Here is a 49,832-nt window from a genome sequence, read left to right as displayed (position 1 = left end):
TGCTGTTTCATACTCTATGTGAGCTGTGTTGATAGTTATTCCTCTTTCTCTCTCTTCTGGTGCTACGTCGATGTTTTCAAAGTCAACTCTTTGAGCTAGTCCTAAGTCTGCTAGTACTTTAGAGATAGCTGCTGTTGTAGTTGTCTTTCCGTGGTCAACGTGTCCTATTGTTCCAATATTAACGTGTGGTTTACTTCTTTCGAATTTTTCTTTAGCCATTCTGAATATACCTCCAAATGTTTTTTATAATACTATAATTCATTTTACTACTATTTTACTAAAATTTCCACTTATTTCTTTATTAAACTTATATTTTTATAAAAAAAAATCCACACATCATGCTTTAAACATTTTAGTGTAGTTAATAAATGGTGGTGAGGGAAGGATTCGAACCTTCGAAGGCAGAGCCGGCAGATTTACAGTCTGATCCCTTTGGCCACTCGGGAACCTCACCGATTATTAAATTTTTAGTGGTACCCCGTAGGGGAATCGAACCCCTGTTTCCAGAGTGAAAATCTGATGTCCTTACCACTGAACGAACGGGGCATCTGGTGCCGCTTATCGGAGTCGAACCAATCACCTACTGATTACAAGTCAGTTGCTCTACCAGATGAGCTAAAGCGGCATCTCTTTTTTTCGTCTTGCGTTTCTCACGTCCCGCTGACATATATAATATTACCACATATAATAAAAACTGTCAACACTTTTTTAAAAAAATTTTAAAGTTTTTTTATTTTTTTATTTTAACACCATTTCAACCCAATATTTTCAAGGGTTTTCTAAAAAAATATTTTTTAATTTTTTTTGATTATTTTTCTAATTTATATATTTTTTCCAATTCTTTTTCAGAATATTTTCTTTTTTCTTCCATATTTTTTACCAATTCAGCATTCAATTCTATCTTTTTTTCTAACTCTTTCATCTCACCAACAATCTCTACATTCATTATTCCATTTCTATTATATCTCTCTTTTATTCTCTTCAATGTCTCTTGACTTGCTGGTTTAACCCACATCTCTGTCCCTGGTCTATCCAAAGTATTCAACTGTAACTTGCTGAATTTTATATTTTTTAAAAATTCTATCATCTTTTGAGTATGTTCCTCTGAATCATTTAAACCTTCTATTATAAATGTCTCAACATATATTTTACCACTATACTTTTCGCTCAAATTTTTTAATCCTTCCATCAATTGAGAAACATCACTTTCTACAGAAGGTCTATTTATCTTTTTAAATATTAAATTATCTACACTATTTAATGTTGGAATTATTAAATCCGCATTTTTTATATCTTCTACAACCTTATCATCCTTCAATAACAAACCATTTGTTATTACACAGACTTTCACATCTGTATTTTCCTTTATCCACTCTATAACCTCTCCTATATCCTTACTCAAAGTTGGCTCTCCACTTCCAGAAAAAGTTATATAATCAGGTTTTACACTTTTTAAAACCTCTTGCATCTCATTTTTTATCTCCTCAACATCTTTAAAACTCTCTCTTTTTAGAGTTAATTTTTTTGTAGCCCCGCACTCACAAAAAACACAATTCATATTACAACTCTTAGGAACTACCATATCAACTCCCAAAGAAATACCCAATCTTCTTGAAGGTACAGGTCCAAATACATGTTTAAACATAAAATTCCTCCCAATTATTTATCAAAGAGTACAACGTTGCTGCAAGCTTATAAGGATGATGTCTTACCATACCTTTAGAATCAATCTCTAAAATATCTCTATCCCTAACCTTCAACCCTCTTTTCTTCAACTCATGTTTATCTACTACTACCTTATCACTATTTTGTTTACGATATCTTTTTAATATCTCCTCTGGAATCTCTCTTGTATCAACTACAATCTCCTTTACAATCTTATCTCCTATCACTTCACAGATAGCTTCTATATGATCTACCGCACTATATCCCTCTGTCTCTCCAGGTTGTTGCATTGCATTACATACATATACAACTTTTCCCTTAGTTTTCTCCAAGCTCTCCTTCACACCCTTCAATAACAGATTTGGAATTAGACTTGTGTACAAGCTTCCTATTCCAAAAACTACTAGGTCAGCTTCCTCTAAAACCTTTAAATTTTCCTCTGGGGCAACTCTTTCATTTCTATAGAATACTCTTTTTATTCTCTTTTGAGCAAGTGGTATATTTGACTCCCCTTCAATGATCTCTCCGCTCTCAGTTTCACCATAAAGAACAACTCTTTCCAATGTTGCTGGAAGTATCTTAGCCTTTATATTAAAAAGTTTTCTCAATCTATCTACAGCTACTCCCATATTCCCTGTTATCTCATTCATTGCCATTATAAGCAGATTTCCTAGAGGGTGTGCCCCTATAGAACTCTCCTCTTTAAATCTATATTGAAATACATCCTCTATTATTGGCTCTACATCACTTAACGCTATTAAAACGTTTCTCAAATCTCCAGGTGGTGGTGAATCAAACTCTTTTCTCAAAGCCCCGCTACTTCCACCGTCATCAGCTACAGACACAATAGCTGTCAACTCTACTGGAAGGTATTTCAATCCTCTCAAAACAACAGATATCCCACTTCCGCCACCAATAACTACAACTTTTGGTTTTTTATTCATAACTCCTCCCAGTCAATCTTATCCCTCTATATTATCTCTCGAAATCAATAAAAAATCAAGCAACAAAAAGAGCTGTTACAGCCCTTATTATAACAGCTCTTTTCTATTACCTTACTTCTCTTCAAACTTCAATTCTATGCTACTCTCTTTTATCTCATACTCCATAACTTCCAATGGACGTTGTGTAATCTCAACATCTGTTCCATATACTATAAGCCCTATTCTATTTCCTTTAGGTACAATATGGTTTGTAGGTATCATATCTATCTCACAACTATAAGTTTCTCCTGGAACAATCGCTATCTTCTTCTCTCTTCCTCTTATATTTTGAAGATTCATATGTCCTCTACTGATTATCTTATACTCACTATACTCATCATCTTTTGCAAAGAAAAATCTAGAAACCTCTCCTGTTTTTCTTCCTAGAGTTATACACTCTTCCTCTACAAATTTTTGCTCAGGATTCAATCTTTTCTGTTTTCCATAATCAACTAACATAACACTCAAAAGACCTTTATTTTGCTTACTTACAAAATCTAGTCCAACTTTTATTCCACCAGAGATTATCATATTTTCATCTAAAACCTCTCCTAAGTAGATAGCTCTCTCTTTTCTCTCTTTATCTACATCTAACACTAAGTGCTTCTGCCACTCTTCACTTTTTTTACTCTCTCTATCAAATCCTAGAGCTGTTATATCATCTCTCAATTGAAAACTCTTTTCACTGATCTCTTTTGAATTTAATGAAAGTTTTCCATTTTTATCAATTCTATAGATTTTTTCAATTCCTTTTGAGTTTTTATCAAACTTCAACCATTCATCTTGATCTAAATTACTTTGTACTAAAACATCTGGAACTTTTGTCATCACACCATTGTCCACTTCATATAGCCAGTGACTTATCCACATATTCATAATCTCATTGAAGTCTATACCTTTTAATCTATCTATATATATGTGTTCTCCTTGATGAAGTATCATCTTACTTGGAACACCATATTTTTTCAACTCATTCCATAAGTTATAACATTGATTTGTTTTTACGTTCCAGTCATTTAATCCATGTACAATAAATACTGAAGCTTTTATCTTATCAACATCCAATAGGTAATCTCTCTCTCTCCAATAATCATTGTAATTTCCACTCTCTCTATCAGAGCATCTTCTCATACTTCCAGAGATCTTATCAGCTATCTTTATCTGTTCATCATCAGTTAGCTTTCTACATCTACAATAATCAGTTAGCAAGTCTGCATCATCACCTTGCCAACCTAACGGAGAAGCTGTAACTCCATTCATTCTATAATAATTATACCAACTTGAAATAGCTGCCTCTGGAATAACTGTTTTCAATCCCTCTACTCCTGTAGTTGCTGCAGCAATACACATTGTTCCTAGATAAGATTTTCCAGACATAGCCACTCTTCCAGTACACCATTCAGCTTTTATCTCAATATTATTCTCTTTATCTGTAAAAGCCTTTCTCTTTCCATTCAACCATTCAATTACTGATATTACCCATTTTTTTTCATCTTTAGATCCTGTACAGTTTATTCCTTCTGATCCTTCTGTTCCTACCCCAGCTGAGAAAACAGAAGCTACTCCTCTAGAGTTAAAATACTTATACCATTCAGATATACAATCTAACTCTATCTCTTCAGTAGGTGATACAGTTGCCTCTCCCACACTGATTCTTTTTGGTGGTAACTCTTTTTGTACTGTTTCCTCTCTTTTCTCTTCTTCTTTTATAGTTGGATCTAAATCTCTATCCACATTGTACATTCTCTTTTCATAAACCTCTTCAACACACTTCATCATATATGGATTCGCCACATAGATAGCTGGAACTTTCATCCCTTCAAGAGTCTCTTTAGGTCTTCTAATATATACAGCTACAAGATCTCTCTTCCCATCTCCATCTGTATCTAAATCTGTCTCTACAAATACCTTTTCAAAAATGCACTCTTCATAATCGAATACAGGCTGTATCTTTCCATCAAAAACTAATGGAGTTTTCTCATTTTTACTTATCTTATCAAAAAATCCCTCTCTAGCTAGATACTCACAATTTGTTTCTCCATTTTCTCTCTTCTCTCTTAGAAAATCTATGATCTCAGTTTGAGTAGTTAAATCTCTACACTCCCCAATCTTCTCTTTTAACGTCTCCATATTATTTAAAATAACTTCTATAATTTTCTCCATTACAACACACCCTACCTATTTTGTTTTAACAAGATTATTTTTCTTTAAGTATCTTTTCCAAATCTCAACAAACACAGCTCCTAATAATAACATTACAATTAGATAACCAAAGAAATAACGATAACCTAATGCTCCTGGGAATTTATCCAATATCTTCCCTGCCATTAGAGAGATAAATATCTCTGGTAAATACCCTATTGTAGATATCAATCCTGCTGCTGTTCCTGAGTACTTATCTGGAATAGCCCCCTCTTCCATCATAGCCCAAACAAGACTGTAATTCACATTGTAGAATAGATAGTTTACTATATATAGTATTACAAATAGCCAAATTACTAAAGTAGTTCCACTAAATGGTAAAAATAAGATTCCAGCTGTTCCTAAAGCCATAACTATAAAAGAGATTGATAAAAGATTACTTGTTCCCATCTTATCTCCCAAGAATCCTCCACCTATATTAGATAGCGGTGATACATATCTCTTTACTGCTGCTAATATTGCCGCTGAAGTTACTGTCATTCCCAAAAGTGATGTTCCATATGGTACAAAATAGTATAGTGATAGCGTAAATACATAGTTACAGAAAGTTACTATAGATATTATCCAAACTGCTGGTAATTTGACTACCTTTCCAATATCAGCAAAAGAGATCTTCTCATCACTTTTCATTATCTCATCTTTCATATTAAATTGCACTAGCAGACCACAAAGTACATTTATAACTGAATAAAATATGATAACATATTTCATTCCTAAAATCTCATCAGTTACTAGCCCTTTAACTCCTAGTCTATATACAATAACAGCTACCGATGCTCCCAAAGCAGCTGCTACACCTCTACCACCTTCAAATATTCCAAAAGCTTTTCCCTGTCCCTCTGCATCAGATAACATACGAACAGCCTTTACACAAGCTGGCCAGAAAGCAAATAAAGATGAAAATCCCCAAAATGCATATAGTAAAACTAAAGCAGTAAAACTAATGTTTGGTATCAAGTGAACAAATCCTCCAACACCTGTTCCTACCAAAGATAGTACAAGTATTTTCTTTACAGAAACTCTATCTGCCACATAACCACCAAAAAGATAAGACACCATTCCAAAAACTCCATATATACTTCCAAAAACTCCCATTTGTACATTTGTTAAGTTATAAGCTTTCAAATAAGCGTCATAATAGTCATAACGGAAATATGGTAAACCATAGATTATAGCCCCTCCCACTGCAACTATTAAAATAGCTAACAAATTCTTTTTTAATTTTTCTCCTAATCCAAATTTCTCTAAAAAACGTTCCATTTTTCCTCCTAGATTGCTTTACATTTTATATTATACAAACTTTTATATTTACTAGTCATATACTCGATATAGTATTTAGGATTTATCTCTTCACCAGTTACTCTTAGTAAAATCTCCTCCAAACTATACAAACTTCCATATTTAAATACCCTCTCAGTCAACCAAGTTTTCAGTCTAGAGAACTCTCTTTTCTCAATTATCTCCTCCAGTTTACTCTCCTCTTTTTCAAATTGATTTATAAGCTGTCCCGCTATTATGTCAGCCACTATGTAAATAGGAAAAAATCCAATATAGCCACTCACCCAATGGACATCTTGTAAAACTCCATCACCCTCTTTTGTCAGTTCTATTCCAAGATATTTTCTATACTTCTCTTGAGATCTCTCAAACAACTCTTCAAATTTTAGACTTCCTTGAAATATCTCTTTCTCCAACTCATATCTCAATATTATATGGAAATTGTAGCTCAGCTCATTACTCTCTATTCTAACAGGATTTTTATCCACTCTATTTATCGCTCTATAAAACTCTTCCTCTTCTATATTTTGGAACTCTGGAAAAACTTTTTGTATCTCTTCCAACAAAACGGCACTAAATTTTTTATTTCTTCCTATTCTATTTTCATAAATTTTAGCTATCGCTTCATTCAATACCTGAGAAGGTATCTCCCCTAAGTAGTTTCCAAGTAATTCTCTATCTATCCCCTGCTCATACAACCCCTTTCCACACTCATGCAAAGTATTGTAGACCCCTGTCAATAGATTATCCTTAAAGCTTGTTATCACTCTTACATCATTAGGAGTATTGCTCAAAGTTGTAGGATACTCCCCAATATCTACTCTTCCAAAGTTAAAATCAAAGCCTAGCAAACTCATCAATTCTTTTGAAAGTATCAACTGCCTATTTTCATCTTGAACCTTTAGCTTTAAACTCTCTTCAGCTCTCAACTTAACACTTTGTAAAATTGGTAGTAGCTCCTTTTTCATCTCTGAAATTGCATCCTCAACTCTTTCCAAAGTTATATTCTCTGTATAATATTCCACTAAAGTTTCATATGTTCTACTCTCTTCCCCACGATATTTAGCAAAGCTCTTCAAACAAGAGAATACCTCTTCCAAGCCCTTCTTCACTTTAGAGTAATCATCTAACTCCCTAGCCTTTTTCCACTCCTCTTCAACTTCAGTCAAGAGTTCAACATATCTTCCATACTCCTCTACTGGAATCTTCTGCATATGTTCATACTCTTTTCTTATATTCCTCAAAATAGCTCTCTCTATCTCTGACTTTTCACTTTTGTTTTCCAACTTCTGAAAACCACGTCTAAACTCTATAGAACAGATTTTTTTATAGTAATCTTGAACAAAGTAATTCATAACTTTTTTTCTATACTCTATGGCTCCATTGGGTAAGTTTATCAAGTTATCCCAAGTCATCAATCCATTTAGAGTATATTTGATATATTCTAACTCTTTTAATATCTTTTGAAATTTACTCTCCCGCTTCTCTGCTTCCATTCCCATATACTAACTACTCTCCTTTAATCTTATTAAATCTTGAAAAATTAGTAGCAATTATCAAAGCCCCTACAAAATATAAACCTGCTCCTAAATAGTAACCTAACTTATATCCATTGGGTAGATCAAATAGTATCTTACCTGTAAATTGACCACTTAAAACACCAGCTATTCCAGTTATAAAACTTATTATTCCAGTGTATAGTGGAACCATCTTCTCATTTATAACCTCCACAGCCAAAGAACTATCTATAGGACTTCCCAAGTTCATAATCCCTGTTCTTATAAATAAGGCCACTCCTATTATCCAGATACGACTATCTCCAAACCTATTCCCTTCAGCTACCAAGATCATAAATGGTATAGCCAAAAGTATCGAAAGATATAGTGTCTTTACCTTTCCTATTAGCTTGGCTATGGTATCTGTAAAAAACATAAAGAGTACCACTGCAATATAAGATAGTGAAAGTAGTAGAGATGTTGTTACCTTATCTATATTCAAATATCTATTGAAATAAATTGTATAGTATGGAACAAACAATCCGATTGCAAAGTTATTCAACCCCCAATAGATAAGATACAGTACTGAATATCTATTAAATATCTCTCTTCTTTTATTAAATATATCTTTTACAAAATTTTTATTCCCCTCTCTAATCTCACTGTAATCCTCTCTATTCTCCTTTATAAAAAATAGTGGTATTATTCCTAAAAGAGAGATTATCCCCAAGAGCAGGATCACCCTTCCCATTGAGGTTACATAGAGACTTTTTAATAAACTATCCATCGTATCCAAAGAGTTGGATAAGCCCTTCGCCTCTAGATATGTACGATTTGTTACTCTAGAAAAAAACTCTATCGTTGCATATCCTCCTAAGTATGTGGTCATAAAAAAACCAACATAACCTATATAATAAACTCTTGAAAACCACTTTACCTGTTCAGTTAATTTTGTATACTTATTTATAAAAGGTAACAAGATTAGGTAGTGTAGCTGTATTCCACTCAAAAGCAGAAGTATAAATATCCTTATAAAAAAACCACTCTGTAATAAAAAAGTTCCAAATAGTCCTATACTACAGCTTCCTACTGAAAGAAAAAGAATTTTCTTATAACCTATTTTATTTATAAATGTGATTATAAATGCTGATATAAACATAGAGTATCCATAATATCCCCAAAATGATTTTGCAATATCTATATCTATCTCCTGTAGGTAGTTTATATACACATCATAAACCACTCCACTCACACAATTATTTATAAAATAACTTATGATTATCATATAAATATTCCATCTTCTATCTATATACCTCTCCACCATTTAACAATATCACCTATTTCAATCCCTTTGTTTTTAAGAAGAGTTGCATTGAGTTTGTTTCAAAAACATTTTTCAACTCTCCATCTTCTTGATTTAGATAACTCTCATCTTCCTGTAAAACCTCTTCTAACTCCTCCATTATTGCAAGGAATATCTTAGCTTGATTTTTTAATTTCTGAAGATAAAATTTATTACTTCTCACTGTAGCTTCAGAGATACTCATCTCTTTGGCAATCTCTTTTGTAGTCTTTCTATCCAGCATATTCAGAATCATTTTTTTCTGTGTCTCTGTAACTCCAGTTACCTCTTTATCAAAGCTCAAAAAAGCCTTTATAATACCTTGATGTTCCTTCTCTATATGTAATTCCATAGCTTTCTTAGCTGTAACATAATCATAACCTTCTGTATATATATACCCATCTTCAAACTCCTCTTCACAAAATACACAAGAGTAGATTTTTGTCTTAGCATTGTATGTATATCCATTTTTTAAATCTTCAACCTTCAATTTTTCCATATTCCCACCATTTTCAAACGTTATGTTATATTGTTTAATTACGTTTAAATATTATCATCTTTTATTCTAAAAGTCAATTGTTTGTTTTATTTAACTACTTACTTTGTAAATTATAAACATTTCAAACATCACAATATAGCCATATACATTTTATATATGTATAATATTTTTTTTAATAATATTTTATTTTTCATCCAATATATGATTTTTACAAAAATAAAAAAGCCCCATCTCTGGGGCTTTTTTATCATTTAAATTATAAGTATTTAGCTTCTGTATCTCTTATTAATTTTGCAACTGCCTCTACTTTTGGCATATCCTCTTCAACAAGATTTGCTAATGGAGAACGAACTCCTCCAATCTCTATGTTGTGGTTAATTTTTAAAGTTGCTTTAATTACTCCATACATATTTCCTTTGCAAGAGCATAGAGCTGTAATTATATCGTTTACATCATATTGGATAGCACGAGCTGTTTCGTAATCTCCTTTTTTGAAACAATCTAAAGCTTTAAGGAATAATTTAGGCATTGCACCATAAGTTCCTCCTATTCCTCCCTCTGCTCCTATCATAAATCCACCGATAAACTGCTCATCTGGACCGTTGAATACGATAGAATCTTTTCCGCTTATAGCTTTGAATGTTTGGATATCTTGAATAGGCATTGAAGAGTTTTTAACTCCAATTACTCTAGGATTTTTTAACATTTCTTTATATAATGATGGTGTTAAAGCTACTCCTGCTAATTGTGGAATATTATAAATTATGAAATCTGTATTAGGTGCAGCACTTGAGATATCGTTCCAGTATTTAGCAATTGCATGCTCTGGTAAACGGAAATAGATAGGTGGTATAGCAGCTATTGCATCTACTCCTAAACTCTCTGCATGTGCAGCTAATTCCATACTGTCAGCTGTGTTGTTACAAGCTACGTGAGCTATTACAGTTAATTTTCCTTGTGCTTCTTTCATTATTGTTTCTAAAACTACTTTTCTCTCTTCTTTAGATTGATAAATACACTCTCCAGAAGATCCTCCTACATAAACACCTTTAACTCCCATTTCAACAAAATATCTAGTTAAAGCTTTTACTCCCTCTACGCTAATATTTCCATCTTTGTCATAACAAGCATAAAATGCTGGTATTACTCCATGATACTTCTCTAAATTTCTCATTTTAAACACTCCTTTTTAAATAGCTTTCACTTTTTTACCATATAAATTGTATTATTATAATTATTGTTCACGAGAACATTGTACTAAAAATAAAACAATTTGTCAATATAAAATTCAAAAAAGTTGTTTTTTATTCTTCTATAATAACAAAGAGGAGAGAGGCACACTTCTGCACCTCTCTCCTAATCATATCCTATCTTTTTATCAATTCTAAAGCTACTGGAACATTTGCTGGAACATCTTGTTTTTTAACAATTTTATCAGCTACTTCTATTCCTACAGCTCCTATTTCAGCTGGTTTTTGTGCCACTGTCGCCCCTAATTTTCCAGCTTTAACAGCTGATACAGCGTCATCAGTTGCATCAAATCCCACAACTAATATATCTTTTCCTGTTGCTTCAATAGCTTTTAAAGCTCCTAATGCCATCTCATCATTATGAGCAAACACTGCATTAATTTCAGGTTGAGCCTGTAATATATTCTCCATTACTGTCAATCCTCTTGTTCTATCAAAGTCTGCAGCCTGTTTTGCCACTACTGTCAACTTACCATTTACAGCTTTGTTGAATCCAGCTCCTCTATCTCTAGCAGCTGTTGTTCCAGGTATTCCTTCAAGCTCTACAACTTTTCCTTGACCATTTAACTGTTCTATTATGTAGTTTCCAGCCATCTCTCCACCTAAAACATTATCTGATGCCACATGAGATACTACTTTACCTTTATTTGCCGCTCTATCCAATGTTACAACTGGAACCTTACTTCTATTTGCTGCTCTTACAGAACTAGCTACTGCATCTGAATCTGTAGGATTTATCAATAGAACATCTACTCCTCTTATCAATAGATCTTCTACATTTCCCAACTCTTTAGAAGGGTCATTTTGAGAATCTAAAACTATTAACTCATGTCCTAATTCCTTAGCTTTTGCCTCTGCTCCCTCTTTCAATGTAACAAAGAACGGATTGTTTTGAGTAGATACTACAAGTCCTATTTTTTCTGCATTAGCAACACTTGAAACCACCATAATTAAAGCTGCCATTCCAAATAATTTCATTGTTTTTTTCATTCTCATCACCTCAACATTTATTTATTAGATTTTCTATCTATTAAAACTGCCACTAAAATTACCAAAGCTTTTATCATCATTTGATAGTAAGACGATACATTCAATAGGTTTAAAGCATTTCCTAAAACACCAATTATCAATGCTCCTAATGCTGTCCCTGTGATTCTTCCAACTCCTCCAGCAAGAGATGTTCCTCCTAAAACTACTGCAGCTATAGCATCTAGTTCATAACCACTTCCAGCTGTAGGTTGAGCTGAATATAATCTAGAAGTTAAAATTACTCCTGCAAGAGCTGATAACATACCACATAATCCATATACCCATATCTTTACCTTATCTACATTTATACCTGAAAGCTTTGTAGCTTCTTCATTTCCACCTATAGCATAGGTATATCTTCCAAATTTTGTATGCATCAACAGATAGTACCCAGCTATAAAAAGAACCACCATAATGTAAATAGGAATAGGTATATTAAATATATAACCTCCACCTATATTTTCAAAAAGCATACCACCATCATCTATAGTTATTGGTTTTCCCTCTGTAAATACAAGTGTTGCTCCTCTTAAAAATGTCATTGTTACTAACGTTACTATGAAAGCTTGGAGTTTCATCTTTGCAACTAAAAATCCATTAAAAAATCCAAAAACCAATCCTAAAATCAATGTTATTATTAAAGCAAACACTGGATTTTGACCTGAATTTAAAAGTGATGCCATCACAGCCCCACAAATTGCTAATATAGAACCTACAGATAGATCGATCCCACCAGTCAATATTACCAAAGTCATTCCTATTGCTATTATCGAGTTAATTGAAGTCTGTCTCAATACATTCAACATATTTGCATGAGTTAAAAATCTGGGATTTAATACAGATACTATTATTACAAATATAATAAGTCCTATTAGTGGCTTATTACTCCATATTTTTTTTAACATTCTTTTCCTCCTACTGCACATCTCATTATATTTTCTTGAGTTGCTTCCTCAGCTAAAAACTCTCCAGTAATCTTACCATTATGAATAACTATTATTCTATCACTAAGTCCTATTATCTCTGGCATCTCTGAAGATATCATTATTATGCTCAAGCCCTTTAATTTTAGTTCATTGATAAAGTCATAAATCTCTTTTTTCGCTCCCACATCTACTCCTCTTGTAGGTTCATCTAATATCAAGATTTTAGGATTTGTCAATAAAGCCTTAGCAATAGCTACCTTTTGCTGATTTCCACCACTTAAATTTTTTATTTTTTGCTCCATAGTAGGAGTTTTTATTCTAAATTTTTTAATATACTCCTCTACACTCGATTCCTCTTTCTTATGCTCTAATTTAAAAATATTTGAGAAAAAGTTTAAAGCTGATAGTGTCATGTTATCCTTAACACTCATTCCCAAAACCAATCCGTCACCTTTTCTATCCTCAGATACATAAGCTATTCCACACTCTATTCCAGCTTTGGCTGATTTTATATTCTTTTCTTCTCCGTTTATAAGTACTTTTCCACTATCTTTTCTCAAATGTCCATAGATAGTTTTTGCCAACTCACTTCTTCCAGCTCCCATCAATCCTGATATTCCCAAGATCTCACCCTCGTGCAATGTGAAAGAAATATCATTGACATATCTATTTTTTAAATTTTGTACTTTTAAAACCTCTTTTCCCTTCTCTACTTTTACTCTCGGAAACTGCTCATCAAGGCTTCTTCCTACCATATTTCTAATTATAAACTCTTCATCAATATCCTTTACTTCAGCTTCACAGATAAATTTACCATCTCTCATCACCGTTATATCATCACAGATCTCAGGAATCTCTTTCAGTCTATGAGATATATAGACAATACTTTTTCCCTCAGCAGTAAGTTCTCTAATAACTTTGAACAAGCTCTCTGTTTCACTGTCTGTAAGTGCATCTGTAGGCTCATCCATAACTATTATCTTTGCATTTTGTGAAAGAGCTTTTGCAATCTCTACCATCTGCATCTTTCCAATAGTTAGATCCTTAACTAGAGTATCCTCACTCTCTTTGATATTCAACTTATCTAGGAGCATCTTCGCTTCCCTTTTCATCAGAGATCTATCTATTGTTCCAAATGAATTTACCATCTCTCTACCTAAAAATATATTCTCTGTAATAGATAGCTCTGGAATAAGATTTAACTCTTGATGTATAACTGCTATTCCCTTCTCTTGAGAATCATTTACATTTCTAAAATCAACTTTTGAATTCCCAACATAGAGGCTTCCACTATCCATATTATAGATTCCTGTCATAACTTTTATAAGTGTAGATTTTCCAGCCCCATTCTCTCCCATAAGTGCCATAACTCTACCTTTATATATATTGATACTAGCTCCGTCTAAAGCTTTTACTCCAGGAAATGTTTTTACTATGTCACTCATCTTTAATACAATCTCTTTATTCATAAATTTCTCCTAGAAAACTACTCCTGATTTTAAAATAACATTTGAATATGGAGAACACTCTCCAGTTCTCACTATTGCCTCACTCTCTTTTGTTATTTTCTTAAACTCCTCGTGTTTTACCCAAACTATTTCAGGACTCATATTCGCTCTTTCAAAAGCTTCCATTATATTTTTCAACATCTCAGGATTTTTATCTTTTATCTCTTCAGCTAATACAATCTCTTCCACTTGCATCTCACTCAATATAGGCTCCAAAACACCTATAAAACTAGGTAGTCCAGCTTCTACTGCCAAGTCTATTCTCTTTACATCTCTGGGTATAGGAAGTCCAGCATCACAAAGTGTAATATGAGCTGTATGCCCTATTTTTGATATCTCATATGATAGTTCGCTGTTTAAAAGTCTACTTTTCTTCATTTTTTACCCCCTTAAAATTTTCTACCTCTTCTATTGTTGGTATTGATGTTTGAGCTCCTTTTTTTGTAACTGCTATGGCTGAAACTTTTGTTGCAAACTCTATAGCTTCACTTAAGTTGTTACCTTTTAACTCTCTCACTAGCCCACCTATAAAGCTATCACCAGCTGCTGTTGTATCAACGGCCTTAACTTTATAAGCTGAGTGAAATTCACATACCTCTCTATTTAAATGTAAAGATCCCTTACTTCCCAAAGTCACTATAAGATCTTTCACTCCTAAATTTAATAACTTTTCTCCAGCCTCTTTTATCTCTTCGTGAGTGTCAGTTTTCATTCCTGTCATCAATGCTAACTCACTCTCATTAGGAATTATCAAATCACTATTTCTAATTATATCCTCACTTAATTCTCTAGCTGGTGCAGGATTTAGAATAGTCATTTTCCCAAATTCCTTAGCCTTTTCAAGAGCATAAGCAACTGTCTCAATTGGTATCTCCAGTTGAGCTACCAAAACATCACAATCTCTAATTACATCTAGATGCTCATCTATATACTCTCTATCTACCTCACTATTAGCACCTGCTACAACGAGTATTCTATTCTGTCCATTTTTCTCAACTATTATCTTTGCTATTCCAGTGGCCTTCTCTCCCTCTTTTATATATTCAGTCTTAACACCACTTTTCTTCATAGCTTCTATCAAATCTTTTCCAAAAGAATCTTTCCCAACTTTACCAAGCATAGTTACATCTGTACCCAATTTTCCAATAGCCACTGCCTGATTAGCACCTTTCCCTCCAGGAACTTGAAAAAACTCCTCTCCAAAAAGTGTTTCTCCTCCCTCAGGCACTCTATTACAAATTGTAACCAAGTCCATATTTATACTTCCAACTACAACTATTTTTTTCATATGTCCTCCTTTACTTTTCTAAAACTGGTTCTATATACACTTTTTTACTCTTCTCTTTTGAAATAAAGAGTTCACAAATCTCCTCTCCCATTTTTTTCAACGGAATGGAACAAGCTACAACCTCTCTATCTAGGAGATCAAAAAAATCTACTCTTTCAAAACATGCTAACTGTATCTCTCTTCTCTCCTCTTTCAAAGCTTTCAACACTCCATACAACATCAAACTATTAGATGAAAATACAGCAGTTACAGATGTTGGCAAGAGTCTTTTTCCCATCTCATATCCGCTTTCAAAAAGATAATCCCCTTCATAGATATTCTCCTCTTTAAACTCTATTCCCATATCCTTATGAGCTTCAATATACCCTTTCAACCTCTCTCTAGCATTTAAAAAATCTAAATTTCCTGTTATCAATGCTATCTCTCGGTGTCCTCTTTCTAATAGTTCTTTCGTAATTTTATAAGCTCCAATATAGTTATCTAAAAAAACTCCAGCCACCTTAGAATACTCAAAATCCCTATCTAAAAGATACACTGGTATTCTCTGTCTCAATAGAGAAGCTAAGGGATTTTCCTCATACTCTCCAGCTATAAGTATAGCTATTACCCCTGCTATTCTATGTCCTAAAATATTCTTTATAGCTTCTTTCTCCTGCTCTAAATTTTCAGTTGTATTATATAAAGCTATCTGATATCCATATCTATTAAAATTTTTACAAATATAGTTTATAAGAGTTGCAAAAAATGGGTTACTGATATTAGGAACAAGCAGAGCTATAGTCCTGTTTTCCATTTTTGATAGATTTTGAGCTATTACATTAGGAGTATAATTTTTCTTCTTAATAAACTCCTCCACTCTCTTTTTTGTCTGCTCATTTACATTACTATGTCCATTTACTACTCTTGAAACAGTGGCTACTGATAGCCCTAATTCTCTTGCAATATCTTTCATTTTCATATTATCACCACTCTATGTAACCGTTTACAATTAAATAATAACTTGTAAATTGTTTTTTGTCAATACTTTTTGTCTTATTTTTAAATAGTGTACACTATTTATGAAATAAAAAAAGTAGAGTGTTTTATTCTCTACTTCTATCTACATATCTATAATTCTACATCTTAGCTTTTTATTTTTCTTTGAGATAAAAAAGCAGGAGAACCTGCCAGAGTCCTCCCACAAAAAACATTAATAAACGTTTTTAGATAGAATTAACAATAAAACTATCATAACTAGAAAAAATATAAGCTTTCTCACTTGTCCACCTCCTTTCTCGAAGTGAATAGCGAAGAAAGAAGAGCAATTTATTGTATCATTGAATTTCTTAAAAATCTATGCTATAATTAAATTAACTAGAAAAATATAAGTAAAAAAGAGCAAAAAGAGAGGTATGCCAGTATCTCTCTTTTTAATTTTTTTACCAACACCATTTGATAAAGAGCCCCAAAAACAAGTGGAAATGAAAAAAACAGTTCCGAAGAACTGTTATTTACATATGGAGGCGACGACCAGATTTGAACTGGTGAGTGGAGATTTTGCAGACCTCTGCCTTACCGCTTGGCGACGTCGCCATATTTATTTAAAAGTCAGTAGTGGTGCCCAAAGGCGGAATCGAACCACCGACACGGGGATTTTCAGTCCCCTGCTCTACCGACTGAGCTATCTGGGCAAGAATAATGGCGGGAGTGACGAGGGTCGAACTCGCGACCTCATGCGTGACAGGCATGCGCTCTAACCAACTGAGCTACACCCCCATTAATGGTGGTCTCAACAGGACTTGAACCTGTGACCCCCTGCTTGTAAGGCAGGTGCTCTCCCAACTGAGCTATGAGACCATTTTCTTTACCGTGCTTGTATATAATATACTATTTTATAAAATAAAGCAATTTAGATTATATCGTTTTATTCAATTTTATTTTATATTATATGAAATTATTTTAAAATATACTATTTTTTTATATTTTATATAATTTTATAAAATTTTAATTTAGATATAAAATATTTCGTTTTTTATTTGACATACAAAATATTTTCTTTTATAATTATTCTTAACATGAAATATTTTACTGGAGGAAATTATGAAAAAAATCTTACTCTTAACACTAATAATAAGTGCTATTTCTTATGCTGAAAATCAAGCCATTAAGCTTAACAAAACCTATATTAAATCTCAAAATGGATTTGAAGAAACATTGCAAAATACACCTAAAAATATACAGGTGATTACCCAAAAAGATATTGAAGAAAAAAACTATAAAGATGTTTTTGAAATTTTAGAAAATTCTCCTTTAATTACTGTTCAAAATAATGCTATTGGACAGACTATAGAGATGAGGGGAAGTGGATTAAACTCAAAAGGAACAGTTCAAGTTATGGTTGATGGAATGAGTTTAAACCCTGTTGATTTAAATCATGGAATACTTCCATTAAATAGTATTCCTGTTTCAAATATTGAAAAAGTTGAAATTCTACCAGGAGGAAATGGAGTTCTTTTTGGTGATGGTGCAACAGGTGGAGTTATTAACATAATAACTAAGAATACTATTGATAAAAACGAATCATATATCGGTGCAAGATATGGCAGTCATAATGAAAAAGTATTTAAGGCTGGAACAGCTACAAAGGTTAATGATAATTTAGCTCTTATAGTAAACTATCAAAATGAAAACAGTAAAACAAATAGAGATGGTGAAGTCAATAAAAACTATAATATTGATGTTACAGGAATTATAAAAATAGATGATAAATCAGATTTATCTTTAAGATATGCTCATTATGAAAAAGATATGAAAAGTGCTGACCTTTTAACAAGAGATGAGTGGAAAAAAGATGCTAGTCAATCAGGTGTTGATTTTACAGGGGATAAACTTTCAAGTAAAAAACTTCCAAACACTTTTGATATATTATCTAAAAATGAGATAAAAAGAGATGATATATCAGCAAGTTATAAAAGAAAACTTACTGATAACTTAGAATTTAACCTTAATGCAAATTGGCAAAAAACAAGTAATAAGGCTACTCAAAAGGCAGAAACACAAGCCTTTTTTGATGAACATATGAGTATGATGTCATATTATGCTGACTATAATGGAACTTTTACAGAGGAAAAATTTAAACTTAACCCATCTTTAAAATATAATTATGATAAAAATAGTTACTTTATTCTAGGATATGACTATAAACTTCAAAGCTCTAAAAGAGATTTTGATAATTTTATGGATATGTATAAACTATATAATCTTGATAGTGAAAAAGAAAGTCATGGTGCATATGTATTCAATAAGACTGCAGTAGGTAATTTAGAATTTATCCAAGGATATAGAAGAGAGTGGACAAAGTTTGATACAATAAAAAATTCTCACTATCATCATAAGGTAGCGCCATCATTTGCAAATAAACCACCAATTATAAATAATGGATATGTTGGCAAATTTGAAACAAGTAATATTAAAAAATCAATGGTAAATGACAGTTATGAGTTAGCAGTAAACTATATCTATTCAGATACAGGAAATATTTATACTAGATTTGAAAAAAGTTTTAGAACTCCTGCTCCAACAGAATTCCAAGATAAAAACCCTAAAACAGGATATAAAATAAATAATCTTGATGCTGAAACTAATCAAACTTTTGAAATTGGTTTAAAAGATTATCTTTTAGGTTCAGTAGTTCAACTTAATGCTTTTGCTGGAAGAACTAAGGGAGAAATATATTACAATGAAATTAGTCATGGAAAAGAGTGGAAGTATCACAACCTTGATGAAACAGAAAGAAAAGGGATAGAGCTTAATTTAACTCAAGAATATGGAAAATTATTCTTCTTTGAGGGATTCTCATATGTTGATGCTAAGATATCAAAGGATAAGAATAAAGGAATAGAGGGTAATTATGTTCCTTATGCTTCTAAACTAAATGCTAATATTGGAAGTGGAATAAATTGGACAGATAAATTTAATACTATCTTTACTTTCAATTATAAAGATGGATATTATCTTGATAGAGAAAATAATCACAAAACTAGAAGTAATATCACTCTTGATTTAACAGCAAATTATGTTATGGATAATGGCTTAAAATTATATGGTGGAATTAATAATTTACTGAATAGACAAAACTTTGAACAAGAAGCTTTAGAAAAAGGTGTAAGAGTTTATGACCCTGCTTCTGAAAGATCATACTATGCAGGATTTGAATATAGATTCTAATATAATTTCAAATATAAATATAAAAAAACTATAGAATTTATCTATAGTTTTTTTATATTTCAACAGTCTCTATCCCATATCTTTTTATCTTATTATACAATGCATTTCTACTTATTCCTAAAGCAGCAGCTATTTTAGTCATATTTCCATTATATACTCTCAATGCTTTTTTTATCTCCTGTTTCTCTAATTCAACAATTGACATAACTCTTTCCTCTTCTACTTTTTCAATTACCTTTGTCTTATTATCAAAGTTTATTCTATTTCCTAAATTATCGTGTGTCATACAATGGCATTCATCAAAATTGATATCATAAGTACTTATACCGTCTAAAGCTACAAAATTTTCTACAAAATTCTCCAACTCTCTTATGTTTCCCGGCCAACAATACGATATAACTTTTTGAAAAAGCATAGGTGAAAGTTTCGGAATAGGTTTATTCATTTCAATACTTTTCTCTTTTAAAAGGTAGTCTAAAAATATAGGAATATCTCCTATTCTCTCTTTTAAAGGTGGGAGTTGAATATTGAAAGCTGTTAATCTATAGTATAGATCCTTCCTAAATCTTCCCTCTTGAACAGCCTTTTTTAAATCCTTATTTGTTGCAGCTATTATTCTTACATCAACTCTATTACATTTTTTTGATCCTATCTTTGTCACACACTTATCCTGAAGAACTCTCAAAAGAGAGACCTGCATAGACAGTGGCATCTCTCCTATCTCATCTAGAAATATTGTTCCTCCATTTGCCAACTCAAATTTCCCTGTATACCCCTGTTTATTTGCCCCTGTAAAGGCTCCTGCCTCATAACCAAAAAGTTCACTCTCTATCAAATCTCTAGGTATCGCTCCACAATTTAATGGAATAAATGGATAATCTCTCCTTGAACTACTATTATGAATAGATCTTGCAAAAAACTCCTTTCCTGTTCCACTCTCACCAGTAATCAATAAGTTCATATTGTTATCTGCTACTTTTTTACACTCCTCTATTATCTTTTTTATCTCTTTACTCTCTCCGATAACATTCTCAAATGAGTATTCCTCTTTTGAATCATAGTATTTTCTACCCTTACTTGAAAAAGATTTAAAAAACTCCTGCTCCTTAAAAAGAATTAGATTGTTCTCTTTTTGAGGAAAAAGCATAATAAATATACCATTGTAGTTTTTACTCAAGATTTTAAAATCCCCTTTTAGTATCTCTTTTCTATCTAATTCTGAAAATATATCAAAAATATTGGTATAATTTTTATTAAAATACCTATCTCCATACTCATTTATATACTCAATATCTCCCTCTTTAGAGTATACTGCTACCCCTATTCCGATCTTATCTAGAATCTCCCACGAAATCATTAAAACTTTCCCCTCCCTTTTATCTGTCATTATAAATGACACTGTAATTATTATTTACATTAATTATATAACAAAAAATGACATATTTCTAATTTTATTTTTATTTTCTTAATAACAGTGCAATTTTTCACTATTAAAACACTTGGCATAGATATTGCTTGTTATTATGTTAAAATTTTAAATTTAAATATTTTATAAAAAGGAGTTTTTTAATGAACAATAGGACGAAGGGTATTTTATTAGGAATCACTGTTGGTTTAGCTTGGGGACTTGACTCTATTTTGATGGGTGCTGTTGGAGTCACGCCGTTAGTTTCTGCATTTTTTCACGATAGTTTTGCTTTTTTCTGGATCGGACTTACTTTACTTTTCTCAAAGCAACTTTATGGAAGTTTTCAATTATTAAAAACAAAAAAAGGAAAAGCTACTGCTGTAGCTGCATTAGTTGGTGCTCCTGTGGGTATGAGTGCCTATCTACTAGCTATTAAATATGCTACTGCTCCATATGCTTCTAGTATATCAGTTATCTATCCTGGTGTTGGAGCTTTATTATCATATTTTTTACTTAAAGAGAAGCTTTCTAAAAGAGCTGTTCTTGGTATTTTTATCAGTCTTTTAGGATCTTTTATGTTAGGATTTAAACCTACTGGAGATATACCAGCTACATTTGGTACAGGTATATTATTTGCTCTTTTAGCTGTATTAGGTTGGGCATCTGAAGGGGTTATTATTGGTTTTGCTATGAAACATATAAAAGATGAGGATCATATTCAAGCTGCTCCTCAACAATTTCTTTGTTTAAGATATTTCATATCTATGGTTGTCTATGGTTTCTTAGTTTTACCACTTTCTGGAGAGATTTATACTGCTCTTGAAGTTGTAAAAACTGGTGTTTTCTTGAAATTTGCTGGAATTGCTATCTTTGGAGCTATCACTTATCTATGTTGGTATAAAGCAGTTGATCTGATTGGAGCTGCTATGGGTACTGCTCTTAACTCTACTGCTGCACTTTGGACAATAGTATTTAGTATAGTTTTATTTGGAGCACCTGCAAATTCACACTTAATTATCTGGGGATTGGTAATTGTTGCTGGAGTATTCATCTTTGCAATAGAACCTAAAAAATCAAAATAGGAGGATTTTAATTATGCTAAAAACCGAGATAATCGATAATATGAAAAAAATTGTATCAGAGTGTATGGGAGAGGAAACTCCTGCTTGTGTTGCAACTTGCCCTATGCATACTGATGTAAAAGAGTATATAAGATTACTTAGAGAGGGAAAGGGAGAAGAAGCTTTACTTACAGTTAGAGAGAAGCTTTTTCTACCTGGAACATTGGGGCGTATCTGTGCTCATCCATGTGAAGGGAAGTGTAAGATAGCTGAGATTCATTCACCTATGTCTATCGCTGGTCTTAAAAGATATATAGCTGATCACTATGACAATGAGAAGTTATGGAGTATGGAGAAAGCTCCTGCCACTGGTAAAAAAATTGCTGTTATTGGAGCTGGACCTTCAGGTATGCAATCTGCTCTGGATATGATTAGAAAAGGATATGAGGTAACTGTTTTTGAAAAACTTCCTGTGAAAGGTGGTATGATGGCAGTTGGTATCCCAGAGTATAGACTACCTAGAGATATTCTTTCTTGGGAGATCTCTTACCTTGAAAAATTAGGGGTAAACTTCCAAATGAATTGTGAAATTGGAAAAGATATAGAATTTGATGAAATCCTATCTAAATTTGATGGAGTAGTTGTAGCTGTAGGAAAACATAAGGGTAGAAATGGAAGTAATATATCTTCACCTGATATCACTAATGCAAGTGACTTCTTAAGAGCTGTAGCTTTAGATAAAACATCTGTATCTATTGGAAAAAAAGTTCTAGTAGTTGGTGGTGGAGATGTAGCTATGGACTGTGCTAGAGTTGCTAGAAGATTAAATGGAGTAGAGGAAGTTTACTCTCTAGCTCTTGAAAAATCTTTTGACGAGATGACTGCATCTAAGCATGAGGTAAAAGGAGCTTTTGAAGAGGGAATCACTTTTATCCATGGATATGGAGTTAAGGATATTATAGTTAATTCTGAAAACAGATTGGAAAAGATTATTGCAAAACAGTGTCTCTCTCTATTTAATGAGAATGGAATGTTCTCTCCTAGTTTTGATGAAACTAGCCTAAAAACTATTGAAATTGACACTATTATATTTGCTATCGGTCAAGAGGTTGATGGTAGATTTGCAAAAGATATATTAACACAGAGAAGAAATTCAACTTTCGAGTGTGATAAATTAACATTACAAAGTATTAACAATCCAAAAGTCTTTATAGCTGGAGATGCTAGTGGAGAATCTGTTATTGTTATACAAGCTATGGCTACTGGACGTCGTGCAGCTGAATCTCTAGATAGATTTTTAAAAGGTGAAGATTTAAGTGCAGGTAGAGAATTAAAAGATACAAGTAGCTATGATACTAAATTGAAAAGAGATGTTAATTGGGAAGAGGTTTTTAAGAGAAGAGTTGATATTCCTGAACTAGATCCTCAAGAGAGAATAAAATCTTTCAAAGAAGTTTCTTTAGGATATACTCCTGAACAAGCTCAATATGAGGCTGATAGATGTCGTCAATGTGAGTGTAGACTTTGTATGAAAGAGTGTATGATGCTTAAAAACTTTACTTCTTGTCCTAAAGAGTTATTTAGAGATTATTTAGAAAAAGGTTATGAGCATATGGATAAGATGATTGCCTTCTCTTGTAATGAGTGCTCTCAATGTACTATTAAATGTCCTAAAGACTTAGATTTAAGAAGTAATTTTACAGAATTAAAGAATCAATATATAAGAGACAACAACAACCAACAGGTTATTGAAAATCTTGTTGATAGTGATAGAATTCAAAGAATGGAGTGTAGCCCTAAATACTGTACATCTGTTCAAGAGAAAAAATCTCCTAAATACGTTTTTGTACCTGGTTGTACAATCCCAGCATATAAGCCTGAACTTGTAGAGAAAGTTTATGCACACTTAAAAGAAGTTTTAGGTGATGATGTTTCAGCTATGCTAAGATGTTGTGGTAAAGTTACAAAGATGATTGGAGAAGAGGATAAATTTGTCCTTAGAAATAAATTAGCAAATGATGAGATTGAAAGTATGGGAGCTGAAGTTATAGTTACTATCTGTCCTTCTTGCTTTAAAACTTTCAGTGATACTAGTGATAAAAAAGTTATCTCTTATTGGGATTTAATGAGAGAAAAAATTGGACTTCCTAAAGAAGCTATTGGTAAAGGAAAAAATAGCCCTGTAAAATTCAACGTACATGATTCTTGTGTTACAAGAGATGTTATCTCTCACCATGAAAATATTAGATGGATTTTAAAAGAGATGGGTTACCAATTTGAAGAGATGCACAATGTTGGTAAAAACACTAGATGTTGTGGAGTTGGAGGAATGGTTTGTTCATCTAATCCTGAGCTTTATAAAGAGATCTATACTAGAAGAGCTAACGATTGTACTCAAGACTCTGTTATCTCATACTGTGGTTCTTGTAGAGGTACTTTAGAAGCTGCAGGTAAGGATTCTCTACATATTCTAGATCTATTATTTGGAGACACTTATAACGAGAGTACTTTTGAAAAGAGAAGTTACAAATCAGAAGATGAGATGTGGGCTAATAGATTAGCTACTAAAGAACTTTTAGAAAAATAATTAAACTCTCAATATAATTTTAACTATTAAAAGATAGCAATCTATTGTATAATATAAATTGCTATCTTTTTTATTATTCAGAATATAGAGGTGATTTTTAAATGCCAGAATCTAGAGAAAATAAGGTTAGTTGTTCAAATTATAGATGTGAAATTGAATTAACTTTAGAAATAATTGGTGGAAAATGGAAGGCTTTAATTATTTGGAACCTTTATCTACACAAGGTTATTAGATACAATGAGTTTAGAAAATTAATTCCTGAAATTACTCAAAAGATGTTAACTCAACAACTTAAAGAGTTGGAAAAATATAGTATTGTAAGTAGAAAAATCTACCCAACTGTACCCCCTATGGTAGAGTATTCTCTCACTGAAAATGGACTTGAATTGATTCCTATTATGCAGAAGATGGATGAATGGGGAAAAAAATTTGTAAAAAATTATAAGTAGTTAAGGCCCATTTTTATTTAATTCCTACCTTTTGGTATCTTTCCTTCTAAAAAGTGCCTTCTTTTCAAGAGTGATCTTTTTCTATATAATGACTCTGTAATAAAAAATATATTAAATTTTACGGAGGTAGAAATGAAAAGATTTACAATCCCTAGAGATGTGTTCTTTGGTGAAGACGCATTATCTTACTTAAAAACTATTAAAGGAGAGAGAGCTTTTATCGTAATAGGTTCTGAAAGACTTGTTAAAGATGGAACTGTTGGAAAGGTTGAAGCTAACTTAAAAGAAGCTGGAATTGAAGCAAAATTATTTGTAGGAATTGAAAATGACCCTTCTGTTCAAACAGTTATGAAAGGAACTGCTGAGATGAATGAGTTCCAACCAGATGTTATAATCGGTATTGGTGGAGGTTCTCCAATAGATGCTGCAAAAGCTATGTGGATCTTCTATGAGCACCCTAATTTCACTTTTGAAGAGGCTGCAAAACCATTCAACTTACCTGAGTTAAGACAAAAAGCTAAATTCTATGCTATCCCTACAACAAGTGGTACAGCTACAGAAGTTACTTCTTTCTCAGTTATAACTGATAACAACACTGGAATAAAATATCCAATAGCTGATTATAATATCACTCCAGATGTTGCTATTGTTGATACTACTCTTGTTCAAACAATGCCTAAATCATTAGTTGCTAATACTGGAATGGACGCTTTAACTCATGCTATTGAAGCTTATCCTTCAACATTCAGAAGTCCATTTACAGATGCTTTATCAATAAAAGCAATCGAAATGATAGGTAAGAACTTAGTTAAATCTTACAATGGTGAAGATGAGGCTAGAAAAGAGATGCACATTGCTCAAAACTTAGCTGGAATGGCTTTCTCAAATGCTATTTTAGGAATAGTTCACTCAATGGCTCACAAAACTGGAAAAATATTGAATATTGCTCACGGTATGGCTAATGCAATATACCTATCATATGCAATAGAATTTAATGCTAAAACTGCTGAAAAAGATTATGCAGATATAGCTAGAGTATTAAAATTAGCTGGAGATTCTGATAAAGAATTAGTAGAGTCTTTAGTTAAATATATTGGTGAATTAAGAACTGCTATGAATATGCCTCACTCTCTAAAAGAGTATGGAATAGAAGAAGAGTTCTTTATGGCTCACCTAGATGATTTAGCAGCTACTTCAGTTGCAGATCCTTGTACTGGTACTAACCCTAGAGAGATTTCTGTTGAAGAGATGAAAAAGCTATTAACAGCAATCTACTATGGTGAAAAAGTAACATTCTAAAATATTAATAATGGAGATTGGAAAAGAATGAATGAAAATACAAATATTGAATATTTAATTGATGAAAGTAATAGGTGTCTTAACTGTAAGAATGCCCGTTGTAAAAATTCTTGTCCAATATCTACAGATATTCCAAACATAATAAATTTATTTAAAAATAAGGCATATGAGGAAGCTGGAGAACTTATCTTCAAAAACAATCCAATGTCGATTGTATGCTCACTCATATGTCCCTTTGAAAGACAGTGTATGGGAAATTGTATCAAAGGTATAAAAAGTACTCCTGTAGATTTCCCTGCAATTGAAAATTTTCTAATCAACAACTTTTTAGAAAATAAAATTTTTGAGATTTTACCTGAATCTAGCCATAAAAAAGTGGCAATTATTGGTGCTGGTCCCTCTGGACTCTCAGCTGGAATAATTTTGAAAACTAAGGGATATGATGTCACTATTTTTGATGAGAATGAATGTATGGGTGGAATGCTTAGATATGGGATACCAGATTTTAGACTTTCAAAAAAATATATAGACTTACTTGAAGATAAGATATCTGAACTTGGTATTAAGTTCATTGGTAATAGTTTTTTTGATAAAGAGAGATTACTTGAACTGAAAGCTTCTAATGAGTTTGATGCTATTCTAGTAGCTATTGGAGCTTGGCTTCCTAAAAAACTTGAGATTGAAGGACATCAGCAACCACATATTTTTTATGGTATTGATTTTCTTAAAAATAAAACAAACTTAGGTACTGACAAAAAAGTTATAGTTATCGGTGCTGGTAATGTGGCTATGGACGTGGCTAGAACAGCTAAAAGACAGGGAAATAATGTCACTGTAGCTTATAGAAAACCACTTTTACAAGCTCCAGCTACAAAACACGAGATAACTGAAACAATAAATGATGGAGTAGAATTTATCACAGAGATCTCTCCTATCAAATTTGAAAACAATGGAATTTTATTTAAAAATACAGCTGAAAATACAGAGGTATTTTTAGAGTGTGATGCTGTTATTGTAGCTATCAGCCAATACTCTCTATTTGATCCTAATGATATGGAAGGCTTCTTCTGGGCTGGAGATATAGTAACTGGACCACAAACCGTTGTTCAAGCAACCCTTTCTGGGAAAGAAACCGCTAAAGAAATTCATAGTTATTTATCCTGTTAATAAAATAAGTAAAAATAAAAAAGGAAAAAATTACTTCTTAAGTAGCTTTTTTCCTTTTTTTATCTTTAAATAAAGATTATCTTTTAATTATTTCACTTCCTCTTTTATATATCTAAAAATAAATTAATAAAAAAGGCTCTCATATTTATAGGAAATCTCAACATACCTTTCATTGTAAGTCTCTCTTCTAAACCATTTAAATCTCCCATAAAATTTACCAAATAACTTACAATCTCCCTATATATATTTCTATCTGAAGTAGCTCTCACAATCTCTTCAGCAAAATATATCTTCTCATATGTTTTTAGATAATTTCTATTATTTACAAAATCTCGAATAGCTTTATAGATATTTATCTTAAATTTTAGTTCTCCACTCTCTTCATAACCTCTGATAGCTCTAGCTATCTCTCCATAAGGATAACCCTCTTCTAACTTTATATCCATAGATTTAAAACCTAGTATATCCTCACTATTTCCTCTGAAAAATGAGTAGGTAAATTCATCTACCCCCAACTCCTCAGCACTTCTATTTTTTATCTTAACAAGTATACTCCTCGATTTTATTGTTGGTAATATATTTAAATTTCCATTTAATAGAATAAAATAGTTCCCTGGATTAGGCTCTTCTATAAGCTTTAATAAAGCATTACTTGCCTCTTTCTTCATCTTGCTTATATTCTTTAATATAAATATCTTCTTCCCACCCTCATAGGAACTAGCTGATGACTTATAAGCTAACTCTCTTATCTCATCAACTTTTATCCCATCAGGATTGTCTAAAATCTCTAGATCGCTATAAACTAATTTTTGTATTTTTTTACAGGTGCCACACTGTCCACAAAAATCTCCACTGATAGCTTCACAACAAAGTCCTTGAGAAAAATATATTGCAAATTCCATTAATAAACTCATATCACTACCATAGAAGAGGTATGTTCCAGAATTTTTACCTATTTTTAGCTCATTTTTTAAAAATTCTTTTACCTCTTCATTGGAAATTATATCTTTTATCATTATCTTTCTGCCTTCTCTATCTGTCTTAAAATATTTAATTGATCAAGAGCAAGTCCAGCACCTCTTACAACACTCTCTAAAGGATTTTCTGCTAAATTTACAGTTAAGTTTGTATGTTTTGCTACTAATTCTGGGAAGTTTCTAATTAATGATCCTCCACCAGCCATAGTCATTCCCTTATCAATTATATCAGATGCCAATTCAGGTGGAGTCTGCTCTAAAACATATTTTACACACTCTACTATCTCCATCAATGAGTCGTGAATAGCTTCTCTTACCTCTTCTGATGTGATCTCTACAGTCTTAGGAAGTCCCATTATCAAATCTCTTCCTTTTATAGTCATAACCTCTTCCTCTTCTAATGGTAGAGCTGTTCCTATCTTAATCTTTATCTCCTCAGCAGTTTTATCTCCTATCAATAGGTTATGAGTTTTCTTTACATATTTTATTATATCAGCATCAAAATTATTTCCTGCTGTTCTTATAGTTTTACTAACTACAGTTCCACCCAATGAGATTACAGCAACGTCAGTAGATCCTCCACCAATATCAATTATCATATTTCCTTCTGGAACTGATATATCCATTCCAGATCCCAATGCTGCTGCTCTTGCCTCTTCTATTAAATATGCTCTCTTTGCTCCTGCAGATATAGCAGCTTCTAATACAGCTCTCTTCTCTACTCCTGTTACATCAATAGGAACACAGATCATTATCTCAGGCATAAAGAAACTATATGTTCCAAAAACTTTTTTTATAAAGTACTTTATCATAGCCTCTGTTACATCATAGTCTGCTATAACTCCTTCACTCAATGGTTTTACAGCTACAATTGTATCTGGAGTCTTTCCTAGCATCTCTTTAGCTTCGTTTCCAACGGCTAGAATCTTTCTGCTCTCCCTTTCAACTGCCACAACTGAAGGTTCATTTAAAACTATTCTTCTGTGTTTTTTACTATATACTAAGGTATTGGCAGTTCCTAAATCTATTCCTAAACTTCTATTAAAACCAATATTTGGGAATTTAAACTTCATACTTACTTCTCCTCCACACATAATTTTATAGCTAACTCTATCAATTCATCTCTTCCTTCAACATAAAATCCTGCTATCAAAGCTTCAAATGCAGTAGCTTCCCTGTACTCCTGTACACTACATGATTTAGGGAAACTTTTGATATTTCCATTTTTTGCTCTATTTCCTAGCATTTGAAATTTCTCCTCTAGCATTGGAAAAATTTCTCTATAAAGTTCACTCTGTTTTTTAGCATTTACACAATTTTTAACCCTTTTATTTAAGTTATGCAGATTTAATCCTTTAGATATCCAATATTTTCTAATATTTAATTCCCAAATTGAATCACCTAAATAAGCTAATACCACACCACTTGTCTCTCTTAAGTCTACATTGTCCATGTAGTTTTGTCCTTTCCATCTTTTATTTTTATGCCCATCTCTGCCAATCTATCTCTTATCTTATCTGACATTGCCCAATTCTTTTCAGCTCTTGCTTCTCTTCTCATTTCAAGTATAAATTCTACCAATTCTGAAGTTAAATTTCCTACTGCATTTTCTAATTTTAATTTTACACCTAAAACTTCACTCATTACTGTATCTATATATTCAATACTCTCTTTTACAACTTCAGCACCATCACTATTTATAGGTGAATCAACTGCTTTATTTAATTCTTTTACTAGTTCAAAGATAGCTCCAAGTCCCATAGATGTGTTAAAATCTTCATCCATAGCTGATACAAACTTCTCTTTTGCCAAAGCTAATTGCTCTTTTAATTCAATACAAGAGCTTCCATTAGAAGATATTTCAACTAGAGCTTCCTTACCTCTCATTACAGCATTTTCTATTCTCTCTAGAGATGTTTTAGCTTGAGTTAACTCTGCATCTGAAAAATCTATCGGCTTTCTGTAGTGAGAACTTAAAATAAATAATCTTATAATTCTACCATCATAATGCTCCAACACATCTCTTAATAGGAAGAAGTTTCCTAAAGATTTTGACATCTTCTCTCCATTAATATTTATATACCCATTATGTATCCAGTATCTTGCATACTCTCCACCACAAGCACATTTAGATTGTGCTATCTCATTCTCGTGGTGTGGGAATATTAGATCCTGTCCTCCACCATGAATATCAAAAGTTTCTCCTAAATATTTGTGAGACATTGCTGAACACTCAATATGCCAACCTGGTCTTCCCTGTCCCCAAGGTGAGTTCCAACTTGGTTCTCCCTCTTTCGCTTTTTTCCAAAGTGCAAAATCCAAAGGAGATTTTTTTATCTCACTTACCTCTATTCTAGCTCCACTTCTTAAATCCTCTAGATTTTGATGAGATAATCCTAAATAATCATCTTTATATGATTCAACATCAAAGTATACATCTCCTTGAGATTCATATGCGTGTCCCTTTTCTATTAGAGTCTTTATAATTTTTATCATTCCACCTATATGCTCAGTTGCCTTAGGTCTTATCATTCCATCTTCTTTCAAGTTTACCTTTGCTGTATCTTCAAAGTAAGCTTGAATATATTTTGTAGCTATCTCTTGAGAACTAACTCCCTCTTCATTAGCTTTTTTTATTATTTTATCATCTACATCTGTAAAGTTTTGAACATAAGTTACTTTATAACCTCTAAATTCAAAATATCTTCTTACTGTATCAAAAAATATTGCTGGTCTAGCATTTCCAAGATGAATGTAGTTATATACAGTAGGACCACAAACATACATTGATACTTCCCCTTCTTTTACAGGCTTAAACTCTTCTAATTTTCTAGTAAGAGTATTATATATCTTTATCATTCTATCCTCCTAATACTCATTTATTAATTTTTTTAATATATCTATGGACATCTCTGACTCTATTGTTATTATTTGACTCTCTCCTCTTACAGTTCCTTCAATTCCTTGAATATCTATAAACTCTTCTGAAGTAATCTCTCCAAAACAGAATGTCTCAGCACTTATTTTATAAGGATTTGGATTCTCCTCGAACTTACTATTTCCTATCTTAAGTATATTTCCATTCAACTCTATAGCATTCTCTGTAAAAAATGTTGAGTTTTCATCTTTTAATAGAGATAACAATCTACTTATTTCAGGAGTGTTCTCCTTTAATTTTACCATTACAGCTGATTCCCTTGGTCTAAAAATTATCTCTCCATCTATCTCTTTCAAGATCTCCTCAATATCTATTCCAAAGATATTCTTCCAAATTGATAACATAGTCCTACTATCCACACCTGTTCTAGTAATTAGAGAGTTAAATATTATCTTATCCAATTTTGAGAAATCATTTACTGAAAAATATATATCATTTTTCTTTACATATTTTGTTAGCTCTCTCCTTACCATATCTGTCTTTAAGATCTCGCTCTCTTTTTCATTGATATAGATCTTATCAGTTGAAAAAGCCCTATCTCTATTCAAGTCAGCACTGGCTGATAATAACTCCACACCATAAAAATCATTGCCCTTATTATTATAAACAAGTGTTCCAAAAAGATTATTAGAACTCATATCAAGCTCTCTCTCCATCTCTTTATTATATAAAGATTTTCTATCTTTTGCTATAAAATCTTTAATATTTTTTTCTCCCAATGACACTATGAATAATCCTCTATAATTTTTCATAAAGATATCTGATTTAATCTCAGGTAAATACTTCTCTCTGTATTCATCTTTTAAGATATATATCCCATTCTCATATTGAAAATACTTATCTAGACTTTTTAAAGCTGTAAAATACCAATATCCTGGATCTACTACTACTGTAAAACTCTTTTCACTTATCTCATAAAACTCCTTATCTGAAAAAAGATAAAATTTTGATAAGTATCTTAAATTTTTAATATCTTTTTTTACTTTATCTTTAACCTCATCATCATCTAATAGATATAGAATTGGGGTAAAATCCTTATTTTTAATATTTTCATTGGCATATACTATCCTTGTATCCTCTGTTATAAAATCTCTTGGAGTAGCCTTATATATCAATGTATAACCTAAAGTTCCTCCTAAAAAAATCAGTATTATAGCTAATATTATTCCAATTACTTTTTTCATAGTTCACTCCTATTGAAATCTTTTATTTTCTATTCTCTCCAACTCTTTTTTCGTTAAGTTTATATTTTCAGTTTTAAACATTGGAGCTTTAAATCTAGCTCTTCTCAATTGAGCCTCATCTAATTCACAACAGATTCCATCTTCAGCTAAGTATTTCCCCTCAGCTATTACCTCCCCATTTGGAGCTACTACAAATGAGTTTCCAAAGAAGGTAGTTCCATCTTCCACTCCAGCTCTGTTGACACCTACTGAATACACTCCATTTAAAAGTGAATTGCTCTTCAATATAGACTTCCACTGAGCCGAAATATCCTCTTTTTTCTTTCCAATTACAGTTGGTGAATTGAATAGTACGAACACATATTTTGCTCCATCTTGAGCTAAGATATATTGAGCTGATTGGTGCCAAGTATCTTCACAAACTAACATTCCCACTCTTCCAAACTTTGTATCAAAGGCTCTAAATTTATTTCCAGCCATAAAGTATCTACCTTCATAGAAAACTCCATAATCCGGTAGATAAACTTTTCTATGTTTGTGTAGTAATCTTCCATCTTCTAAATAGTAAGCAGTATTATATGGATAATCCTCTTCTCCCAACTCCACAGCTCCAAATACTATACTGATCTCCTTACTTTTTTCTAAAAGAACACTAGGTACCTCTTTTATTGCTACATCAAAAACTATATCCTCAAGAGAGTATCCTGTTAAAGACAACTCTGGGAATACAATTATATCGCTTTTCTCCTCTATCGCTCTATCTATATGTTCTACCATCATCTCTAAGTTTTTCTCTACATTTCCTAGAGTTGGCTTCATCTGTCCCATATATACTTTCATTTTTTCACCTATCCTTCAACTACAAAAATCTTAAATCCTCTTGTGTTGTAATTTTAATATTATCATAATCTCCCAAGACTATTTTAACCCTACCTCCAATTCTCTCTACCAAAGAGGAATCATCAGTTCCTAAAAATCCATCTCTTTCAGCTCTCTCATAAGCTTCTTTCAATAGTTTTCCATCAAAGGCTTGAGGAGTATGTACAGCTATCAAATTAGCTCTCATTGGAGTACTCTTCACTTCAAAGTTTTCATCTATAACTTTTATAGTGTCCTTTACTCTAACTCCAATAACAGCTCCAGCTCTCTCCTCAACTACCACCTTGCAACACTCTTCTATATACCTCTCTTTAAAAAATGGTCTCACTCCATCTTGTACAAGAATTATATCGCTCTCATTATCACACTTTAAGGCGTTATATATAGAGTTTTGTCTCTCTGCTCCTCCTGCTACTACTTTAATTAGCTTTTTAATACCATATTTTTCACAGTGATTCCTTACTAGCTCTATATTTTCACCATTTGTTACTACTATTATTTCATCTATGATCTCACTCTTTTGTGCTACCTCTAAAGGGAGTATAAAGAGAGGTTTCTCTCTATACTCTAAAAATTGTTTTGGATAGCCCAAGCCCATTCTCTTTCCTACTCCAGCAGCAGCTAAAATAAGAGTTACTTTAAGGTTACCACTGTACATCCTAGTCCTCCTTCTCCGTGTCCTCCTATTCTGTACTCTTTTACATATCTACATTTTTTTAGATAGTTCAATATTCCCTCTCTCAATGCTCCTGTACCTTTTCCATGGATTACATAGACTTCAGTATATGAGTTCATAACTGCTCTATCCAAATATGTTTCCAATTCATATACAGCTTCATCTACCATCTTTCCTCTTAAGTCGATCTCATTTCTTACAGAAGTTTTTGTATGTGAGAATGTGTTATACTCTTTTTTAGCTTTCTCTTTGACAACTTTTACATCATCCATAGATACTTCTAATTTTAAGATTCCAGCTTGTACTTGGACAGTCTCTTTTCCACCATTTATCTTTAAGACATTTGCAAATTGATTTAAACTATTTACAAATACCTTATCTCCAACTTTATACTCCACTTTTCTTGCAACTTTTGGCTTTTGCTCTACATTTTTGTTTCTGTCATCTTGAAGTGCTGATCTAAGCATATTCAAGCTCTTTTGAACATTTTTTACATCCTCTTTTTTATTCTCTTCTTTCTGAATCTTCTCTACTAGTGCCACAGCCTTTGCTTGCATCTCTTTCATCATTCTATCAGCTTTTTCATAAGCTTCTTTTAAAATCTCATTTTTCTCTTTTTCCAATACTCTCAACTTTTCAGCATACTCATCTCTATCTCTCTGTGCTGCTGCTTTTAAAAGTTCAACCTGTTGCTTCATAGCCTCTAATTCATCTGATTTCTCTTTGATGTTAGCTATCATCTTCTCTATCTTCTTATTATCGTCACCTATGTAGCTCTTAGCTCTCTCTATTACCTCTTCTGACACTCCCAATCTCTTAGCAATTGTCAAAGCATTACTCTCACCAGGAATACCTACTAATAATCTATATGTTGGTGAAAGAGTATTTACATCAAACTCCATTGAAGCAGTTTCTATTCCCTCTTCATTATACCCATGAGCTTTTACTTCACTATAATGTGTTGTAATAAAAGATTTACACTTTCTATCTCTTAAATAATCAATAACTGCCATAGCAAAAGCTGATCCTTCAGCAGGATCTGTTCCTGATCCTAGCTCATCTAATAATACAAGTGAACTTTTATTTACACTTACTAGTATCTCCTGTACATTTTTTAAGTGAGCAGAAAAAGATGATAGTGATTGCTCTATACTCTGTTCATCACCTATATCAGCATACACTCCTGTAAAAAATCCTATACTTGTATGCTCATTAGCAGGGATTGGAATTCCAGATAGAGCCATCAATGTAAGTAATCCTGCTGTCTTTAAAGCTACTGTCTTTCCTCCAGTATTTGGTCCAGTAATTAAAAGAGTATTATACTCTCTTCCTATCTCAAATGTTAGTGGTACTATTTTATCAGCAGGAATAAATGGGTGTCTAGCCTCCACTAAACTCAACATCTCTCTATTATTTATATTTGGAATGACACAATTTTTCTCCAAACCATATACTGCCTTTGTATTCAAGATATCAAGGGATAAAATTGCCTCACCTATTGCATCAATACTCTCTCTCTCATTTCTTACATGCTCAGTTATTCTCAACAGTATCTTTCTTATCTCCTCTTTCTCCTTTAGCTCCAACTCTCTCATCTTGTTGTTTAATGCTACTATTGAAAGTGGTTCTATAAATACAGTCTGTCCACTAGAAGATCTATCGTGCTCTATTCCCTTTATAAGTCCTTTAAAATCAGATTTTACAGGTACAACACTTCTTCCATCTCTCTCAGTGATTATTCTCTCTTGAAAAGCTTTTGATAAACTTGGCTCATCAAAAAGATCCTCAAACTTTCTTTTTATATTCATAGTCAAAGTTTTCTTATGAAATCTTATATCTCTCAAATCTAAAGAGGCATCATCTTTTATCTCTTTATTGTTATCAATAGCCTTATTTATAATATCCTCTATACCTCTCATCACAGGAATATCGTGATATCTATCTCTTAAATCTCTATATTTTCCTAGATCCTCTAGTCTTGTTTTAAACAATCTAAAAATTCTTAGGTTATAGTTTATATCCCATAGATCTTCAACATCTAGGTATGTTCCTATAAGTTGAGATTTTTCTGTCATCTTACATATATCTTTCATTCCAGCAGTTTCAAATCCACCATCAAACTTTAGGAAATCCATAAAATCTCTTAAAATATCAAGTTCTCTATTTACAGAACTAAAATCTCTCATTGGAGATAAATTCATTATTTTATAATGATTCTCTTCTATAACGCTATAGTTAGCTAATTCTTCTCTTAATTTATCAAATTCTAATACTTTATAACTATGTCCGTTCATTTTTTTCTCCCTATATTTTTATTACATTCATTTTTTATTATACCATAAATCTTTTATTTTCCTAAGTTTATTCAAGAAAATTTAAAAAAAACTTGAAATTTCCTTGATTTAATGATACAATTATATGCATTGTGTATGTAAGTGATTTTAGGAAAGGAGAGAATTAGAATGCAAAGATGTGAAATTACAGGAGTAGGACTAATCAGCGGAAACCAAATTTCTCACTCACACAGATTAACTAGAAGAGTTTGGAAACCTAACCTACAAGTTACTTCTATCAACGTAAATGGAACTTCTGTTAAAGTAAAAGTTTGTTCAAGAACTTTAAAAACTTTAAAAGGACTTAACGATGTAGAAGTTATGAAATTCTTAAAAGCTAACGCAGCTACTTTAAGTACTAGACTTCAAAAAGCTATGGCTAAATAGTTTTTAAGTCAATAAAAAAGACAGCTTTATCAAGAGCATGTCTTTTTTTATTTTTTTGTAAAATTGATTTGAGATAATCTAGAGAGCAAAAAAGAAAAAAGACTGGAATCTCTTCCAGTCTAATAAATTACTTTTCAATTCTTGTATAAGGAATTAAAGCGATATTTCTAGCTCTTTTTATAGCTTTAGCTATCTTTCTTTGTAACTTAGCGTTAGCTCCAGTTACTCTTGAAGGATTGATTTTTCCTTTATCAGATACGAATCTTTTTAAAAGGTCTACATTTTTATAATCAATTTCTTCAGCTTTAACTCTTAATTTAGCTCTTCTTCTTCTGAATTCTGCCATTTTTATAACCTCCTCTTGATTTTTAACATTAACTGATTATTAGTCTTGTTTAACTATGATGTATCTTAATACTTCTTCTACGATGTTTAGTTTTAATTCAACATCTGATAATACAGTTCCGTCAATTTCAAAAGTAGTTAATACGTAGAAACCAGTCTTTTTCTTATCGATAGGATAAGCTAATTTTCTTTCTCCCCATTTCTCGCTCTTTTGAATAGTTGCTCCTGCAGCAGTTAAAACTCCAGTTACTTTTTCAATAACAGCCTCTCTACCTTCTTCAAGTATAGTTGGGTTGATAATGAACATAATTTCGTATTTTTTCATCTTTTAACCTCCTCCCTATGGTATTAGCCCAAAACACAAACGTTTTTGAGCAGGGTCGTTTTATATTCTATCACACTTTATTAAATTTTTCAAGCTATTTTTATCTTTTTCTTACCCAAGGTGGTAGATCCAAGTTTGGTTTTTCAGCTTCCTCTTTTGTTTCAGTAGCTACTTTTTCAGTTTTAGCTATATCCACATTTATAAAAGGCTCATTTTTTTCCTCTTCATTAGCAAAGTTATTTGCTATTATAGTTACTTGAACTCTATCTCCAAATTCAGGTTCAATAACTAGTCCAAACATTACATCATCAGCAGTTTTTCCAGCTGCATCTCTAATCATATCAGATATAGTTTGTGCTTCCATAAGAGTTATATCTGGAGCTCCTGTTATATTGATAAGTATTTTGCTAGCACCTAGTATAGATTTCTCTAGTAATGGAGATTGTAATGCTTTTTCAGTAGCTTTTATAGCTCTGTTCTCTCCCTCTCCCTCTCCAAATCCTAGTACAGCCACTCCTGAATCTAACATTGTAGCTTTAATATCTGCAAAGTCTAGGTTGATAAGTCCATTTCCTATCATAAGATCTGCTACCCCTCTAATACCTATCTTTAAGATATTGTTAGCTTCTTTAAAAGCATTCTGTAAAGTTATTGTTTTATCTGGTAACTCAAATAACTTATCATTTGGTATAATTACTAAAGCATCTACAGCTTTCTTTAGATTTTCAATTCCAACATCTGCATTATTCTTTCTCTTTCTTCCTTCAAATGAGAATGGTCTAGTTACAACAGCAACAGTAAGAACTCCCAACTCTTTAGCAACTTTTGCTATTACTGGAGCTGATCCAGTTCCTGTTCCTCCACCCATTCCTGCAGTTATGAATAACATATCTGTATCTTCTAATAGATTTTTTATCTTTTCAACATCTTCCTCTGCTGCTTGTCTTCCTATCTCTGGGTCAGCACCTGCTCCCAATCCTCTAGTTAACTTCTCTCCTAGTTGTATTCTTATGTCAGCTAATGATTTTCCTAAATCTTGAGCATCTGTATTTGCTGCAATATACTCCACTCCTCCTACTCCTGAAGAGATCATATCATTTATTGCATTTCCACCTGCTCCACCTGCTCCTAGCACTTTTATCTTTACCAAATCTTGATCCATTAACATACTTCTCTACCCTCCCTAATTATATGAAATTTGAAAACCAATTTTTTATAGCTTTCATCATTTTATTTTCCTGTTTTATATCCTCTGTTTTTTGTAACTCATCTTCTATTGTTTCTATTAATTTCTCATCTTCTTTTATCTCTTGCTCAATCTTTTCATTTTTTAACTCTATCTCTTGATGAGTATAACTTCCTGTTCTTATTTTTTGGTCTTCTTCTTCCATAACTTCATAAAATAGTCCTATTGCAGTTGCCATACTTGTATTTACACTATCAAGACCACTAAATGTACTTGGTAAAACTTTTCTAGCCACATATCCTGTTTTTTTATTTATCTTCTCAAGTAATTTATCAGCATTGATTATCTTATCATAAACTACTCCTCCAGTTAAGACAAGACCTTTTCCTAAATACCCAGTAAATCCAGATTTTTCGATAGTGCTATTTATATAATCTATCATCTCCTCCACTCTGGCATTTATAAAATCTTCAAGTTCTAGGGCAGCGATATATTTCCCTTCCCCATAGTAGATATACCCCTCTGGTGATATATCTTTTTCTCTATACTTATCTAGAATCTCTATAGCTGTATCCTCTTCATTCAATTTTAAGATATACATTAAATCACTCTTAAAATGCATTCCACCTAGAGGTATAGTCTCTGTGTAGATTATCTTATCATTCTTATACAGTATAATGTCTGTACTTCCCTCTCCTATATCTACAAGGGCAACTCCCATTCTTCTATCTTCCTCTTCAAGAGTTGATTTTGCAGAAGCATAGGCGTTTAAGATTATATTCTCTACATCTATACCTATTCTATTTATTGTTTCCACTAACTTAGCCACTCTTTTTTTCTCAGTAAATATCAAATGAACATCTGCTTGTAGTTTTGTCCCAACAAGCCCTAAAGGATTTTTAATAATTCCAGAGTTATTAACTTTTACATTGTATATCTCTGTTTTTAATATCTGCTCCTCTTCATTTAATACCTTTTCTTCAGCTTCTTTTACTAGTAATTTAATGTGTTCTTCTGTTATCTCGTCCTCTTCAAAAAATATCTCCACATTTATTGTTCTAGACTTTATGCTTTCTCCACCCATTCCAACAGTTACTGCTTCAATGTCTTCATCAGAGTAGTTAGCTAATTCATCTATAACAGTTTTTATTGATTTTGATAGTGCTTCTCCATCTTTAATATCATTTTTTATCATTCCTTCACTTGGAGATTCGATATATTTAAGAACTCTTAAAACTTCACCATTTTCTGATAATTCTCCAGTAATTGCCTTGATCTTATTGTTTCCTATATCAATTACTGTCTTTAATATTTTCCCTCTATTTCCCATTATTTTTCTCCTCTGAACTCTTAACTATAAAATCATCAAATCTAATGTCAATGTACTCAACTTTTTTAGTTTTTACAAGCTCATTATACAAAGTTTCTAATATTTTGTACTTCTCTTTCTCTACAAGTAAATTCGTTTTAATTATTGTTCCATCTAACAAAATAATCTCTATACAGTCTTTATCTTTAATATAAATTTGGGAAATTAAATTTTTTAGAATAGAGTCATCTAACACCTTTGAAAGTTCTAATAATTTCATTATATCGTTCTCGTCTTTAGCCACCATAAAATAAATATCCTTTTCAGGTCTCTCCTTTAACATACCAAAAATTTTCCCATTTTGATCTAAAAGATAAACCTTCCCTTTTATCTGTACATAATAAGCTAGTTCTTTCTCTTTAATCTTTATTTTTAAAAGGCCTAAATCTGGATTCTCTATTTTTACATCTTCCACTCTAACGTCTTGTTTTAAATACTCTTCCAATTTTTTAATATCTATTTCCCATATATTAGTATTATAAAGTTTTTCTATAAGTTCTGTCAATTCATTTGATAAAATTTTCGAATTTCCTTCTATTTTTATCTCTTTTATTTTGAAAAAATCTAAACTTAAAAATTTACTTGGAATTAAATAAAGTAAACAACTAAATAGATATATCATAATTAATCTTATTATAAACTTCAAAAGAAACTCTCCTATCTTCTAAAAGTATCCACCATAATTCTAACTAGATCATCAAAAGTATATCCTTTAAGTGTACCTAAATCTGGTATTAAGCTTGTTTTTGTCATTCCTGGACAAGTGTTTACCTCTAAGAAATACACCTCTCCATCTTTTAACATAAAGTCACTTCTTGAAATTCCCTTTAGTCCCACTATGTTGTGTATTTTCACTGCATTTTCCATCGCCTTGTCATAAGCTGATTTCTCAATCTTTGCTGGATATTCATGTACAGATCCACCAGCTGCATACTTTGATTCATAATCATAAAACTCATTTTTAGGTATTATTCTCAATACACCTAGTCCCTCTCCATTTAGAACTCCTACAGTTAATTCATCTCCCTGTATCATCTCTTCTATTAGAGGTCTCTTTCCTTCTAGCTCTTTTAGGGCATTGTAAACTTCCTCTTTATTGTTACAGAAATAGATTCCTACACTTGAACCATCTCTTGAAGGTTTTACAACTACTGGAAATCCATCTATCTCTTCAACACTATTATATGTTTTTGCCACTTTTATTCCAGCCATTTTTGCTACAGCTTTTGTATAGGCTTTGTCCATAGTTATAGCACTTTCCATTGCTCCTGAGCCTGTATATGGCTTATTTAACATATCCAATAATCCTTGAAATGTTCCATTCTCTCCATATCCACCATGTAGAGCGATATATGCTAAGTCATACTCATTTTCTGTGAATGCTGTTATTAAATTATCTTCAGTTACATCTACTCCATATGCATCATAACCTTGATTTTTTAAGCTTTCTAATATTGCTGCTCCACTTCTTAAAGATACCTCTCTCTCTGAAGAGATCCCTCCCATAAATACTGCTATTCTCATCTTTCACCTCTAAAATTATCCATTATTTCTTAATATTATTATCTCTTCTTCAAGTTCTACATCATATAACTCTTTTATCTTACTCTTAACAAGAGCTAATATCCCTTCAATATCCTTAAATGTTGCTTCCCCATGATTAACTATGAAGTTAGGGTGCTTTGGAGATATCTCTGCTCCACCTATTTTTGTTCCCTTAAGACCTGCTTCTGATATAAGCCTAGCTGAAAAATCCCCCTTTGGATTCTTAAAAGTACTTCCTAAATTTGGTTTATCTAGAGGTTGTTTACTCTCTCTTAGAGCTTGTATCTCTATCACTTTTTTCAAATCAAAACCTCTTTTAAACTCAAATGTAGCACTTATTATTACCCATTTTTTCTCCTGTATCTCTGTACTTCTATATGAGAAATTTATCTCCTCTTTTTTTAGAGTCTTTATCTGATGATTCTCATCAAATATCTCAATCTCTTTTATACAGTCAAATATCTCACTTCCGTAGGCTCCTCCATTCATATAGACAAGTCCACCTACACTTCCTGGAATTCCTGCTAGATTTTCAAGCCCTGAGTAATTATTTTTATTCATAAAAGCTGTCAACTTGCTAAAGTCTAGCCCTGCTTCCACACGTACCAATCCCTCTTGAAGCTCCTCTATCTTATTCAGCTCTTTTAATGAAACAAATGTAATATCTAGTTCTCCCTCATCTATAAGAGTATTTGTCCCATTTCCTATTAAGAATATATTTTTTTCATTTTCAAATATATCCTTTAATTCCTCTTTATTTTCAACAACTATAAATTTTTTAGCTGTTCCACCAATTTTCATATTAGAATGTTTCTTTACACTATAATTTTCGTAAACTCTCATTAGCTATATTTCCTTTCCAATTTTTCTGCTACTCTGTGAGCTATCTTCGATATATCTCCAGCTCCCATAAACATAAATACTCTATCTCCTTCAAATTCCATTATCATATCATCTATATTTTGTGGATTTTTCTCAAGGATAGCCTTTGGACATTCAATAATATTTTGTAAATCCTCAATAGTTACTCCAAAATTATCCTTTTCTCCTGCACTATATATAGGTAAAAGAACTACTTCATCAGCTTTTTCAAAAGCATTTTTGAAATTTTCCAATAGGAATTTCACTCTACTATAACGGTGTGGTTGGAAAATTACAGTTATTTTGCTACTCTCTATTGATCTTGCTCCCTGTAAAGTTGCCTTTATCTCTGTTGGATGATGAGCATAGTCATCTATCACTCTAATTCCATTTCCACTGTATAATACATCATATCTTCTTTTTGAACCTCTAAATTTTTCAAAAGCTCTTTCAATATCCTTTTCTTCCAAACCAAATTTTAAAGCTAGATATATAACAGGTAATGAGTTTAATATATTGTGCTCTCCTGGAATATATAGAGTGAATCTTCCAATCTTTTCACCAGCTATATTTACATCATAACTTGTTTTTCCATTTCCAATCTCTATATTTTCAGCATAGATATCTGCAGTTCTATCTTTAATACTGTATCTCTTTATACACTTGTTCTCTTTTGTTGCAGCTAATCCTCTCAAGATCTCACAATCTGAGCATATTAATACCTCTTCAGAAGTTTGATCTATAAATTTTGAGAAAGATTTAATTATATTCTCTAATGATCCATGATTTTCTAAGTGATCTGCCTCAATATTAGTTATAACTGAATATTTTGGATTCATATATAGGAATGAATTATCACTCTCATCAGCTTCAGCTATAAAGTAACTTGCTTTTCCTGGTTTTGCATTAGATCCTATCTCTGGTAAGATTCCACCTACAACTATTGTTGGATCTAACGGTAACATAACAGATGCTGCCATTGAACTTGTTGTTGTCTTTCCATGTGTTCCTGCAAAAGCTATTCCACACTCTTCATTCAAAAGCATAGCTAATAGCTCTCCTCTTTTTACTACTTTTATTCCATTTTCTAAGGCATATATATATTCTGGATTCTCTTTTTTTATAGCACTTGAAGCTATTATCATATCAAAATCCTTACCCTCTAAGTTTTTCTCTGAATGCTCTTGATGAACTGTAATTCCAATACTTTCTAACTCATCAGTAACATATGAACGGCTTAGGTCACTTCCCTCTACCTCATATCCTTTACATTTCATAATTTTTGCAAGTCCACTCATTCCTATTCCATTTATCCCAATAAAATAAATTTTTTTCAACTTAATTCCTCCAAATATCAAGAGAATCAACAATCTTCTTAACTGCATTCTCTGTTTTCAAATTTTTTATATTTATCTTCATAACATCTAATTCACTCTTATTTTCTAAAAGCTCAAAAGCTTTCTCTATTGCTATACTAGCTTCTGAATTTTTATACATCTGTGCCGCTCCCACATCTTTTAGGAGTTTTCCATTGGCATACTGTCCTACTTTTATTGAGTTATATGGAATAACTACTGACGGTTTCCCCAACTGTATTATCTCTGAAATTGTCAATGCTCCAGCCCTGCAAACTATTAAGTCTGCTGCTGCCATAATGTTTATCATATTATCAAAATATGGTCTAACAGTATCTTGGATCTTAATTCTATTTATACTTTTAACTATCTCATCATAGTTCTTTTCTCCAGTAGCCCAATAGATTCTTAAATCTTTATCTTCCAATACCCTATCCCAATTTTTTAACAGTGCATCATTTATCTCCTTAGCTCCCAAACTTCCTCCAGTTATCAAAAGAATCTTCTCATTCTTTTCAACTTTTAGACGCGCTCTCTCCTCACTTCCTTTGATCTTGTATATCTCCTCTCTCAAAGGATTTCCTGTTACCAAACACTTATTTTGAAATTTTATAGGAATATCATCATAAGTTTTTTCAAAAGCTAAGAATATCTTTTTAGCAAATCTATAAAAAAGCTTATTTGTCCCTCCTAAATTTGCATTTTGTTCCTGTAGATATATCTTTTTTCTAGCTACTACCCCACCTATTAATACTGGTATGGAGATATAGTTTCCAAATCCTATTATAGCATCTGGTTTCTCTTTTAACACCAAAGATATCCCTTGAAATATCCCCTTTACATAGCCTATCATATTTTTTATACTTCTTGGAGGAGCTATATTCAAACCTATAAACTTAAATCCAGCCTTTGGTACTATATCCTTTTCCATTCTGATGCTTGTTCCTACAAACAGCACCTCTACTCCTCTTCTTCTCAACTCATCTGCCACTGAAAGAGCTGGATAAATATGACCTCCTGTTCCTCCAGTTGTTAAGATTACTTTTCTCAAATAACTCACCTACCAAAAATCTCTCTCACTAATTCTTTGAATACCTGTCCTCTGTGTTCAAAACTTTTAAACTGATCATAACTAGATGTTGCTGGAGAGAATAGCACTATTTTCTCATCAGACTGAGTATATCTTTTCTTTATATCCTCTAAACAAGTTTTAATATCTCTCAATAGATGTATCCTATCCTTCTCATACTGTATCTTCAAAAGTTCACTCTCTAACTTATCAGCTATATCTCCTATCAAATAAACTTGGTCCACTCTATTTTTTATCAACTCAATTAAAGGTGTCCAATCCAATTTTTTATCATAACCACCACATATCAATATGCACCCTTTGAATGCTTCCACTGCAAATGTTGTAGACTCTATATTAGTTCCCTTTGAATCATTTATAAATTTCAATTTTCCATAATCGAAGAACTCTTCCATTCTATGTTCCAATGTCTTAGTTGTATATAGAAATTCTCTTATTTTTTGATTGTCTACACCACAGATTTTCCCAACTGTGACAATAAATAACATATTTTCAAGGTTGTGTTTTCCTTTTAAAGACAATTTTTCAATCTCTAAAACCTCTTCACCTCTCCAATACATTTTGCCACCCTCAATATAACAATCCCCTTTTTTATTCTGTGATACCTCTATCTTAGTAGCTGGGATTAACTTCTCTCTTTTTAATAACTCCTCACTATCTAAATTGAATATAAAATACTCATCTTTAGTTTGATTTTTACAGATGTTAAATTTTGTATCATAGTACTCTTCAACATCTTTATATCTAGCTAAGTGATCTGGAGTTAAATTTGTTACTAAAGAGATATATGGTTTAAACTTCTCTAAATTCTCCAATTGAAATGAACTTAATTCAAGAATAATATAATCTAACTCCTCACCTTTTAAAAGTAATTCTGCAAGACTCACCCCTATATTTCCAGCATAACTTGCCTTGTATCCTGAGTATTGTAGCAACTCTGTTATCTTAGTTGTAACAGTTGTCTTTCCATTTGTTCCAGTTACTCCTATAATCTTTGTAGTAGTACCATATTTTATCATATATTGATAACATAATTCAATTTCATCTATAACTTTTATCTTATTTTTTTTAGCTTCAAGCACCAAATCATTATATGGTACCCCTGGACTCTTTATAAAGATCTCAACCTCTTTTAATAATTCGATCCCCTCTATAGACTTTAATCCAACTTTATCATCAATAAGTATTACCTCATACCCCATATGTTCTAAAAGTTTCTTGGCTCCAAGTCCACTGACTCCAGCACCAAAAACCATTGCTTTTTTCATAGTTTTACCTCTCTTTACTTTTTCTATCCTAGATATACTTATAACCACGGTTGATTACCGTGGTTATATTGTTTTTAAAGTATTCCTCTCATTCTCACTATTCCTAAGGCTATTATTCCAAACATCAATGTTGCTATCCAAAATCTCATTGTTACCTTCGTTTCAGCAAGTCCACACAATTCAAAATGGTGATGAATAGGAGCCATCTTAAATACTCTCTTCCCTCTCAATTTGAAAGATCCAACTTGAATAATTACAGATAAAGCTTCCATAACAAATACTCCACCTATTATTGGTAGTATCAATTCCTGCTTCAATAATATAGCTACAACTCCTAGTATTCCTCCTAGTGTCAATGATCCTGTATCTCCCATAAATATCTGTGCTGGATAGAAGTTATACCATAAAAACCCTAACCCTGATCCACATACAGCTGATAAAAATACTGTTATCTCTCCAGATCCCTCTATATAAAATAAGTTTAAGTGATTACTTAACTCCATATGTCCTGTAAAATATGCCACTACTCCTAAAATAGCTGAACATATTACCATTGGCATTATAGCCAGACCATCTAAACCATCTGTTATATTTACAGCATTTGATGTTCCCATCAATATTATCAAAATAAATAATAACATTCCAAAACTTCCTAAATATAACATATGGTGTGAATAGATTGGATTTATTATTGCTAGATCAATCAATTTACTTCCAGCAAGTCCAAAATAATTTACAAAACACCATACTAAAATTGCTATTAATCCTTGACCTAAAAGCTTTTTCTTTCCAGATAATCCCTTTTTATTTACAGTGAACTTCTTATAGTCATCTATAAATCCAATTCCTGCAAATCCCATCATAGTTAGCAATAGTAATATAATTATTCTATTAGATATATCAGCTATTAATAAATTTGTCACTAAGATAGTTAAAACAATCAATACCCCTCCCATTGTAGGAGTACCCTTCTTTGACATATGAGAAGTGGGTCCTTCCTCTCTTATCTTCTCACCAAATTTTTTTACTTTTAAATAATTTATGAAAGGCTTCCCTGCTATTAATACTATAGCAAAGGCTAAAATAAAAGCCATAAAACTTCTTAAATAAATAGACTTTAAAAATTGAAACTTATTAACGTACTCTCCTATTAAATATAGCATATCTTCTCCCTATCCTTCTATAATCTCTTCCATTTTCATTCCTCTTGATCCCTTTAATAGGATAGCTTTAGCTTGAGGAAAACTCTTTCTAATTTCAGATTTTATCTGCTCCTTATCAGAAAAATGAGTTATTAATTTAGTATCTTCCAAGATCTCATAAGCCTTCTTCATTCTAGGCCCATACACATATATCTTGTCAACTTTTATAGAATTAGCTTTTTCTAAAACCTCTCTATGATACTTGATCTCATCTTCCCCTAATTCAAGCATATCTCCTAATACAGCTATTTTTACTCTATCATTATACAATCTATCAAAAGTCTCTAAAGAGTATCTCATAGAAATAGGACTAGCATTATATGCGTCATTTATATAGATAGTTTCACCTTTCTCAATCTTTTGAAATCTCATTGGAGTTAGATTTAAACTATCTAATCCTCTTTGAATCTCATCACAACTTAAATTAAATCTCTCTCCTATAATTATACCCATAGCAGAGTTTAAACAGTTGTGTTCTCCATTTAATCTTACATTATAATGGTTAGAATCCAATGTAAACTCTATCCCATTATCACTATCTACAAAATCTGTAATCTGATATTTGCAATTAGCTCCATAACCTACTGTTAATGAATTTAAGCTTTTTAAATAAAAATCATCTCCACAGACTAATAGTTTATTACTATCTACATATTTAACAATCTCACTTTTAGCTTTAAATACATTCTCTCTTGTTTTTAAAAATTCGAGATGTGAGTCCCCTATATTTGTTATTATTCCATAGTCTGGTTGTGAAATTTTACAAAGTGTATCAATCTCTCCAAAACTACTCATTCCCATCTCTAAAACAATTATCTCATCACTATCTTCAAGTTGTAAGATAGTAAAAGGAAGACCAATATGATTATTATAGTTTCCCTCTGTTTTCTTACATCTATATCTCTGTGAAAGTATAGAGTAGATTATATCCTTAGTAGTAGTCTTTCCATTACTACCAGTAATCCCTATAACTTTAACTCCCAATTCATTTCTATATTGTAAAGCTAACTCTTGAATAGCTAATACACTATCTTCAACAACTATAACTTTTTCATTGTCGCCTGAATAGTTGTCAGCTATTATCAATGAAGCCTCTTTTGCTAAAGCTTCCTCTATATAATTATTTCCGCTATTTATTGCTATAAACAATGAATTCTTCTCTATTTTTCTACTGTCCATAACAACTTTGGAAATCTCTTCAACACTATTCAAATTATATTTTCTCTTTAATATTTCAGTTAGAACTTTCATACTCTTTCCTTATGATTATTCAAAGAATAATTCCCTTTCTATAATTATTTAAACTAACATATTATTGTAGCATTTATATGCAAATAATACAATGAACTTTTATAATAATTTCTAAAGTTCTTTCTATCTAAATAGTTATATTTTTATACACTTTTTTAAATCTTTGGCAAATTCATAAAGATTTTCATAAATAGGTACTCCAAGCTCACTCATCTTTTCAATATGTTCCATTCCATGACCTGTTTTTACCAGTATAGGAGTCACTTTAGCCCTTATTCCAGCTTCTATGTCACTTATATTATCCCCAACCATAAAAGACCCCTCTAAATCGATATTAAACTCTCTTATAGCCTCTTCTAACATACCTGTATTAGGCTTTCTACAATTACACTCAACTCTATATTTACCTATCCCCTTTTCTGGATGATGAGGACAGTAATAGAACTTCTCTATTTTAACTCCCTCTTTTTCTAAACACTCATTTATATAGTTATTTAGTTTTATTAAATCTTCCTCTGTATAGTAGCCCCTTGCTATTCCAGATTGATTAGTTACAACTACAAAAATATATCCCAATTCTGCAAGTAACTTCAATCCTTCTACTGCTCCTTTTTCAAATTCAAAATCCTCTATCCTGTGTAAATAGTCCTTCTCTACATTTATAGTTCCATCTCTATCTAAAATAACAGCTTTTCTCATAATTCACACCCTTTTTACTTTAATTAAATATATGTTATTATATCATATATTTAACTAAAAAATTGTCCAAAAAATAAAAAAAAGCTTGGCAAGTTCCTATCCTCCCAGAAGGCTTCCCTCCAAGTACTTTCAGCGTTTACGGGCTTAACTTCCAGGTTCGGAATGTATCTGGGTGTACCCCCCGTAGCTCTTCTCACCAAGCTAATATCTATTAGAATAGACATTTGAAACTATATAGTAAAATCATTAAGGTTAAAACTTCGACTTATTAGTATTGGTCAGCTAAAGGCCTCACAGCCCTTACACCCCCAACCTATCA

44 protein-coding genes, 7 tRNA genes and 1 rRNA gene are annotated in these 49,832 nt (G+C 32.0%); 7 read left to right on the top strand and 45 right to left on the bottom strand.

Features of this window, described 5'->3' with window-relative positions:
* The 22 genes from QZ286_RS00260 to QZ286_RS00155 all read right to left on the bottom strand — a co-directional run.
* Window positions 1–219, bottom strand: a 219-nt coding sequence (locus QZ286_RS00260; RefSeq protein ID WP_291254972.1) for a GTP-binding protein, incomplete at its 3' end; no start/stop codon positions are given.
* A gap of 150 nt (window positions 220–369) precedes the next feature.
* A tRNA-Tyr gene (locus tag QZ286_RS00255) sits at window positions 370–454 on the bottom strand.
* A 17-nt stretch (window positions 455–471) separates the two neighbouring features.
* Window positions 472–546, bottom strand: a tRNA-Glu gene (locus QZ286_RS00250).
* A gap of 3 nt (window positions 547–549) precedes the next feature.
* Window positions 550–625: transfer RNA gene (locus tag QZ286_RS00245), tRNA-Thr, on the bottom strand.
* Window positions 626–808: 183 nt separating this feature from the next.
* A complete protein-coding gene (locus QZ286_RS00240) occupies window positions 809–1,645 on the bottom strand; it encodes a radical SAM protein (protein ID WP_291254971.1) in 837 nt (278 codons plus the stop codon).
* Window positions 1,638–2,609: a uridine diphosphate-N-acetylglucosamine-binding protein YvcK gene (gene yvcK / locus QZ286_RS00235; RefSeq protein WP_291254970.1), complete on the bottom strand. Its 972-nt coding sequence runs from the start codon at window positions 2,607–2,609 to the stop codon at window positions 1,638–1,640. The genes QZ286_RS00240 and yvcK overlap by 8 nt, the downstream gene beginning before the upstream one ends.
* Before the next feature lie 111 nt (window positions 2,610–2,720).
* Window positions 2,721–4,811 (bottom strand): Xaa-Pro dipeptidyl-peptidase, encoded by a 2,091-nt coding sequence (locus tag QZ286_RS00230; protein ID WP_291254969.1) that lies wholly within the window; start codon window positions 4,809–4,811, stop codon window positions 2,721–2,723.
* A gap of 15 nt (window positions 4,812–4,826) precedes the next feature.
* The gene (locus tag QZ286_RS00225; protein WP_291254968.1) at window positions 4,827–6,110 is read right to left on the bottom strand and encodes a nitrate/nitrite transporter; all 1,284 of its coding nucleotides are present in this window, start codon (window positions 6,108–6,110) and stop codon (window positions 4,827–4,829) included.
* An 8-nt stretch (window positions 6,111–6,118) separates the two neighbouring features.
* On the bottom strand, window positions 6,119–7,630 hold the full coding sequence (locus QZ286_RS00220; RefSeq protein ID WP_291254967.1) for a hypothetical protein: 1,512 nt from the start codon (window positions 7,628–7,630) through the stop codon (window positions 6,119–6,121).
* 7 nt (window positions 7,631–7,637) lie between these two features.
* A complete protein-coding gene (locus QZ286_RS00215; protein ID WP_291254966.1) occupies window positions 7,638–8,909 on the bottom strand; it encodes an MFS transporter in 1,272 nt (423 codons plus the stop codon).
* 52 nt (window positions 8,910–8,961) lie between these two features.
* The gene (locus tag QZ286_RS00210) at window positions 8,962–9,465 is read right to left on the bottom strand and encodes a hypothetical protein (RefSeq protein ID WP_291254965.1); all 504 of its coding nucleotides are present in this window, start codon (window positions 9,463–9,465) and stop codon (window positions 8,962–8,964) included.
* Window positions 9,466–9,721: 256 nt separating this feature from the next.
* Entirely contained in the window at window positions 9,722–10,639 is a 918-nt protein-coding gene (locus tag QZ286_RS00205) for a dihydrodipicolinate synthase family protein (protein ID WP_291254964.1), read from the bottom strand.
* Window positions 10,640–10,832: 193 nt separating this feature from the next.
* The gene (rbsB, locus tag QZ286_RS00200; RefSeq protein ID WP_291254963.1) at window positions 10,833–11,705 is read right to left on the bottom strand and encodes a ribose ABC transporter substrate-binding protein RbsB; all 873 of its coding nucleotides are present in this window, start codon (window positions 11,703–11,705) and stop codon (window positions 10,833–10,835) included.
* Between the two features lie 17 nt (window positions 11,706–11,722).
* Window positions 11,723–12,649 (bottom strand): ribose ABC transporter permease, encoded by a 927-nt coding sequence (rbsC, locus tag QZ286_RS00195; RefSeq protein WP_291254962.1) that lies wholly within the window; start codon window positions 12,647–12,649, stop codon window positions 11,723–11,725.
* On the bottom strand, window positions 12,643–14,139 hold the full coding sequence (rbsA, locus tag QZ286_RS00190; RefSeq protein ID WP_291254961.1) for a ribose ABC transporter ATP-binding protein RbsA: 1,497 nt from the start codon (window positions 14,137–14,139) through the stop codon (window positions 12,643–12,645). The genes rbsC and rbsA overlap by 7 nt, the downstream gene beginning before the upstream one ends.
* A 9-nt stretch (window positions 14,140–14,148) precedes the next feature.
* Window positions 14,149–14,556 (bottom strand): D-ribose pyranase, encoded by a 408-nt coding sequence (gene rbsD / locus QZ286_RS00185; protein ID WP_291254960.1) that lies wholly within the window; start codon window positions 14,554–14,556, stop codon window positions 14,149–14,151.
* Window positions 14,543–15,466, bottom strand: coding sequence for a ribokinase (gene rbsK / locus QZ286_RS00180; protein ID WP_291254959.1), 924 nt, complete (start codon window positions 15,464–15,466; stop codon window positions 14,543–14,545). Before rbsK ends, rbsD begins: the two co-directional genes overlap by 14 nt.
* Window positions 15,467–15,476: 10 nt before the next feature.
* The gene (locus QZ286_RS00175) at window positions 15,477–16,424 is read right to left on the bottom strand and encodes a LacI family DNA-binding transcriptional regulator (protein ID WP_291254958.1); all 948 of its coding nucleotides are present in this window, start codon (window positions 16,422–16,424) and stop codon (window positions 15,477–15,479) included.
* Between the two features lie 539 nt (window positions 16,425–16,963).
* A tRNA-Cys gene (locus tag QZ286_RS00170) sits at window positions 16,964–17,038 on the bottom strand.
* 22 nt (window positions 17,039–17,060) lie between these two features.
* Window positions 17,061–17,136 (bottom strand) — tRNA-Phe (locus QZ286_RS00165).
* Window positions 17,137–17,144: 8 nt separating this feature from the next.
* Window positions 17,145–17,221, bottom strand: a tRNA-Asp gene (locus tag QZ286_RS00160).
* Window positions 17,222–17,226: 5 nt separating this feature from the next.
* Window positions 17,227–17,302 (bottom strand) — tRNA-Val (locus tag QZ286_RS00155).
* 243 nt (window positions 17,303–17,545) lie between these two features.
* On the opposite strand from QZ286_RS00155, the gene QZ286_RS00150 reads away from it, so the two are divergent.
* A complete protein-coding gene (locus QZ286_RS00150) occupies window positions 17,546–19,672 on the top strand; it encodes a TonB-dependent receptor (RefSeq protein WP_291254957.1) in 2,127 nt (708 codons plus the stop codon).
* 52 nt (window positions 19,673–19,724) lie between these two features.
* Here QZ286_RS00150 and QZ286_RS00145 read toward each other — a convergent pair whose 3' ends face one another.
* On the bottom strand, window positions 19,725–21,029 hold the full coding sequence (locus QZ286_RS00145) for a sigma 54-interacting transcriptional regulator (RefSeq protein ID WP_291254956.1): 1,305 nt from the start codon (window positions 21,027–21,029) through the stop codon (window positions 19,725–19,727).
* A gap of 212 nt (window positions 21,030–21,241) precedes the next feature.
* Between QZ286_RS00145 and QZ286_RS00140 the strand changes: the two genes are divergently transcribed.
* From QZ286_RS00140 to QZ286_RS00120, 5 genes are all read left to right on the top strand, one after another.
* Window positions 21,242–22,162 carry a DMT family transporter gene (locus QZ286_RS00140; protein WP_291254955.1) on the top strand — a complete coding sequence of 307 codons (921 nt, stop codon included), beginning with the start codon at window positions 21,242–21,244 and terminating at the stop codon, window positions 22,160–22,162.
* A 13-nt stretch (window positions 22,163–22,175) separates the two neighbouring features.
* Complete coding sequence (locus QZ286_RS00135) at window positions 22,176–24,728, top strand: FAD-dependent oxidoreductase (RefSeq protein WP_291254954.1); 2,553 nt, start codon at window positions 22,176–22,178, stop codon at window positions 24,726–24,728.
* A gap of 101 nt (window positions 24,729–24,829) precedes the next feature.
* Window positions 24,830–25,177 (top strand): helix-turn-helix domain-containing protein, encoded by a 348-nt coding sequence (locus QZ286_RS00130; RefSeq protein ID WP_291254953.1) that lies wholly within the window; start codon window positions 24,830–24,832, stop codon window positions 25,175–25,177.
* A 132-nt stretch (window positions 25,178–25,309) separates the two neighbouring features.
* Window positions 25,310–26,476 carry an iron-containing alcohol dehydrogenase gene (locus QZ286_RS00125; RefSeq protein ID WP_291254952.1) on the top strand — a complete coding sequence of 389 codons (1,167 nt, stop codon included), beginning with the start codon at window positions 25,310–25,312 and terminating at the stop codon, window positions 26,474–26,476.
* 27 nt (window positions 26,477–26,503) lie between these two features.
* On the top strand, window positions 26,504–27,643 hold the full coding sequence (locus tag QZ286_RS00120) for an FAD-dependent oxidoreductase (RefSeq protein ID WP_291254951.1): 1,140 nt from the start codon (window positions 26,504–26,506) through the stop codon (window positions 27,641–27,643).
* A 104-nt stretch (window positions 27,644–27,747) separates the two neighbouring features.
* Here the strand turns inward: QZ286_RS00120 and QZ286_RS00115 are convergent, their stop codons facing one another.
* The 8 genes from QZ286_RS00115 to QZ286_RS00080 are packed head-to-tail and all read right to left on the bottom strand — an operon-like array spanning window position 27,748 to window position 36,591.
* Entirely contained in the window at window positions 27,748–28,659 is a 912-nt protein-coding gene (locus QZ286_RS00115; RefSeq protein ID WP_291254950.1) for an ATPase, read from the bottom strand.
* Window positions 28,659–29,693 carry a rod shape-determining protein gene (locus QZ286_RS00110; RefSeq protein WP_291254949.1) on the bottom strand — a complete coding sequence of 345 codons (1,035 nt, stop codon included), beginning with the start codon at window positions 29,691–29,693 and terminating at the stop codon, window positions 28,659–28,661. Before QZ286_RS00110 ends, QZ286_RS00115 begins: the two co-directional genes overlap by 1 nt.
* 2 nt (window positions 29,694–29,695) lie before the next feature.
* Window positions 29,696–30,073, bottom strand: a complete 378-nt coding sequence (locus QZ286_RS00105; RefSeq protein WP_291254948.1) for a ribonuclease III domain-containing protein — start codon at window positions 30,071–30,073, stop codon at window positions 29,696–29,698.
* On the bottom strand, window positions 30,061–31,479 hold the full coding sequence (cysS, locus tag QZ286_RS00100; protein ID WP_291254947.1) for a cysteine--tRNA ligase: 1,419 nt from the start codon (window positions 31,477–31,479) through the stop codon (window positions 30,061–30,063). The genes QZ286_RS00105 and cysS overlap by 13 nt, the downstream gene beginning before the upstream one ends.
* Window positions 31,480–31,488: 9 nt before the next feature.
* A complete protein-coding gene (locus QZ286_RS00095) occupies window positions 31,489–32,742 on the bottom strand; it encodes a hypothetical protein (RefSeq protein WP_291254946.1) in 1,254 nt (417 codons plus the stop codon).
* A gap of 9 nt (window positions 32,743–32,751) precedes the next feature.
* Complete coding sequence (locus QZ286_RS00090) at window positions 32,752–33,582, bottom strand: nitrilase-related carbon-nitrogen hydrolase (protein WP_291254945.1); 831 nt, start codon at window positions 33,580–33,582, stop codon at window positions 32,752–32,754.
* A 19-nt stretch (window positions 33,583–33,601) separates the two neighbouring features.
* The gene (ispD, locus tag QZ286_RS00085; protein WP_291254944.1) at window positions 33,602–34,279 is read right to left on the bottom strand and encodes a 2-C-methyl-D-erythritol 4-phosphate cytidylyltransferase; all 678 of its coding nucleotides are present in this window, start codon (window positions 34,277–34,279) and stop codon (window positions 33,602–33,604) included.
* Window positions 34,255–36,591, bottom strand: coding sequence for an endonuclease MutS2 (locus QZ286_RS00080; protein ID WP_291254943.1), 2,337 nt, complete (start codon window positions 36,589–36,591; stop codon window positions 34,255–34,257). The genes ispD and QZ286_RS00080 overlap by 25 nt, the downstream gene beginning before the upstream one ends.
* Window positions 36,592–36,759: 168 nt before the next feature.
* Here QZ286_RS00080 and rpmB point away from each other — a divergent pair, with 168 nt between their 5' ends.
* A complete protein-coding gene (gene rpmB / locus QZ286_RS00075; protein ID WP_291254942.1) occupies window positions 36,760–37,017 on the top strand; it encodes a 50S ribosomal protein L28 in 258 nt (85 codons plus the stop codon).
* A gap of 127 nt (window positions 37,018–37,144) precedes the next feature.
* Here the strand turns inward: rpmB and rpsR are convergent, their stop codons facing one another.
* The 14 genes from rpsR to rrf all read right to left on the bottom strand — a co-directional run bounded on the left by rpsR (window position 37,145) and on the right by rrf (window position 49,714).
* Complete coding sequence (gene rpsR / locus QZ286_RS00070; RefSeq protein WP_005885805.1) at window positions 37,145–37,363, bottom strand: 30S ribosomal protein S18; 219 nt, start codon at window positions 37,361–37,363, stop codon at window positions 37,145–37,147.
* Window positions 37,364–37,402: 39 nt separating this feature from the next.
* Window positions 37,403–37,687: a 30S ribosomal protein S6 gene (gene rpsF, locus QZ286_RS00065; protein WP_291254941.1), complete on the bottom strand. Its 285-nt coding sequence runs from the start codon at window positions 37,685–37,687 to the stop codon at window positions 37,403–37,405.
* A 100-nt stretch (window positions 37,688–37,787) separates the two neighbouring features.
* The gene (gene ftsZ / locus QZ286_RS00060; protein WP_291254940.1) at window positions 37,788–38,855 is read right to left on the bottom strand and encodes a cell division protein FtsZ; all 1,068 of its coding nucleotides are present in this window, start codon (window positions 38,853–38,855) and stop codon (window positions 37,788–37,790) included.
* 19 nt (window positions 38,856–38,874) lie between these two features.
* The gene (gene ftsA / locus QZ286_RS00055) at window positions 38,875–40,203 is read right to left on the bottom strand and encodes a cell division protein FtsA (RefSeq protein ID WP_291254939.1); all 1,329 of its coding nucleotides are present in this window, start codon (window positions 40,201–40,203) and stop codon (window positions 38,875–38,877) included.
* A complete protein-coding gene (locus tag QZ286_RS00050) occupies window positions 40,193–40,888 on the bottom strand; it encodes a cell division protein FtsQ/DivIB (protein WP_291254938.1) in 696 nt (231 codons plus the stop codon). Before QZ286_RS00050 ends, ftsA begins: the two co-directional genes overlap by 11 nt.
* Window positions 40,889–40,899: 11 nt before the next feature.
* Window positions 40,900–41,766, bottom strand: a complete 867-nt coding sequence (locus QZ286_RS00045) for a D-alanine--D-alanine ligase (RefSeq protein WP_291254937.1) — start codon at window positions 41,764–41,766, stop codon at window positions 40,900–40,902.
* Window positions 41,767–41,781: 15 nt separating this feature from the next.
* Window positions 41,782–42,630, bottom strand: a complete 849-nt coding sequence (gene murB, locus QZ286_RS00040; RefSeq protein ID WP_291254936.1) for a UDP-N-acetylmuramate dehydrogenase — start codon at window positions 42,628–42,630, stop codon at window positions 41,782–41,784.
* Window positions 42,630–43,985, bottom strand: a complete 1,356-nt coding sequence (murC, locus tag QZ286_RS00035; protein WP_291254935.1) for a UDP-N-acetylmuramate--L-alanine ligase — start codon at window positions 43,983–43,985, stop codon at window positions 42,630–42,632. Before murC ends, murB begins: the two co-directional genes overlap by 1 nt.
* Window position 43,986: 1 nt before the next feature.
* The gene (gene murG, locus QZ286_RS00030) at window positions 43,987–45,054 is read right to left on the bottom strand and encodes an undecaprenyldiphospho-muramoylpentapeptide beta-N-acetylglucosaminyltransferase (RefSeq protein WP_291254934.1); all 1,068 of its coding nucleotides are present in this window, start codon (window positions 45,052–45,054) and stop codon (window positions 43,987–43,989) included.
* A 5-nt stretch (window positions 45,055–45,059) separates the two neighbouring features.
* Window positions 45,060–46,361 carry a UDP-N-acetylmuramoyl-L-alanine--D-glutamate ligase gene (murD, locus tag QZ286_RS00025; RefSeq protein WP_291254933.1) on the bottom strand — a complete coding sequence of 434 codons (1,302 nt, stop codon included), beginning with the start codon at window positions 46,359–46,361 and terminating at the stop codon, window positions 45,060–45,062.
* A 74-nt stretch (window positions 46,362–46,435) separates the two neighbouring features.
* Window positions 46,436–47,524 (bottom strand): phospho-N-acetylmuramoyl-pentapeptide-transferase, encoded by a 1,089-nt coding sequence (gene mraY / locus QZ286_RS00020; protein ID WP_291254932.1) that lies wholly within the window; start codon window positions 47,522–47,524, stop codon window positions 46,436–46,438.
* Between the two features lie 9 nt (window positions 47,525–47,533).
* Entirely contained in the window at window positions 47,534–48,814 is a 1,281-nt protein-coding gene (gene murF / locus QZ286_RS00015; protein ID WP_291254931.1) for a UDP-N-acetylmuramoyl-tripeptide--D-alanyl-D-alanine ligase, read from the bottom strand.
* Between the two features lie 135 nt (window positions 48,815–48,949).
* Window positions 48,950–49,513: a D-glycero-beta-D-manno-heptose 1,7-bisphosphate 7-phosphatase gene (gene gmhB / locus QZ286_RS00010; RefSeq protein WP_291254930.1), complete on the bottom strand. Its 564-nt coding sequence runs from the start codon at window positions 49,511–49,513 to the stop codon at window positions 48,950–48,952.
* Window positions 49,514–49,596: 83 nt separating this feature from the next.
* A 5S ribosomal RNA gene (rrf, locus tag QZ286_RS00005) occupies window positions 49,597–49,714 on the bottom strand.
* Between the last annotated feature and the right edge of the window lie 118 nt (window positions 49,715–49,832).

The sequence above is a fragment of the Fusobacterium sp. genome (genome assembly GCF_019012925.1).
Classification (GTDB): domain Bacteria; phylum Fusobacteriota; class Fusobacteriia; order Fusobacteriales; family Fusobacteriaceae; genus Fusobacterium_A.
Note: the sequence above shows the minus strand (reverse complement) of the source record. Positions and strands in the feature narration are given on the sequence as shown.

Bases quoted from the DNA above. Each gene is read 5' to 3' on its own strand.
- murD (WP_291254933.1), bottom strand. From the start codon at position 46,361: ATGAAAAAAGCAATGGTTTTTGGTGCTGGAGTCAGTGGACTTGGAGCC.
- QZ286_RS00095 (WP_291254946.1), bottom strand. From the start codon at position 32,742: ATGAAAAAAGTAATTGGAATAATATTAGCTATAATACTGATTTTTTTA.
- QZ286_RS00230 (WP_291254969.1), bottom strand. From the start codon at position 4,811: ATGGAGAAAATTATAGAAGTTATTTTAAATAATATGGAGACGTTAAAA.
- QZ286_RS00090 (WP_291254945.1), bottom strand. From the start codon at position 33,582: ATGAAAGTATATATGGGACAGATGAAGCCAACTCTAGGAAATGTAGAG.
- yvcK (WP_291254970.1), bottom strand. From the start codon at position 2,609: ATGAATAAAAAACCAAAAGTTGTAGTTATTGGTGGCGGAAGTGGGATA.
- QZ286_RS00220 (WP_291254967.1), bottom strand. From the start codon at position 7,630: ATGGGAATGGAAGCAGAGAAGCGGGAGAGTAAATTTCAAAAGATATTA.
- ftsZ (WP_291254940.1), bottom strand. From the start codon at position 38,855: ATGTTAATGGATCAAGATTTGGTAAAGATAAAAGTGCTAGGAGCAGGT.
- rbsD (WP_291254960.1), bottom strand. From the start codon at position 14,556: ATGAAGAAAAGTAGACTTTTAAACAGCGAACTATCATATGAGATATCA.
- QZ286_RS00205 (WP_291254964.1), bottom strand. From the start codon at position 10,639: ATGAGAAATTTAGAGAAGTATCATGGAGTAATACCAGCATTTTATGCT.
- QZ286_RS00240 (WP_291254971.1), bottom strand. From the start codon at position 1,645: ATGTTTAAACATGTATTTGGACCTGTACCTTCAAGAAGATTGGGTATT.
- rbsC (WP_291254962.1), bottom strand. From the start codon at position 12,649: ATGTTAAAAAAAATATGGAGTAATAAGCCACTAATAGGACTTATTATA.
- rbsA (WP_291254961.1), bottom strand. From the start codon at position 14,139: ATGAATAAAGAGATTGTATTAAAGATGAGTGACATAGTAAAAACATTT.
- ftsA (WP_291254939.1), bottom strand. From the start codon at position 40,203: ATGGGAAATAGAGGGAAAATATTAAAGACAGTAATTGATATAGGAAAC.
- QZ286_RS00120 (WP_291254951.1), top strand. From the start codon at position 26,504: ATGAATGAAAATACAAATATTGAATATTTAATTGATGAAAGTAATAGG.
- QZ286_RS00225 (WP_291254968.1), bottom strand. From the start codon at position 6,110: ATGGAACGTTTTTTAGAGAAATTTGGATTAGGAGAAAAATTAAAAAAG.
- QZ286_RS00130 (WP_291254953.1), top strand. From the start codon at position 24,830: ATGCCAGAATCTAGAGAAAATAAGGTTAGTTGTTCAAATTATAGATGT.
- murF (WP_291254931.1), bottom strand. From the start codon at position 48,814: ATGAAAGTTCTAACTGAAATATTAAAGAGAAAATATAATTTGAATAGT.
- QZ286_RS00145 (WP_291254956.1), bottom strand. From the start codon at position 21,029: ATGATTTCGTGGGAGATTCTAGATAAGATCGGAATAGGGGTAGCAGTA.
- ispD (WP_291254944.1), bottom strand. From the start codon at position 34,279: ATGTACAGTGGTAACCTTAAAGTAACTCTTATTTTAGCTGCTGCTGGA.
- QZ286_RS00125 (WP_291254952.1), top strand. From the start codon at position 25,310: ATGAAAAGATTTACAATCCCTAGAGATGTGTTCTTTGGTGAAGACGCA.
- rpmB (WP_291254942.1), top strand. From the start codon at position 36,760: ATGCAAAGATGTGAAATTACAGGAGTAGGACTAATCAGCGGAAACCAA.
- cysS (WP_291254947.1), bottom strand. From the start codon at position 31,479: ATGATAAAGATATATAATACTCTTACTAGAAAATTAGAAGAGTTTAAG.
- rbsB (WP_291254963.1), bottom strand. From the start codon at position 11,705: ATGAAAAAAACAATGAAATTATTTGGAATGGCAGCTTTAATTATGGTG.
- QZ286_RS00140 (WP_291254955.1), top strand. From the start codon at position 21,242: ATGAACAATAGGACGAAGGGTATTTTATTAGGAATCACTGTTGGTTTA.
- gmhB (WP_291254930.1), bottom strand. From the start codon at position 49,513: ATGAGAAAAGCTGTTATTTTAGATAGAGATGGAACTATAAATGTAGAG.
- rpsR (WP_005885805.1), bottom strand. From the start codon at position 37,363: ATGGCAGAATTCAGAAGAAGAAGAGCTAAATTAAGAGTTAAAGCTGAA.
- mraY (WP_291254932.1), bottom strand. From the start codon at position 47,524: ATGCTATATTTAATAGGAGAGTACGTTAATAAGTTTCAATTTTTAAAG.
- QZ286_RS00210 (WP_291254965.1), bottom strand. From the start codon at position 9,465: ATGGAAAAATTGAAGGTTGAAGATTTAAAAAATGGATATACATACAAT.
- QZ286_RS00110 (WP_291254949.1), bottom strand. From the start codon at position 29,693: ATGAAGTTTAAATTCCCAAATATTGGTTTTAATAGAAGTTTAGGAATA.
- murB (WP_291254936.1), bottom strand. From the start codon at position 42,630: ATGAGAGTTTACGAAAATTATAGTGTAAAGAAACATTCTAATATGAAA.
- rbsK (WP_291254959.1), bottom strand. From the start codon at position 15,466: ATGAAAAAAATAGTTGTAGTTGGAAGTATAAATATGGACTTGGTTACA.
- QZ286_RS00150 (WP_291254957.1), top strand. From the start codon at position 17,546: ATGAAAAAAATCTTACTCTTAACACTAATAATAAGTGCTATTTCTTAT.
- QZ286_RS00215 (WP_291254966.1), bottom strand. From the start codon at position 8,909: ATGATAATCATAAGTTATTTTATAAATAATTGTGTGAGTGGAGTGGTT.
- QZ286_RS00175 (WP_291254958.1), bottom strand. From the start codon at position 16,424: ATGAAAATGAAAGATATTGCAAGAGAATTAGGGCTATCAGTAGCCACT.
- QZ286_RS00115 (WP_291254950.1), bottom strand. From the start codon at position 28,659: ATGATAAAAGATATAATTTCCAATGAAGAGGTAAAAGAATTTTTAAAA.
- rpsF (WP_291254941.1), bottom strand. From the start codon at position 37,687: ATGAAAAAATACGAAATTATGTTCATTATCAACCCAACTATACTTGAA.
- QZ286_RS00045 (WP_291254937.1), bottom strand. From the start codon at position 41,766: ATGAGAATAGCAGTATTTATGGGAGGGATCTCTTCAGAGAGAGAGGTA.
- QZ286_RS00105 (WP_291254948.1), bottom strand. From the start codon at position 30,073: ATGGACAATGTAGACTTAAGAGAGACAAGTGGTGTGGTATTAGCTTAT.
- QZ286_RS00080 (WP_291254943.1), bottom strand. From the start codon at position 36,591: ATGAACGGACATAGTTATAAAGTATTAGAATTTGATAAATTAAGAGAA.
- QZ286_RS00135 (WP_291254954.1), top strand. From the start codon at position 22,176: ATGCTAAAAACCGAGATAATCGATAATATGAAAAAAATTGTATCAGAG.